The 57,671-nt window shown below is 56.3% G+C and carries 54 protein-coding genes and 1 tRNA gene (2 of these 55 cut by a window edge); 26 read left to right on the plus strand and 29 right to left on the minus strand.

What is annotated here, in order from left to right; translation table 11 throughout:
- The 3 genes from ACR0I7_RS05335 to infC form a co-directional block, all read left to right on the plus strand.
- Nucleotides 1-149 carry the 3' portion of a DUF934 domain-containing protein gene (locus tag ACR0I7_RS05335; RefSeq protein ID WP_480509145.1) on the plus strand. The gene continues 259 nt to the left of window position 1, outside the view, so only the last 149 of its 408 coding nucleotides appear in the window; its start codon lies beyond the left edge, outside the window; it ends in the stop codon at nucleotides 147-149.
- Between the two features lie 107 nt (nucleotides 150-256).
- Entirely contained in the window at nucleotides 257-1,090 is an 834-nt protein-coding gene (locus tag ACR0I7_RS05340; protein ID WP_480509147.1) for a ferredoxin--NADP reductase, read from the plus strand.
- A gap of 240 nt (nucleotides 1,091-1,330) precedes the next feature.
- Nucleotides 1,331-1,792, plus strand: a complete 462-nt coding sequence (infC, locus tag ACR0I7_RS05345; RefSeq protein ID WP_480509718.1) for a translation initiation factor IF-3 — start codon at nucleotides 1,331-1,333, stop codon at nucleotides 1,790-1,792.
- Between the two features lie 86 nt (nucleotides 1,793-1,878).
- Here the strand turns inward: infC and ACR0I7_RS05350 are convergent, their stop codons facing one another.
- Both ACR0I7_RS05350 and ACR0I7_RS05355 read right to left on the minus strand, forming a co-directional pair.
- Nucleotides 1,879-3,201 carry an aspartate aminotransferase family protein gene (locus ACR0I7_RS05350; RefSeq protein ID WP_480509149.1) on the minus strand — a complete coding sequence of 441 codons (1,323 nt, stop codon included), beginning with the start codon at nucleotides 3,199-3,201 and terminating at the stop codon, nucleotides 1,879-1,881.
- 1 nt (nucleotide 3,202) lies between these two features.
- Nucleotides 3,203-3,982 (minus strand): beta-keto acid cleavage family enzyme, encoded by a 780-nt coding sequence (locus ACR0I7_RS05355; protein WP_480509151.1) that lies wholly within the window; start codon nucleotides 3,980-3,982, stop codon nucleotides 3,203-3,205.
- An 89-nt stretch (nucleotides 3,983-4,071) separates the two neighbouring features.
- On the opposite strand from ACR0I7_RS05355, the gene ACR0I7_RS05360 reads away from it, so the two are divergent.
- A complete protein-coding gene (locus tag ACR0I7_RS05360; protein ID WP_480509153.1) occupies nucleotides 4,072-4,974 on the plus strand; it encodes a MurR/RpiR family transcriptional regulator in 903 nt (300 codons plus the stop codon).
- Nucleotides 4,975-5,019: 45 nt separating this feature from the next.
- Here the strand turns inward: ACR0I7_RS05360 and ACR0I7_RS05365 are convergent, their stop codons facing one another.
- The 5 genes from ACR0I7_RS05365 to ACR0I7_RS05385 form a co-directional block, all read right to left on the minus strand.
- The gene (locus tag ACR0I7_RS05365) at nucleotides 5,020-5,811 is read right to left on the minus strand and encodes an FAD binding domain-containing protein (RefSeq protein WP_480509155.1); all 792 of its coding nucleotides are present in this window, start codon (nucleotides 5,809-5,811) and stop codon (nucleotides 5,020-5,022) included.
- A 95-nt stretch (nucleotides 5,812-5,906) separates the two neighbouring features.
- The gene (locus ACR0I7_RS05370) at nucleotides 5,907-8,267 is read right to left on the minus strand and encodes a xanthine dehydrogenase family protein molybdopterin-binding subunit (RefSeq protein ID WP_480509157.1); all 2,361 of its coding nucleotides are present in this window, start codon (nucleotides 8,265-8,267) and stop codon (nucleotides 5,907-5,909) included.
- Between the two features lie 79 nt (nucleotides 8,268-8,346).
- Complete coding sequence (locus ACR0I7_RS05375) at nucleotides 8,347-8,832, minus strand: (2Fe-2S)-binding protein (RefSeq protein ID WP_480509159.1); 486 nt, start codon at nucleotides 8,830-8,832, stop codon at nucleotides 8,347-8,349.
- Nucleotides 8,833-8,985: 153 nt separating this feature from the next.
- The gene (locus tag ACR0I7_RS05380) at nucleotides 8,986-9,987 is read right to left on the minus strand and encodes a molybdopterin-binding protein (RefSeq protein WP_480509161.1); all 1,002 of its coding nucleotides are present in this window, start codon (nucleotides 9,985-9,987) and stop codon (nucleotides 8,986-8,988) included.
- Nucleotides 9,984-10,952 carry an XdhC family protein gene (locus ACR0I7_RS05385; protein ID WP_480509163.1) on the minus strand — a complete coding sequence of 323 codons (969 nt, stop codon included), beginning with the start codon at nucleotides 10,950-10,952 and terminating at the stop codon, nucleotides 9,984-9,986. The genes ACR0I7_RS05380 and ACR0I7_RS05385 overlap by 4 nt, the downstream gene beginning before the upstream one ends.
- Before the next feature lie 225 nt (nucleotides 10,953-11,177).
- On the opposite strand from ACR0I7_RS05385, the gene ACR0I7_RS05390 reads away from it, so the two are divergent.
- Nucleotides 11,178-11,678, plus strand: coding sequence for a hypothetical protein (locus ACR0I7_RS05390; RefSeq protein WP_480509165.1), 501 nt, complete (start codon nucleotides 11,178-11,180; stop codon nucleotides 11,676-11,678).
- A gap of 3 nt (nucleotides 11,679-11,681) precedes the next feature.
- Here the strand turns inward: ACR0I7_RS05390 and ACR0I7_RS05395 are convergent, their stop codons facing one another.
- Together ACR0I7_RS05395 and ACR0I7_RS05400 are read right to left on the minus strand one after the other, a co-directional pair.
- Nucleotides 11,682-12,938, minus strand: coding sequence for a vWA domain-containing protein (locus ACR0I7_RS05395; RefSeq protein ID WP_480509167.1), 1,257 nt, complete (start codon nucleotides 12,936-12,938; stop codon nucleotides 11,682-11,684).
- Nucleotides 12,939-12,983: 45 nt separating this feature from the next.
- The gene (locus tag ACR0I7_RS05400) at nucleotides 12,984-13,892 is read right to left on the minus strand and encodes an AAA family ATPase (protein ID WP_480509169.1); all 909 of its coding nucleotides are present in this window, start codon (nucleotides 13,890-13,892) and stop codon (nucleotides 12,984-12,986) included.
- 176 nt (nucleotides 13,893-14,068) lie between these two features.
- Here ACR0I7_RS05400 and pyrC point away from each other — a divergent pair, with 176 nt between their 5' ends.
- Nucleotides 14,069-15,106: a dihydroorotase gene (pyrC, locus tag ACR0I7_RS05405; protein ID WP_480509171.1), complete on the plus strand. Its 1,038-nt coding sequence runs from the start codon at nucleotides 14,069-14,071 to the stop codon at nucleotides 15,104-15,106.
- On the opposite strand, the gene ACR0I7_RS05410 is transcribed toward pyrC, so the two are convergent.
- A complete protein-coding gene (locus ACR0I7_RS05410) occupies nucleotides 15,103-16,398 on the minus strand; it encodes an MmgE/PrpD family protein (protein WP_480509173.1) in 1,296 nt (431 codons plus the stop codon). The two genes, pyrC and ACR0I7_RS05410, sit on opposite strands and share 4 nt — an antisense overlap.
- A 38-nt stretch (nucleotides 16,399-16,436) precedes the next feature.
- A complete protein-coding gene (locus ACR0I7_RS05415) occupies nucleotides 16,437-16,883 on the minus strand; it encodes a type II toxin-antitoxin system RatA family toxin (protein WP_480509175.1) in 447 nt (148 codons plus the stop codon).
- 74 nt (nucleotides 16,884-16,957) lie between these two features.
- Between ACR0I7_RS05415 and hpt the strand changes: the two genes are divergently transcribed.
- The gene (gene hpt / locus ACR0I7_RS05420; RefSeq protein WP_480509177.1) at nucleotides 16,958-17,500 is read left to right on the plus strand and encodes a hypoxanthine phosphoribosyltransferase; all 543 of its coding nucleotides are present in this window, start codon (nucleotides 16,958-16,960) and stop codon (nucleotides 17,498-17,500) included.
- A gap of 18 nt (nucleotides 17,501-17,518) precedes the next feature.
- The gene (locus ACR0I7_RS05425) at nucleotides 17,519-17,692 is read left to right on the plus strand and encodes a hypothetical protein (protein WP_480509179.1); all 174 of its coding nucleotides are present in this window, start codon (nucleotides 17,519-17,521) and stop codon (nucleotides 17,690-17,692) included.
- 2 nt (nucleotides 17,693-17,694) lie between these two features.
- On the opposite strand, the gene ACR0I7_RS05430 is transcribed toward ACR0I7_RS05425, so the two are convergent.
- Nucleotides 17,695-18,837, minus strand: coding sequence for an amidohydrolase (locus tag ACR0I7_RS05430; RefSeq protein ID WP_480509181.1), 1,143 nt, complete (start codon nucleotides 18,835-18,837; stop codon nucleotides 17,695-17,697).
- Nucleotides 18,834-19,784 (minus strand): lipoyl synthase, encoded by a 951-nt coding sequence (gene lipA, locus ACR0I7_RS05435; RefSeq protein WP_480509183.1) that lies wholly within the window; start codon nucleotides 19,782-19,784, stop codon nucleotides 18,834-18,836. Before lipA ends, ACR0I7_RS05430 begins: the two co-directional genes overlap by 4 nt.
- A 262-nt stretch (nucleotides 19,785-20,046) precedes the next feature.
- On the opposite strand from lipA, the gene ACR0I7_RS05440 reads away from it, so the two are divergent.
- Complete coding sequence (locus ACR0I7_RS05440) at nucleotides 20,047-20,595, plus strand: redoxin family protein (RefSeq protein ID WP_480509185.1); 549 nt, start codon at nucleotides 20,047-20,049, stop codon at nucleotides 20,593-20,595.
- Nucleotides 20,596-20,702: 107 nt separating this feature from the next.
- Here the strand turns inward: ACR0I7_RS05440 and ACR0I7_RS05445 are convergent, their stop codons facing one another.
- Nucleotides 20,703-21,653 carry a hydrogen peroxide-inducible genes activator gene (locus ACR0I7_RS05445; RefSeq protein ID WP_480509187.1) on the minus strand — a complete coding sequence of 317 codons (951 nt, stop codon included), beginning with the start codon at nucleotides 21,651-21,653 and terminating at the stop codon, nucleotides 20,703-20,705.
- A 54-nt stretch (nucleotides 21,654-21,707) separates the two neighbouring features.
- A complete protein-coding gene (locus ACR0I7_RS05450; protein ID WP_480509189.1) occupies nucleotides 21,708-22,829 on the minus strand; it encodes a DUF6456 domain-containing protein in 1,122 nt (373 codons plus the stop codon).
- A gap of 244 nt (nucleotides 22,830-23,073) precedes the next feature.
- Between ACR0I7_RS05450 and ACR0I7_RS05455 the strand changes: the two genes are divergently transcribed.
- Nucleotides 23,074-23,373 (plus strand): DUF6477 family protein, encoded by a 300-nt coding sequence (locus tag ACR0I7_RS05455; protein WP_480509191.1) that lies wholly within the window; start codon nucleotides 23,074-23,076, stop codon nucleotides 23,371-23,373.
- Here ACR0I7_RS05455 and ACR0I7_RS05460 read toward each other — a convergent pair whose 3' ends face one another.
- Together ACR0I7_RS05460 and ACR0I7_RS05465 are read right to left on the minus strand one after the other, a co-directional pair.
- Nucleotides 23,374-24,918, minus strand: a complete 1,545-nt coding sequence (locus ACR0I7_RS05460) for a trimethylamine methyltransferase family protein (RefSeq protein WP_480509193.1) — start codon at nucleotides 24,916-24,918, stop codon at nucleotides 23,374-23,376.
- Nucleotides 24,919-25,036: 118 nt separating this feature from the next.
- Nucleotides 25,037-25,756 carry a hypothetical protein gene (locus tag ACR0I7_RS05465; protein ID WP_480509195.1) on the minus strand — a complete coding sequence of 240 codons (720 nt, stop codon included), beginning with the start codon at nucleotides 25,754-25,756 and terminating at the stop codon, nucleotides 25,037-25,039.
- 114 nt (nucleotides 25,757-25,870) lie between these two features.
- Between ACR0I7_RS05465 and guaA the strand changes: the two genes are divergently transcribed.
- From guaA to ACR0I7_RS05515, 10 genes are all read left to right on the plus strand, one after another.
- Nucleotides 25,871-27,430 (plus strand): glutamine-hydrolyzing GMP synthase, encoded by a 1,560-nt coding sequence (gene guaA / locus ACR0I7_RS05470; RefSeq protein WP_480509197.1) that lies wholly within the window; start codon nucleotides 25,871-25,873, stop codon nucleotides 27,428-27,430.
- 484 nt (nucleotides 27,431-27,914) lie between these two features.
- A complete protein-coding gene (locus ACR0I7_RS05475) occupies nucleotides 27,915-28,979 on the plus strand; it encodes an SGNH/GDSL hydrolase family protein (protein WP_480509199.1) in 1,065 nt (354 codons plus the stop codon).
- A 183-nt stretch (nucleotides 28,980-29,162) separates the two neighbouring features.
- Nucleotides 29,163-30,026: a DMT family transporter gene (locus tag ACR0I7_RS05480; protein WP_480509201.1), complete on the plus strand. Its 864-nt coding sequence runs from the start codon at nucleotides 29,163-29,165 to the stop codon at nucleotides 30,024-30,026.
- Between the two features lie 122 nt (nucleotides 30,027-30,148).
- Entirely contained in the window at nucleotides 30,149-31,282 is a 1,134-nt protein-coding gene (locus ACR0I7_RS05485; RefSeq protein ID WP_480509202.1) for an OmpP1/FadL family transporter, read from the plus strand.
- Nucleotides 31,283-31,382: 100 nt separating this feature from the next.
- Nucleotides 31,383-32,279, plus strand: coding sequence for a DMT family transporter (locus tag ACR0I7_RS05490; RefSeq protein ID WP_480509720.1), 897 nt, complete (start codon nucleotides 31,383-31,385; stop codon nucleotides 32,277-32,279).
- A 49-nt stretch (nucleotides 32,280-32,328) separates the two neighbouring features.
- On the plus strand, nucleotides 32,329-33,201 hold the full coding sequence (locus ACR0I7_RS05495; RefSeq protein ID WP_480509204.1) for an ATPase: 873 nt from the start codon (nucleotides 32,329-32,331) through the stop codon (nucleotides 33,199-33,201).
- Between the two features lie 39 nt (nucleotides 33,202-33,240).
- Nucleotides 33,241-34,158 carry a homoserine O-acetyltransferase MetA gene (metA, locus tag ACR0I7_RS05500; protein WP_480509206.1) on the plus strand — a complete coding sequence of 306 codons (918 nt, stop codon included), beginning with the start codon at nucleotides 33,241-33,243 and terminating at the stop codon, nucleotides 34,156-34,158.
- On the plus strand, nucleotides 34,148-35,101 hold the full coding sequence (locus tag ACR0I7_RS05505) for an alpha/beta fold hydrolase (RefSeq protein WP_480509208.1): 954 nt from the start codon (nucleotides 34,148-34,150) through the stop codon (nucleotides 35,099-35,101). Before metA ends, ACR0I7_RS05505 begins: the two co-directional genes overlap by 11 nt.
- A gap of 48 nt (nucleotides 35,102-35,149) precedes the next feature.
- Nucleotides 35,150-36,019, plus strand: a complete 870-nt coding sequence (gene ppk2 / locus ACR0I7_RS05510) for a polyphosphate kinase 2 (RefSeq protein WP_480509210.1) — start codon at nucleotides 35,150-35,152, stop codon at nucleotides 36,017-36,019.
- Between the two features lie 123 nt (nucleotides 36,020-36,142).
- On the plus strand, nucleotides 36,143-36,757 hold the full coding sequence (locus ACR0I7_RS05515) for a TetR/AcrR family transcriptional regulator (protein WP_480509212.1): 615 nt from the start codon (nucleotides 36,143-36,145) through the stop codon (nucleotides 36,755-36,757).
- Nucleotides 36,758-36,763: 6 nt separating this feature from the next.
- Here ACR0I7_RS05515 and ACR0I7_RS05520 read toward each other — a convergent pair whose 3' ends face one another.
- From ACR0I7_RS05520 to ACR0I7_RS05570, 11 genes are all read right to left on the minus strand, one after another.
- Nucleotides 36,764-37,822, minus strand: a complete 1,059-nt coding sequence (locus tag ACR0I7_RS05520) for an adenylate/guanylate cyclase domain-containing protein (protein WP_480509214.1) — start codon at nucleotides 37,820-37,822, stop codon at nucleotides 36,764-36,766.
- Complete coding sequence (locus ACR0I7_RS05525; protein ID WP_480509216.1) at nucleotides 37,819-38,187, minus strand: group I truncated hemoglobin; 369 nt, start codon at nucleotides 38,185-38,187, stop codon at nucleotides 37,819-37,821. The genes ACR0I7_RS05520 and ACR0I7_RS05525 overlap by 4 nt, the downstream gene beginning before the upstream one ends.
- A 143-nt stretch (nucleotides 38,188-38,330) precedes the next feature.
- A complete protein-coding gene (locus tag ACR0I7_RS05530; RefSeq protein ID WP_480509218.1) occupies nucleotides 38,331-39,173 on the minus strand; it encodes a glycosyltransferase family 25 protein in 843 nt (280 codons plus the stop codon).
- Between the two features lie 103 nt (nucleotides 39,174-39,276).
- Nucleotides 39,277-39,366 (minus strand) — tRNA-Ser (locus tag ACR0I7_RS05535).
- Between the two features lie 147 nt (nucleotides 39,367-39,513).
- Nucleotides 39,514-41,961 carry a DUF3772 domain-containing protein gene (locus ACR0I7_RS05540; protein WP_480509220.1) on the minus strand — a complete coding sequence of 816 codons (2,448 nt, stop codon included), beginning with the start codon at nucleotides 41,959-41,961 and terminating at the stop codon, nucleotides 39,514-39,516.
- Entirely contained in the window at nucleotides 41,961-42,995 is a 1,035-nt protein-coding gene (locus tag ACR0I7_RS05545) for a cysteine synthase A (protein ID WP_480509222.1), read from the minus strand. Before ACR0I7_RS05545 ends, ACR0I7_RS05540 begins: the two co-directional genes overlap by 1 nt.
- 52 nt (nucleotides 42,996-43,047) lie before the next feature.
- Nucleotides 43,048-44,175: an NUDIX domain-containing protein gene (locus tag ACR0I7_RS05550; protein WP_480509224.1), complete on the minus strand. Its 1,128-nt coding sequence runs from the start codon at nucleotides 44,173-44,175 to the stop codon at nucleotides 43,048-43,050.
- A gap of 31 nt (nucleotides 44,176-44,206) precedes the next feature.
- Nucleotides 44,207-44,647 (minus strand): TrgA family protein, encoded by a 441-nt coding sequence (locus tag ACR0I7_RS05555; RefSeq protein WP_480509226.1) that lies wholly within the window; start codon nucleotides 44,645-44,647, stop codon nucleotides 44,207-44,209.
- A gap of 15 nt (nucleotides 44,648-44,662) precedes the next feature.
- A complete protein-coding gene (locus ACR0I7_RS05560) occupies nucleotides 44,663-45,871 on the minus strand; it encodes a class I SAM-dependent methyltransferase (protein WP_480509228.1) in 1,209 nt (402 codons plus the stop codon).
- A gap of 61 nt (nucleotides 45,872-45,932) precedes the next feature.
- On the minus strand, nucleotides 45,933-47,366 hold the full coding sequence (locus tag ACR0I7_RS05565; protein ID WP_480509230.1) for a cryptochrome/photolyase family protein: 1,434 nt from the start codon (nucleotides 47,364-47,366) through the stop codon (nucleotides 45,933-45,935).
- A gap of 47 nt (nucleotides 47,367-47,413) precedes the next feature.
- Entirely contained in the window at nucleotides 47,414-48,640 is a 1,227-nt protein-coding gene (locus ACR0I7_RS05570; RefSeq protein ID WP_480509232.1) for an aminotransferase class V-fold PLP-dependent enzyme, read from the minus strand.
- Nucleotides 48,641-48,853: 213 nt separating this feature from the next.
- On the opposite strand from ACR0I7_RS05570, the gene ACR0I7_RS05575 reads away from it, so the two are divergent.
- The gene (locus tag ACR0I7_RS05575) at nucleotides 48,854-49,234 is read left to right on the plus strand and encodes a VOC family protein (RefSeq protein WP_480509233.1); all 381 of its coding nucleotides are present in this window, start codon (nucleotides 48,854-48,856) and stop codon (nucleotides 49,232-49,234) included.
- 55 nt (nucleotides 49,235-49,289) lie between these two features.
- Here the strand turns inward: ACR0I7_RS05575 and pyrH are convergent, their stop codons facing one another.
- Nucleotides 49,290-50,042 (minus strand): UMP kinase, encoded by a 753-nt coding sequence (pyrH, locus tag ACR0I7_RS05580; RefSeq protein WP_480509235.1) that lies wholly within the window; start codon nucleotides 50,040-50,042, stop codon nucleotides 49,290-49,292.
- Nucleotides 50,043-50,139: 97 nt separating this feature from the next.
- Between pyrH and miaA the strand changes: the two genes are divergently transcribed.
- The 5 genes from miaA to ACR0I7_RS05605 form a co-directional block, all read left to right on the plus strand.
- Complete coding sequence (gene miaA / locus ACR0I7_RS05585; RefSeq protein ID WP_480509237.1) at nucleotides 50,140-51,033, plus strand: tRNA (adenosine(37)-N6)-dimethylallyltransferase MiaA; 894 nt, start codon at nucleotides 50,140-50,142, stop codon at nucleotides 51,031-51,033.
- A gap of 322 nt (nucleotides 51,034-51,355) precedes the next feature.
- Nucleotides 51,356-53,026 carry an ABC transporter substrate-binding protein gene (locus ACR0I7_RS05590; protein WP_480509239.1) on the plus strand — a complete coding sequence of 557 codons (1,671 nt, stop codon included), beginning with the start codon at nucleotides 51,356-51,358 and terminating at the stop codon, nucleotides 53,024-53,026.
- Between the two features lie 119 nt (nucleotides 53,027-53,145).
- Entirely contained in the window at nucleotides 53,146-54,192 is a 1,047-nt protein-coding gene (locus ACR0I7_RS05595; protein ID WP_480509240.1) for an ABC transporter permease, read from the plus strand.
- A gap of 13 nt (nucleotides 54,193-54,205) precedes the next feature.
- Entirely contained in the window at nucleotides 54,206-55,669 is a 1,464-nt protein-coding gene (locus ACR0I7_RS05600) for an ABC transporter permease (RefSeq protein ID WP_480509241.1), read from the plus strand.
- A 90-nt stretch (nucleotides 55,670-55,759) separates the two neighbouring features.
- A protein-coding gene (locus tag ACR0I7_RS05605; protein ID WP_480509242.1) for a dipeptide ABC transporter ATP-binding protein crosses the window boundary here: on the plus strand, nucleotides 55,760-57,671 show its 5' portion. Its footprint extends 176 nt past the window's final position; the window shows 1,912 of its 2,088 coding nt (coding positions 1-1,912); it begins with the start codon at nucleotides 55,760-55,762; the stop codon falls past the right edge of the window.

Consider the following 57,671-nt stretch of genomic DNA (forward strand, 5'->3'; position numbering starts at 1 on the left):
TTCTGGCCGACCAATATGCAATGGCACGCCGCAGTGGGTTTGACGAGGTCGAGATCGACGACGCACTTGCCACACGCCAACCCGAAGACCAATGGATGGCCCGCGCCGATTGGAAAGACCACAACTATCAGGCCCGCCTGCGCGGCTGATCCCGCCACTCGCCAGCTTGTGATGAAATAAGGGGCATCGCGCCCCTTTTCCTGACTTGGATCAATGATTAAACGGAGATGTCGGTTAAACAACCGATAGTGAAACGATGACAGAGATGAAACCCGTGACCGAAGCAACCGCCGTGAAGGCCCCCGTTCTGCCTGATGCGCAGACCGTAACAGATGTCAAACACTGGACGGACAGTCTGTTCTCGTTCAAGGTCTCGCGCCCCGCCTCGCTGCGTTTCCGCTCGGGCGAGTTTGTGATGATTGGCCTTCTGGGCGACAATGGCAAACCGCTTCTGCGCGCCTATTCAATCGCCTCGCCGTCTTGGGACGAAGAGCTCGAGTTTTACTCGATTAAGGTTCAGGATGGCCCGTTGACCTCGAAGCTGCAGCATATCAAACCCGGTGATCAGATCATCCTGCGGCCCAAGCCGGTTGGCACGCTGGTGCATGACGCCCTGCTGCCCGGCAAACGTCTGTGGTTCTTTGCCACCGGCACCGGTTTTGCACCGTTTGCCTCGCTGCTGCGCGAACCGCAGACCTATGAAGACTATGATGAGGTCATCATCACCCATACCTGCCGCGAAGTGGCCGAATTGGAGTATGGCCGTCAGCTGATCGAAGACATCCGTCAGGACGAAATGCTGGCAGAACTGATGGGCGAAGGTTTCGCGGACAAGATACGCTACTATCCGACCACCACCCGGGAAGAGAGCCCCAAGATGGGCCGCATCACCGAGCTGCTTAAAGACGGCACCGTTTTTGCGGATCTGGGTATCGACGGCGGCATTCAGGCCGAAACTGATCGAGCGATGGTTTGCGGCAGCCTTGCCTTCAACCATGATATCAAAGCGATCCTCGAAGAATTCGGCCTGCGCGAAGGCGCAAACTCTGAACCAAAAGAGTTCGTTGTCGAAAAGGCCTTTGTTGGCTGAACCTTTTTGCCGGCCCGGGAACCGCCCAGGGCCGGCATAGTTTACTGAAACCCGCGAAAATCAGGTATTTCCGTGCTTATGATGCTTGAAACACTGCGCGGGTCAGTCTAAATTCCGGGCTCGAAATTCTGCAATCATCAAAGGAATGAACCCATAGCCCGCAGACCTCACAACGCGCCGCCGCAACGAGATACCGGCCCGCGCGTCAATGACAAGATTCGTGCTCCCGAAATTCGCCTGATTGGCGCCGAAGGTGAAAATGTCGGAGTGGTTCATCCCGCGAAGGCCATGCAGATGGCAGCCGATGTTGGCCTTGATCTGGTTGAGATTTCGCCCAACGCGAACCCACCGGTCTGCAAAATCATGGATTTTGGCAAGTTTAAATACGAACAGCAGAAACGCGAAAGCGAAGCCCGCAAGAAACAAAAGATCATCGAGGTGAAAGAGGTCAAATTCCGGCCCAACACCGATACGCACGACTACGACGTGAAAATGCGCAACGTGTTCAAGTTTCTGGAAAACGGCGACAAGGTTAAAGTTACCCTGCGGTTCCGTGGCCGCGAAATGGCGCACCAAAATCTCGGCCGTGAATTGCTTGAGCGTGTGGCCGAAGACGTCAAGGAACTTGGGAAGATTGAGAACATGCCCAAGATGGAAGGCCGCCAGATGATCATGATGATCGGCCCGCTTCCTCAAAAATAATGCCTACACGGTATCGGAATGCGAACCCTGTCAGAGATGATCTGGCGGGGTTCTTTTGTTTTTGGCACAGGCGCGGGCAATCTTTGTCAGTCGGGCAATGACGCCGAAACTGCTTTTGCCAGCTTTGAAACCAGCTCCTCAATCTGCGCCTCTTCGATGATAAATGGCGGTGCAAGCAGAACGTGATCCCCGCGTCTGCCATCACGTGTACCCGACATAGGATAACAGATCAGACCCTCAGCAAACGCAGTTTTCTTGATCTTTCCCGCAACACCCGATGCCGGATCGAACGGTGCCCGTGTCTGGCGGTCAGCCACTAACTCAATCGCGCGGAACAGGCCTCGCCCCCGGATGTCGCCAATACTTGGGTGCTGCCCGAATGTCTGTTCAAGTTTTAGTTGCAGTACCGCACCCATGCGGCGCGCACGTGCGGGCAGATCGTTCGAAACCAATTGCTGCACAACAGCCAGGGCCGCCGCAGTGGCCACCGGGTGGCCGATATAGGTGTGGCCGTGCTGAAAGAAACCAGATCCGTCCCGCACCGCATCGTAGATCTGGCCCGAGCACATCATCGCGCCGATGGGTTGATATCCCGCCCCCAACCCCTTGGCGATGCACAGAATGTCGGGCGAAACCTTGTCATGATCGCAGGCAAACAGATGCCCCGTGCGCCCCATCCCGCACATCACCTCATCCAGGATCAACAATACGCCGTACTGATCGCAAATCTCGCGGATGCGCCGGAAATACCCATCTACGGCCGGAACAGCCCCAAGCGTTGCGCCAACAACCGGCTCGGCGATGAAGGCCATGACTTCGTCCGGGCCCAGCCGCAGGATTTCCGCTTCAAGCTCATTCGCAACGCGCTGACCATAGTCAAAGCTATTCTCGCCTTCCGGTTTCTCTGCATATTCATAGCAGGGCGCGATATGCGTCATCTCAATTAGCATCGGCGCGAACTGTGCCCTCCGCCACGCATTGCCGCCAGCTGACAACGCTCCTAACGTGTTCCCGTGATAACTCTGACGCCGTGCGATCACGCGGCGCCTTTGAGGCTGACCAATCTCGAGAAAATACTGGCGCGCCAGCTTGATTGCCGCCTCGGTGGCTTCGGACCCACCGGAAACGAAATAGACCCGATCCAAACCTTCGGGCGCGCGTTGGACCAGCAAATCTGCCAGCGCCTCGGCTGGCTCCGAGGTCATGAAACCTGTGTGCGCAAAGGCGATCTGCGCAACCTGATCCTGCACCGCTCTGATCACCGCGGGGTTTGAGTGGCCAAGGCATGACACCGCAGCATCACCGCAATCCAGATACCGTTTTCCTTCTGAATCAATCAGATAGCACCCATCTCCGCCCGCAACGACGGGCAGTTCAGCTCGGGTATGACGGGGAAAAACATGGCTCATCTCATTGTCCCTTCAGTCGTTCGACCAGTGCAGCAACCGAGGCCGCATTGTCGGCCCATGGCCTGCCATCTGAGCGTGTCAGGCTGTTTTCAAATCCGACACGAACATCTGCGCCGCGCCGTGCAGCCGCGCGTAAACAGGCGTGTTCCTGCGCCCCAAATGCGCACACCATCCAGGACGAGTTTGGCGCCGGAAACTGCTCCAGATCCTCGGGCGTGGATTCCTGCCCCGCCGCATACCGCCCGAGGACCAGCAGGCGATCCACCTGAGTGGTACGCACCGTCCCGTCCCGCTGCCAATCAGACAGCAGCTCTGCATCGGCCCTATCGTACAAAATGTGCTGCACACGCGTTCCCTGATCCGAGCACAGGCCATAGACCCCCTCGGCCATCTCGGGCACCCGCGCGATCTCGCGCACAGAGATTGAGGCCCATTCAGGTTGCACCTGCTGCAAGCAGTCGTACTGCGCCTGTACGCCAAACAGGCCCGCTGCCTCAGTCGTGATCTGAATATCCATCGATGGTGCGACGTGCCTGATTTCTCCGATTGCCTCACGATACCGCCCCGCGTCCAACGAATGCGTTCCCTGCTTATCCCGGACATGCAGATGCACCCCCTGCGCACCCATCGCATGGCAAGCGGCGGCGGTAGCTGCGATTTCTTCAACGGTGATCGGCAGGCTGGCATGGTCTTCATGCCCCCTGCGCGCGCCGTTTGGTGCAACGAGAATATACGGCAAACGATCCAGTCCCCCGTCTTTCTGTTGATGCCTGTCGGACATTACACGACCTCCACAATCAGGGTTTGACTTAATCTGCTCCCGTCTCGTTTTTCATTTACCATTTTAAAAACATATGTTTTTCTTTTCATATGACGCCAACGACAAAAGACCTCATTGACCAGCTGCGGCGCGAGATTGACACCCTGCCCGCGCAGCTTCAGGCCGCAAGCAAATACATCATCGATCATCCTGCCGATTTCGGGATCGACGCCATCAGGGTCAGCGCCGAAAAGGTCGGCGTCAGCACAAATGTATTTGTTAGACTATCCCACCACCTTGGCTTTGCAGGTTTCGAAGCGTTCCGCCGCCCGTTCCGTCGGGACCTCGTCACGGATCGCGAAGATCAGCTTGGCCAGGACTGGCTGAACAGAATGGCAGATGGCGACAGCTTTGCCGCGTCGCAGGCCGGTTTTGCCCGCAATGAGATCAATGTCGTCACCCGCTCTCTGCGCCTTAGCGAGCCCGAGAAGATCAGGCAAGCGGTGACCCTGATGACCTCCGCCAAACGCTGTTTTGTCACGGCAACGCGCGCCAGCTATGCGCTGGCGTATTACTTTCACTATGCGGGCCGGATGGCCCATCCAGGGCTACAGCTGGTCCCACGGCATATGGGGTCGGCCATTGATGATCTGCTAGAGGCTGATGAAACGGATTGCCTGTTTGCGATGACCGTTCATCCTTACTCCGCCGACACCATCCAATCGATGCGCTTTGCGCGAAAGCGGGGTGCCCGCATCGTGCTTCTGTCGGATAGCGAAGTCATCGCCCCCGGGCTGGAGCCCGACGTCATACTGAGAATCAGCACGCGGTCACAGCATCATTTTTCCAGCTATTCCGGTGCAATGGCTGTGTTGGAATGTCTGCTGGGGCATCTCTATTCTGCGAATGGTGAGGCTGCGCGGGAACGCGTCGAGGCGTATCGCACCATAAGAGAGAACACTGGCGCATATTGGCGGGCACCACCCCTGCCGAAGATTCGCCGCACAGAATAAGCCCCGGACAAATGTCCGGGGCTTGTTGTCGCGTTGATCAGTTGCTTACAGGCAGGCCTGCACAGCGCGCCGGGTCATGACACCCACAAGGTGGGCGCGGTATTCTTTGCTGCCATGCAGATCCCCGATCATATTCGTTGGATTAACCCGCAAATCCATCAGCGCATCGGGCCGGAACTCTTTGTTCAATGCCTCTTCTGCTTCGGACCACCGAAAGACACCGTCTTCGCTGGCGCCGGTGACCGCAACACGCACGCCATCCGCAAAGCGCGCGACAAATACCCCGACAAGAGCAAAGCGTGACGCGGGCTGCAGGAATTTCTGATAGCTGGCCGCTTCGGGAACCGGGACCTTTACGGTTGTGATAATCTCTCCCTCATCCAGCACCGTTGTAAACATGCCCTGAAAGAAGTCGTCCGCTGCAATCTGACGAGTGTTAGTCACAATCGTCGCGCCAGACGCCAGCGCCCCCGCCGGATAGCACGCCGCCGGATCATTGTTGGCAAGCGACCCCCCAATCGTTCCGCGATTACGGACCGCGGGATCACCAATATGCCCCGCAAGATCGGCCAGGGCCGGATAAGCAGCAGCCGCCTCAGCCGCCACCGTGGCATGGGGTGTCGCGCCACCGATGGCCAGTGAACCGTCATCTTCGACACACACACCCTGCATATCGGGAATCCCGCTCAGGCTGACCAGCGTCGAGGGCGCCGCCAAGCGCTGTTTCAGCGTGGGGATCAGCGTCTGGCCACCCCCAAGCGCCTGTGCGTCCTCTCCCCCAAGCGCTGCAGCTGCATCCGCTATGGTCGAGGGTCTTTCAAACTCGAAATTGTACATTTCGTTTCCTTTCCGAAAGGCGCAGGTCCGCCCTTCATCTGGCGATTAATACTTTTAAAAGCGCGAGGGGCTGGCCCCTCGCGCCCAACCTCATCTCAGCTGTTCATGGCGGCCCAGACACGCGACGGGCTCATGGGCATGTCAAGGTGATCGATCGACTTGCCCCCCGAATTCAACGCATCCAGCACCGCATTGACCACAGCGGGCGGCGACCCGATCGCGCCGGCCTCACCGCAGCCTTTGACGCCCAGCGGGTTGTGCGTACAAGGTGTCTGGCTGGAATGATCCACACCATAGAACGGCACATCATCCGCACGTGGCATGGCATAATCCATATACGACGCGCTGAGCAGCTGGCCATCTTCGTCATAGGCGCAGTTTTCCAACAGCGCCTGTCCGATACCCTGACCAATGCCGCCATGCACCTGACCATCGACAATCATCGGATTGATGATATTGCCGAAATCATCCGCCGCCGTGAACTTTTCGATGCTCACCTGACCGGTTTCCGGATCGACCTCTACTTCGCATGCATAGGCACCGGCCGGATAGGTGAAGTTAGCCGGGTCATAAAACGCGGTTTCTTCCAGTCCTGGCTCGACCTCCAGTGGATAGTTATGCGGTACATAGGCAGTCAGGGTTACATCGCCCCAGGCCACCGACTTGTCGGTCCCGGCAACGCTGAACTGTCCGTCCTTCAGCTCGATATCAGCCTCAGAGGCCTCCAGCAGGTGGGCCGCGATCTTCTTGGCCTTGTCGATCACCTTCTCGGCGGCCTTCACCATGGCCGAGCCACAGACCGCCAGCGAGCGCGAGCCATAGGTGCCCATGCCGAACGGGATCTTCGAGGTGTCGCCATGCACGATCTCAACCATCGACTCGTCGATGCCGATCATGTCGGCCACCACTTGGGGAAAGGCAGTCTCATGCCCCTGCCCATGGCTGTGCGCGCCGACCATGACACTGATCGAGCCTGTGGCGTTCACCCGCACGGTCGCTGCATCATAGAGACCCGCGCGGGCCCCTAGCATGCCAACGATATTGGACGGGGCAATACCGCAGGCCTCAATATAACAGTTGATGCCCAGCCCCCGGAACTTGCCATTGGTCTCGCTCTGCGAACGACGGGCGGCAAAACCGGCCAGATCGGCAGCAACCTCCAGCTTGTCCATGGTTCCGTTGTAGTCCCCGGTGTCATAAGTCAGCGCCACCGGCGTGTCGTAAGGGAACTGGGTGACAAAATTCTGACGGCGCAGGGCAATCGGATCGACCCCTAGCTCGCGCGCGGCCTTGTCGATCACACGCTCCAGCTGATAGGTCGCCTCGGGACGTCCGGCACCGCGATAGGCATCCACAGGCACCGTGTTGGTGAACATCGCCTTTACATTCACCTGAATCACCGGTGTCTTGTAGTTGCCTGCCATCAGAGTGCCATGCAACCAAGTTGGAACCGAGCTGGAGAAGGTCGAGAGATAGGCGCCCAAATTGGCGTAGGTATCCGTGCGCAAACCAACAAAGTTGTTGTCCGCATCCAGTGCCAGCTCGATCGTGCTGACATGATCGCGGCCATGGGCATCTGACATGAATGCCTCTGACCTGCTCGACGTCCATTTGATCGGACGGTTGCATGCCTTGGCTGCGAAGGTACAGAATGCCTCCTCGGCATAGTGGAAGATTTTGGTTCCGAAACCGCCCCCCACATCCGGGGCCACCACACGCACCTTATGCTCAGGCAGGCCTAGCACGAAGGCACACATTAACAGGCGGATCACGTGCGGGTTCTGCGAAGTGGTATAGAGCGTGTACTCCTCGGTCCCGCGTTTATATTCGGCCACAGCAACCCGCGGCTCCATCGGATTAGCGACAAGACGGTTGTTGACCAGATCTAGTTTGGTCACGTGGGCCGCATTGGCAAAGACCTCGTTGACTTTGTCATTGTCAGCTTCGCCGAGATGCCAATCATAGCAGATATTGTTTTTGAGATCGTCATGAACCAGCGTTGCCCCGTCCTGGGCCGCGGCTTTCATATCCATAACGGCGGGCAGCTCTTCGATGTCCAGATCGATGGCCTCGGCTGCGTCGCGGGCCTGTTCTAGGCTGTCCGCGACAATAGCCGCAATCGGATCGCCCACATGCCGAACCTTGCCCTGCGCCAGAATGGGGTGCGCGGGCTCTTGCATCGGTGCGCCATGGCGGTCCGTGACCTCCCAGCCGCAGGGAATGCCTCCAACCCCCTCGAAATCCTTACCGGTGAAAACCTTGACGACGCCGGGCATACCTTCGGCAGCCGAGGTGTCGATGCTGTTGATCCGGCCATGCGCAATATCCGAGCGCAGGAAATGGACATAGGCCTGACCTTGTACGTTGATATCGTCGGTATAATTGCCCGCTCCGGTCAAAAAGCGCACGTCCTCGCGACGCTTGGAACTGGCTCCGATGCCACTGTCTTTGGGCATTGCTTGTTCTCCTCCCATAAACGGATGCTGGCGCATCCTCTGTCATCCCACGGGCGTCCTCCTCACGCCCGCAGTGGCATCATTCAGCGGCGATGCTGCTGGTATCCTGACCTGACGCGGCCATGATCGCCTTGACGATGTTGTGGTACCCGGTACAGCGGCACAGGTTGCCTTCGAGGTATTTGCGTATCTCGGCCTCGGTCGGGCGCGGGTTGTCCTTCAACAGCGCGGCGGCGCTCATCACCATGCCCGGAGTGCAAAACCCGCATTGCAGGCCGTGATGATCCTGAAACGCCTGCTGGATGGTATTCAGCGATCCGTCCGCATTGGCCTGACCCTCAATCGTACCAACCTCGGCCCCATCAGCCTCAAGCGCCAGCATATTGCAGGATTTGATTGCCTCACCGTTTACATGCACGACGCAAGCACCGCATTGCGCGGTATCACATCCCACATGTGTGCCAGTCAGCGACAGGTGTTCACGCAGAAAGCTGGACAGCAAAGTCCGGCCTTCGACGTCACCGCTCACGGGGTTTCCGTTCACGGTCATTGAGACCTGTGTCATGAGTTCCTCCCAGTTCACATGTTTTGATTACGGCAAGTTAAACACGGGAATTTTCGTTTGAGAACAAAAATATTTCGTGATTCTCAAGAGCCCGGCGCCTCGCAATCATTAGAATTTATGTCGATTGTCCCAGTCGTCAAATCTGCCGCAGCGTCATTTTCGTTTGGCAGCGCGCGGCTGAGGCCGGGTCGGGATTTCCTTAAGCAATCCACCCACCCCCATGCCCGCAATGTCTTCGCTTGTCACAGCGATGCCGCAAGCAACGCGCGACAGAACCCAGTCTGCCCCATTCAAGGCAGGTGACCGGGCGCATCCCGGCAGACCGATGACCGGGCGATTTTCAAGCGCACCAATAAACAACAGATTACCGGGGTCGACCGGCATGCCAAACCGATCAACCGCGCCACCAACCGCACGTACCGCAGCTGGCGCAACGTCGTTGATATCCGAAGTTGCCGAGCCGGTGAGGATCAGAACAACATCGCCCTGCGATGCGGATATCGCCCCCGCCAGATCGGTTTCGTTATGGGCAACGACCTGCACATCGCACAGTGCCATCCCCAACGCTTCGACACGGGCGCGTATTGCCGCGATCCCTTTGTCATTTGCAGGACCACCTAGAATATCGGTCACGATCAGGCAGGCGGTGCGGAACACAGGCGTCACCAGTTGAATCGAATCTCGCGCCAGATTTGCCGCCTGAACCACATCCGCTTCGGACACCGCGTAAGAAATGACTTTGATCGTGGCCACCATCCCGCCCGTTCCCATCTGCTGGTGCTGAGGGACGGTTGCAACGGTAATCATCGGGTTGACCAGATTCAGCTGACGCAGCGCATCGACATCCAGAACGGCGACGCCCGGGCCGTCCGCAAGCAGGTTAACCCGGCCCGTAAAGGGATCGGTGACACGCAGATTTGCGCGCTGCGGGTCCGAGGACAGGGCCGCCGCCAGTTGCTGGGCGGCGTCATCTTCGTGACAATCACCGGGCTCCAGCCTTGCCACGATCACCTGAGCATGACCGGCCTGTTGCAGCAGGGCGATATGCTCGGAGGTCAGTTCTAGCCCCTTACGCAGCTTGCGATCATTAACCTTGACCGAATGCGCAAGGATCGCCCCCTGCGCCTGGGTGACCGGGACCGGGCCAAACTTCATGCCTTGCCCCGCAGCACCGCCGTCATCTGTGCGAGGATCGCAACGGCAATCTCTGACGGCCCGGCCGCGCCGATATCCAGACCCACGGGGCCATGAATGCGGTCAATCTGGTCCTGATCAAACCCGGTTAGCACCATACGCTCGACACGTTTGGCATGTGTGCGGGTCGACCCCAGCGCGCCGATATAGAACACATCGGCCTTCAGAGCCGCCTCAAGCGCCGGATCATCGAGCTTTGGATCGTGGGTCAGCAGCACAACTGCGGTGCGTGCATCCAGGCCCAGCTTTGCGATGGCCTCATCCGGCCAGTCAGTCAGCACAGTCTCACCGGGGAACCGCGTATCGGACGCAAAGGTTTCGCGCGGGTCAACAATGGCCGGATCATACCCGGCAATCCGCGCCATTGGCACCAACGCCTGCGCAATATGCACCGCCCCAACGACCACCAGCCGAAGCGGAGGGTTGTGAACCGCCACAAATGTCTTCCCGTCCGGCTCGAACCCGGACCGGTCCATGCGCAACCGTTCGGTATAGGCATTGCGGCGCAGGGCACGATGCCCGGTGTCGGTATTCACCTCATAGGCGATCGCCTCGCGCTGGGCGCGGGCCGCAACCAACTCGGCCAGCATCGGTTCGGGCAGCACGGACCCCACGGGTTCGACCAGCACCCGGATCGTGCCGCCGCAGGCCAAACCAACGGCAAAGGCGTCCTCATCACTGACCCCAAACTCAAGCAATCGCGCGTCGCCCTCATCGATGGCTTCCAACGCTTCGACAATCACAGCCCCTTCAACGCATCCCCCCGAAACCGAGCCTTCGATGCGCCCATCGCCGCTGATGACCAGCTGCGAACCTACCCGGCGCGGTGCGCTGCCCCAGGTTTCGACGACCGTCGCAAGCGCCGCACCGGTGCCCTTGCGGTGCCAGTCCAACGCCGTCTCGGGACTGTTGTCGAATCGCTGCATGAAAACCTCCGGGCTTGTCGAGCATCAACATAAGCAGGATTGACGCAATGAAAAGCGAACCCGGCACAAATGGCAGACAAAACAACCGGCTTTAGAGCGTCAAGCCAACATACCATTCAAATAGTCGAAGGATTGATTGTATCGACGTCAGGCAATAGCCTGTCGCTGCGCGCGGCATATTTCCGCAGCCGCATATCAGAAAAATTTCATCATGGAGACGGAGAGTTGAAACGTATTCTTGCACTGGGAACAGCAGTAGGACTTTTGGCGTCGACCGCCGTTTGGGCTGATACCTTCGAACGCTACGGCGAGGTCGAAGGATGGAAAGTCTTCATCGACAATGAAAAGAAATCCTGCCTGATCGAAGCGGTCGACGATGCCGAGAATGTCGTCCAGATGGGCCTGACCGAGGATCGCGGCGTGGGCTATGTCGGGGTCTTTACCAAGGCCAAGACCAATATCAAACGCGGTGAGAAAGAGGCCGTCGCCATCTTGCTGGGTGACAATATCTATGTGGGCGAAGCCACGGGGATGAAAGGCAATATCACCAAGGGCTATTCGGGCGGTTATGTTCTGTCGGATGACCCGCAATTCGCCGAAGATATTGCCAAGCAAAAGGTCATGGTCGTGTTCCCGGAAAAGGAATTTGCCTTCACCGTTGATCTGACCGGCACATACAAAGCCATGGAAATGGCGCGGGAGTGCAACCAGAAGCAGCTTGGGTAAATCTCAGGCGGAAAGCGCGGCCAGTAACCGCGCTTTCTCTCCCTGATCGTCGGGCTTTGAGATCACCGTCGCCAGATCTTCGAGCGAGGCGATCGAATGACCGGCACGAAAGCTGTCGACATGCGGCAGCATCGCCAGAACGCCCTGTGCTTTGGGCGCGAAGCCATCCCAACGCAGCAGCGGGTTGAGCCAGATCAGCCGACGCGACGACAGATGCAGACGCTCGATCTCTTTCCCCAACTGCTCAGGCGCGCCCCGTTCTAGACCATCGGTGATCAACAGAACAACGGCGCCCTGCCCCATCACCCGGCGCGACCAGTCCCGATTGAACTGGTGCAGGCAATCGCCGATGCGGGTGCCGCCCTCCCAATCCTGCGCCTCTGCCCCTGCGGCGGCGAGTGCCGCATCCACATCGCGCTGATGCAGATGGCGCGTGATATTGGTCAGGCGCGTTCCAAACGTGAAGGCGTGGACCTTGGCCCAGCCTGCACCTTTGGCATTCGACACCGTGTGCAGGAAATGCAGGATGATGCGGCTGTACTGGCTCATCGATCCGGAGATGTCACACAGGGCCACCAGATTGGGCCAGCGGGGTTTGGGCTGCATCCGGGCAATCTGATGTATCTCTCCGCCCTGTCGCATTGCAGCACGCAAGGTTCTTGCTCGGTCAATGCGATGACCCAGATGGCTGAACTGTGTGCGCCGCGAGTTGATGGGCTCGACCGGCAGCTGCAATCGCGCAAGAACGCGTTTGGCCTGCGCCATTTCCGACGTGCTCATCTGCTCAAAATCAAGATTGCGCAGGCGCTCTTCGCCAGAGGCCGTTTGCGTGGCGTCAATCTCAATCTCGCTTTCGCCGTCCTGTTCGGCAACGTCCGGCACATCGCGTTCGATACCGTCCAACAGCGCCTCCGCGGCGCGTTTTTCACCTGCATCCGCCTGCCGTTCTTCCTGCACGCCGCGAATGGCGGGCAGCATCATGGCCATCATATGTTCCAGATACCGGGGATCGCGCCAATACAGCCGAAAGACCTGAGCAAATACCGTGCGATGTTCCGGCCTGCTGACAAAGCACGCATGCAGCGTCCAGTAGAAATCCCTCCTTTGGGTAAACCCCGCAGCCTCAACCGCCCGGATCGCATCGACAACGCGCCCCGTACCAATCGGCAACCCCGCCTTTCGCAACGCCCGCGCAAAATGCGTGATGTTCTGCGAAAGCTTCGGCTGATCAGGGATATCCAGCGGCAGTTGTTCAGCCATCAGAGCCCGTCTGCTGGTCGCCCTTGTCTGTACGGAGATGCCTTATCATACAGGCTCCAGCGATGCTTTGGCTTCGTCCAATATGCGCTTTGCATCAGACCCCTGCAGTTTCTGAATGTCGTCCTGATATTTGAGGATCGCGCCCAGCGTGTCGCCGATAACCTCGGGGCTGAGATTTATGACATCAAGCGCCAGCAGGCATTTCGCCCAGTCGATGGTTTCAGCAACGCCGGGTTTCTTGAACAGGTCCTCAGTGCGCAGCCGCTGTACAAACGCCACAACCTCGCGGCTCAGCGCCTGGGCGGCCTCGGGTGCGCGGGCCTGCAGGATTTCGATTTCGCGTTCAAAATCCGGGTAGTCGACCCAATGATAGAGGCAACGCCGCTTGAGGGCATCATGCACCTCACGGGTGCGGTTCGACGTCACGATAACCACGGGCGGCTCTGGCGCCTCGACAGTGCCAAGCTCGGGTATGGTGACCTGAAAATCGCTGAGCGCCTCCAGCAGAAACGCCTCAAAAGGTTCATCGGTCCGGTCCAGCTCGTCAATCAGCAGAACCGGTGCGCCGTTTTCATCGGGGCGCATGGCCTGCAACAGCGGTCGTTCGATCAGAAACTCATCCGAGAACAGCTCGGCCTGCAGCGCAGCACGGTTGGCCCCACCCGATGCTTCTGCGGTGCGGATCGCCACCATCTGCGCTGGAAAGTTCCACTCATAGACCGCGGACGAGGCGTCCAGCCCCTCATAACATTGCAGTCGAATCAAACGTCGGTTCAGGCTCGCGGCCAGTGCCTTGGCAATCTCGGTTTTGCCAACGCCAGCCTCGCCCTCCAAAAACAATGGCCGCCCGAGTTTCAGCGATAGGAACACCACAGTAGCTAGCGCGCGCCCGCAAACATAGCCTTGCGCGCCCAGCATATTTTGCACCCCATCAATGGAATTTGCCTGCGTCATATCCTTCCCTCTTCCCTGCGCCCAACAGGTCATGACAGCCCCAGCCCGTCAAGACCACGTTCCGGTCAGAGCTACGGCAGATCAGGCGAATGGCAAGTTTTTCGATGCCCTCCGACGCTATCGCAGCGGTTCCAGTATGCCTTTTACACCCGCCGCCGCTGTGCTAGCCGGGGGCCATGACCGAGAGCCTTACAATCCGCCGCCCCGACGACTGGCACCTGCATCTGCGCGATGGCGCCATGCTGCAGGCTGTCTTGCCTGAAACCGCCCGCCATTTTGGTCGCGCCATCATCATGCCAAACCTTGTGCCGCCCGTTGTGCGCGGCGATCAAGCCGCAGCTTATCGCGATCGGATCATGGCCGCCCTGCCCGAAGGCATGGAATTCGAGCCGCTGATGACCCTGTATCTGACCGAAGATACCGATGCAGATGATGTTGCCGCCGCTCATGCCAGCGGACTGGTGAAAGCCGTCAAGCTCTATCCGGCAGGGGCAACAACCAACTCGGCCTCAGGCGTGCGCGATTTTGATAGTGTACGACCGGTACTGGAGAAGATGGGCGAAATTGGCCTGCCACTGTGTGTTCATGGCGAAGTCACCAATGCCGAGGTCGATATTTTCGACCGTGAAGCCGTGTTCATCGACCGCGTTCTCGACCCGATCCGCAAGTCGACCCCCGGCCTGCGGGTGGTGATGGAACACATCACCACCTCAAACGGCGTCGATTATGTCAAAGCCAATGACAGCGATCTGGGCGCGACGATCACCGCCCACCACCTGATCATAAACCGCAACCACATTCTAGTTGGGGGCATTAAACCGCACTACTACTGCCTGCCCGTGGCCAAACGCGAAGAACACAGACTGGCCCTGCTCGCGGCGGCAACCTCGGGTGATGCACGGTTCTTTCTTGGCACGGACAGCGCACCCCATACCGACGCCAATAAGGAAATGGCCTGTGGCTGCGCCGGATGCTTTACTGCAACCAACACCATGTCTCTGGTGACTGAAATGTTCGACCGTGAAAACGCGCTGGACGAACTGGAAGGTTTCACCTCTCTCAATGGTCCTGCCTTTTACCGGATGCCTGTGAACGAGATGACGATCACGCTAACCAAGGGTGACCCGGTGGCCTATCCCTCAAAGATCGACAGTGATGAGGGCCCGGTCACAGTGTTTGACCCCGGCTTCCCGCTGCATTGGCGCGTGGTCTAGGCGCTCAACCTTTCTGACAGCTCAACTGCGCGCCCACCGGTGCGCAGCATGGACCAGATCGTATCGGCCTGATCCGCCCCGATCAGTTTTCCTGCTTTTTCACGTACCCGGTCTTCACGGTCCGCAAGTGACATGGGTGCCAACAGATCGTAACTCGCCTCACGCCGCGCACCGTTCCGGCGCAGCAGCGTCAGATGGGCCTGTGTTTCAGACAGGCTGTCATCCGCCTCAACGGTGATACGGTCACACAGAGACCGCAACCGCGCGTCGGCAAACAGTTTTTCCGAATAGCTCTCGGGCAACGCGGTGTCATATCCCATCGCTGACATCGCGATAACCGCGCGATAGGAAAACTTGGCCTCCAGCCCGGTTTTGGGGGACTGCTGATTGCAGACGCTCATCCACCGTGGATGCGTTTTTATCTTGATTTCAGCAACTTCGGGCTCGGCGATGTCCAGTTGCCGCGCAGCTTCAAGTGCGGCGTGCAGGCCATGGCAGCAGGCGTGAAACTTGTGGCTGACGGCCTCAAACAGCCACTCGTTGCCCAGACCGTCCAGGGCCGCCGCCGCGTCATTGACACCCTGATGCGTAGCGCCAAACCCATACGGACCCAGCAGCGCATCCTCAGCCGGTTCAAATCCGCGCTGCACCAACAGCGCAACCTCAATCCCGGTCGAAGAGGCTAGGCCCGCGTTATATGGCTTACCCATGGTCCCAAACTGCGCCTTCAAGCCAGAAGCGCGCGTGGCCGTCAGCCCAAGAACGCGGCGCATCTGTTCGGCGTTGAACCCCATCAACCGCCCGGCGGCTGCGGCTGCGCCAAAGGCACCGGCGGTTGCAGTCTGGTGGAACCCGGCCTGATAATGCGCGCGCCCCAGCCATAGGCCCATACGGATAGACAGCTCCATCCCCACCAGTGCAGCCTCTAACACATCGACGATGGGCCTGTCGTCCCAGGCGGCCAGCGCCAACACAGCAGGCAGCACCGCCACCGAGGGGTGGCCAATATGCGCGAAATGGGTGTCATCATAATCCAGCGCATGGGAAATCGCCCCATTCGCCAGCGCCGCAGCCCGCAACGGTGCTGCACCGCCGCCAAATATCTGCGCCTGCTGCGCCCCGTTCTCGGCCAGCACCATCTCTCTGATGATCCGCGACACCGGCTCATCCGCACCGGCCCGCCCGACGGCAAGCCAGTCTAACACGGACAGAGAGGTGACAAGGCGCACCTGCGCAGTTGTCGAAACAGGCCCTGCGGCAAACGAGGCAAGTGCAGTCGTCAGATCGGTCATGAGGCGCAGTCTAGCGCGCGCACCCGCCGGGTAAAGCCTTAGCCGTACAAGTCTGCTGCGCGTTGTTCAAAGGCCCGCACGATCCGGTTCATGGCCTCGTTGAAGACCACACCGATGATGCCCTGCAACACGGCATTCTTGAACTCAAAATCCACGTGAAAGGACACGTTGCAGCCCCCGTCCGGGGCTTCCTCGAAATGCCAGTCGGACTTCATATATTTGAATGGCCCGTCAAGGTATTCGGTATCGATCTTCTTGTGGTCGGCAAACAGGGTCACGCGGCTGCCGAAGCGTTCGCGAAACACTTTGAACGAGATGACCAGATCGGCCTCCAGAACCTCTGCCGCGCCTTGGATGAATGTGCGCCTGATCCGCGCCGCAGAACACCATGGCAGAAACTCGGGGTACTTGGCCACGTCTGCTACCAGATCATACATCTGTTGCGCAGTGTATTTCAGATGACGTGTTTCTGAGTGAATTGGCATGACGGTTCGGGCATTTAAAGGTGACAATGGCGCGTCATGTCGTATGTTGCGCGCCAAAGATCAAGGGGGCAGCAATGAGCCAACGCGCATATGTGATTGATGAGATGATCTCGGCCAAGGCAATTGCGGCCCGAATAGAAGAGTTGTGCCGTGAGATCACGCGCGAATTCGGCGACACAGACAAGCTTGTGGTTGTCGGCCTTCTGCGCGGCAGTTTCGTCTTTATTGCCGATCTCGTGCGCGAGTTGGATTTACCCATCGAAGTCGATTTTCTTGAGGCCTCATCTTACGGCGACTCGATGGAAAGCAGCAGAGAAGTGCGCATTCTCAAAGACTTGCGCGGCGCAATTGAAGGGCGCGATGTGTTAGTCGTCGAAGATATCGTTGACACCGGCCACACGCTGAACCACGTCACCAAACTGCTGCAAAGCCGCAAACCCAGGCGGCTGAAATCCATCGCTTTGCTGGACAAGCCCAGTCGGCGCGAGGTGAATTTCCGGTCAGATTGGATCGGCTTCGAAATTCCTGATGAATTTGTCGTGGGATATGGCATCGACTACGCGCAGCGCAACCGGAACCTGCCCTTCATTGGCAAGGTCAGGTTTGTCGAAGAATAAGGAAATATCGGAGGTCACATGAACCTGCGTCACCTTTTGCGCATGTCAAAATGGGCCAGAAACCCACCGTCGGAACGTCGTGTGGTGCTGGTGTTTGGCGTCATCGCAGCCTGCCTGATCCTTGCTGGGATCGAGTATCTTGGCTGGTGGCCCGACTGGGCGACGATCACGCCGATGAAGTTCAAACCCTAGGATCAGCTCAATACGCGCTTGATCGCACCCAGAAAAATGCCGGTTCCAATGGGGATCAAAGCATCGAGAAAGTCATAGTCGGGATTGTGCAGTTGCGGATGATCCTGCCCGGCCCCCAGCCAGAACATCGCTGATTTCGCGCCTTTGCCGAACTGTCCGAAATCCTCGGAGAACCTCTGTGGTTCCGAGGTCAGCCTGCAGGGGACGTTGGCAGCCAGACAGGTCTGCGATAGAATTCCCGTCGCCTCGGGATCATTTACGCAGGCCTCGAAGATATCGTCGTAAGAAATGTCAAAGCTCAACCCTTCAGTCTCAGCCACGGTTTGGACCAAGTCTTCCGCATCGCGGATCAGGTCGGACATGCGTGTGTCCGAAACGGTTCGAAGCGTCACCCACAGCTCTGCCTGTCCGGGTGCGATGCCAAAGGTCGGCTCGCCCAACCGCGCATGGGTGAGTGTGGTCAGCGCATAATCGTCATCCAGCTTGCCGCCCTGCCCAAGGGCTGCGAGGCGGGGCATAAGCTCCGAAAGCGCCGCAGCAGGTGACAGGCCATCCTGAGGCGCCGCGGCGTGCGATGTTTTGCCCGTCAGCGCCACACGCATCCCGCGCGATGCACAATTGGCCGGGCCCGCGCATATTTCGACCTTGCCGAATTCCAACCCCGGCAGATTGTGCAGCGAAAAGACATAGTCCGGCGATATCTCGGCGAATTTCTGGTCCGCGCGATAGGCGCGCGCGCCCTGCCCGGTTTCTTCCGCCGGCTGAAAGATTAACACTACCCGTCCGTTTTGAGGGCGATCCCGGCCAAGCGTTTCGGCGACCCCAAGCGCCATCGCCATATGCCCGTCATGGCCACACAGATGCCCTTTGCCCGGTATGCGCGACACATGGTCGGCATCCGAGATTTCGTGTATCGGCAGCCCGTCCAACTCGCATCGAATGCCAACTGTCGGCCCGGGCTGGCCACCGTCAAAGATCGCCGCAACACCATGCCCCCCGATATCGGTCAAAAGCTGGTCGGGGTGGTACTGGCCCAGCACTTCAGCGATGCGCGCAGCGGTCTGCTGCTCTTCGCCCGAGATCTCGGGAAACTGATGCAATTCGCGGCGCAGTGCGGTCAGCGACGCCAGCGTATCGGGAGTCACGCTTCGGCCAGCTTTTTCTGACGCGCATCGCGCAGGCGGGCAAAGTCATCGCCCGCATGATAAGACGAACGCGTCAGCGGCGTGGCCGACACCATCAGGAAGCCCTTGCCATAGGCAGCTTTTTCGTAAGAAGCGAATTCCTCGGGCGTGACAAAACGGTCGACGCCGTGGTGCTTGGGTGTTGGCTGCAGATACTGTCCGATGGTCAGGAAATCGATCTCCGCTGCGCGCATGTCGTCCATCACCTGGCGCACCTGCTGCTCATCTTCGCCCAGCCCGACCATAATGCCTGATTTGGTGAAAATCGACGGGTCCATTTCTTTGACCCGCTGCAACAGACGAAGAGAGTGGAAATAGCGCGCGCCGGGGCGTACCTCGGGGTAAAGTCCGGGAACTGTTTCAAGATTGTGGTTGAAGACATCCGGCTTGGCTTCAACAACGATCTGCAAAACCGACGGATCGCATTTCAGGAAATCCGGCGTCAGAATCTCAATCGTGGTCTTGGGCGAACGGTGCCGCACAGCACGAATGGTCTGCGCGAAATGCTCTGCCCCGCCATCACCCAAATCATCCCGGTCGACCGATGTAATCACAACATGGTTCAGACCCAGCTTTTCAACCGCATGGGCCACGCGGCCCGGCTCAAACGCATCCAGCTCGTCCGGGCGGCCCGTCGCGATGTTGCAGAAGGTACAACCGCGCGTACAAATCTCGCCCATGATCATCATCGTGGCGTGCCCCTGGCTCCAGCACTCGCCCACATTCGGACATCCGGCTTCTTCGCAGACGGTCACCAGATTGTTCTCGCGCATTATCTTGTGAGTGTCGGCGTAGCCCTTGCCACCTGGTGCTTTGACACGAATCCACTTTGGTTTCTTCGGCTGCGCATTGTCCGGTCGATGTGCTTTTTCTGGGTGTCTTTGTTCGGGAATTTTCAGATCACGCACGACAGGGGTTCCTGAGCTTTGGTCAATTTAGCTTACCTATAACATAGTTTCATTGCCCCGACACCACCACCCCCGCATAGCTGCATTGCATATCCATTGTGCAAATGCGGCAATAGGCGCATAGACTTAGCCTCTTATCATTTTATTACAGCATGTTCTGACGATACTCGCTATTTTGCGCATGCGGCATATCTATCATTGAAGCAAATTTAGAATCCTTTTAAATCGGTCTTAAACATTCGTGAATCACAGGAGTTTAAATATGAAAACAGGCGCAAAACTGCCCGATGTCACTTTTCACACCCGTGTCCGTGACGAGTCAATCGAAGGCTCCAACCCGTTCCGCTGGGAAGACAAAACAACCGCCGACTACTTTGCGGGTAAACGGGTTGTCCTGTTTTCACTGCCCGGCGCTTTTACCCCGACCTGCTCGACCTATCAGCTGCCGGGATTTGAAAACGGCCATGCCAAATTCAAGGCGATGGGGATTGATGAGATCTACTGCATGTCCGTCAATGATAGCTTTGTCATGAACAAATGGGCGCAGGATCAGGAACTGACCAACGTCAAAGTCATCCCGGATGGCTCCGGCGAATTCACCCGCAAGATGGGCATGCTGGTCGAAAAGGACAATCTGGGCTTTGGCATGCGGTCTTGGCGCTATGCGGCAATCGTCAAAGACGGTGTTGTCGAAGCGTGGTTCGAAGAGCCCGGTCTGATGGACAACTGCCCCGAAGACCCCTATGGCGTTTCGTCCCCCGAGAACCTGAAGAAATATCTGGATGAGGCCAAAGAGCCCGCTCTGGCCTGATCACGCGTCACGTAAACGTTTCGCTACCTCTTTGGCGTGCTCGGGTTCAATCTGCCACGGGCACGCCGTTTCTTGTTTGACGGAAACTTCAACGGCTTCACCTCACCTCAACGATGACGGACATCACTAGTCAGTTCATCCCGTGTGGCCCCCACGATATCATCCCCCACCTGACGAATGACGTCTGCAAGCTCGTCAAACCAGCGCTCTGCGCCAGAAGATGCCCGGCGCACCAGACCGATGGTGCGCGCCGGTTGATCCCCCTCGAAACGCAGCAGTTTCAGGTTGGGTACAGCGTGAGCTTCGGCTCTTGCTGCCAGCTCGGGCATTAGCGTCAAACCGAACCCTTCAGCCACCAGCCGGGACAGCGTGGCAAGCGATGAGGCCCCCATGTTGATTTGCGCGCTGGTCCGATCCTGACCACACACTTCGAGCGCTTGATCCGTCAGGCAGTGGCCATCTTCGAGCAACATCAATTGCGCAGAGCCGATATCGGCGGGACGCAGCGCATCGGGGCTGAGGGATAAGCGGTTGAGATAAGCCGCGTTCCCGGCCAGAAAAAACCGATCTTCGAATAAGGGCGTTTCCTGCAATTCGACGCCTGACACCGGCAAGGCAAGAATCGCCGCGTCAATTTCGCCCTGCCGCAGCATGTTCAGCAGCCGCTCGGTCCGGGCTTCGCGAATCTGTATCTTGAGCGAAACATCCCCTGCGCGCAGCCCCGCAAGCACACCCGGCAATAGGTAAGGTGCCACCGTCGGAATGACGCCAATTGAAAGGGATCTGTGTCCTCGTGAGTGATCCCGGGCGAACCGATCCAGACCGTCAGCCGCCCTGAGAATCGTCCCAGCGCGTTCAAGCACATCCCGCCCCAAAGGCGTCAGCAGGATGTCGCGGGCCTTTCGTTCGAACAGAGGCCCGCCCAGTATTTGCTCAAGCGCCTTGATCTGGACGGACAATGCGGGCTGCGACACATGACAAACCTGCGCGGCCCGACCGAAATTGCGCTGTTCGGCAACGGCGCGGAAGTATTCAAGCTGTCTCAGGGTGAAATTCATAACCCCTGATTATCACTTCCCGATAAATCCGCAATCTGCGCAAATGGCAAACGGTCACCCGATCATGCGATCCCGCTCGACCTGCTCTTCATAGTGCCTTTTCAAACGCTGCAAAGCGATGCGCAGCACGATCTTCCCTGACCGTGCAGACCATCCCATGCGCTTTTCAGCCAGTTCCAGCCCCTCAAGATAACAGCAGCAGCGCAACGCCACATCACTAAGACCGGGGCCAAGGTCGGCAAGCGCGCGCACCACCCGGTCCCGCGCACCCGATGACCCCCGACCAGTATAGGCATCTGCCGCAAATGCCGCCCGACCACCCCCGGTCAGAAACTGATCCCAGTTCTGAGTGACATGCGGACCGATCTGGGCAAGCTCGAAATCCTCTCGCAGGCGTTCCCCTGCGCTGACAAGCGCTTCGTCCAGAAAGGGTTTGCCATCCCGATCGCGCCGCCGGGACAACGCAATCAAAGGGCTTTCTGCGGTGCTGTACCGAATGCGACGAGGGCGCACGCCGTTCCCCTTCGCGCCCTCACTCTGGTCGTGCTTGGCCGAAAACGGGGCCTGAGCTTCAGCAAATCCACCCTCGTTTCGGCTGCGGGCGCGGTTTTCGGTCTCGGCAATCAGGCGGTTCAGGGCGGAACGTCCGGACGTCGAGATACGATAGCGGGAAATGCGGCCAGGATTGTCGCAGGAGATCCAATCCATCAACGCAAGAGCCTGTGCAATCGCACAATTGACGACCGCCGTTCTGGTCGTGCCTGCATCGCCGTTGTCCCGAACGACCACAGCGTTGTCCATATCCTCGGCAACGGCCAGAACGGCGCCGGTTTCACTCAGACGCCTCAGGATTCTTAGCGATTCCTGATCGAATTCCTCATTCCGGTCGCTGGCAAGGGTATCCTGCTGACCATGCCCCCAGATCGCCGGGTCGTTTTCAGGCCGCTGCTCTGTCTGGCCAAAATGGGTTTCAGCCAGAGATTGCAGCGCTGCATCAACAAGGGGGTCGTCCCTGCGCATTTCGATGCGCCTGATTTGTCTGAGAATGGTCGACGCATGGCACCCCGCCGACCGCGCCAGATCGCGGATCGATCTACCGGCCTCTGTATGGGCCAGGTACCGCTGCGCCCCTTGAGGAACCCATGCCGGAACGGTGAAAGCCAAGCTGTTTTCCATTTTTTTTCGCCCTCATCGACAAAGAACCAACTGTTAAATTTCGCCGCTAGAATTTGCGTTAACCAAATCTAACTAGAGTCGCTTTCGTTACTTGTTCGTTAACCACAAACGGTGAGCACCAGATTTGATTCAAAAAGATAAACAGTCGTGAAACCATCGTTCGGCATGAATAATGACAAGGCAACACCCGTCATAGTTGTGTGACAAAAGACGCATCGAAAGCAGCAAAAAAGGGATCGCTCTGATGTTCGACCTCACGACCATGATCAACACGCTCCACCGTCCTCGCCTTTTGACCAGAACTGCTAAGATCGGGGCGCAGGACTATGATCGCGAACGACATCTGCAACGTATTCTGGGATATGGATCATTACCGAAATCAAGTGCCGCACTGATCCGGCTGCTCGAAATGGAACGTGAGGTGAATGCGCTCAGACAGGACGAGGATGCCGCCTATTCGTTGGTAAAACATCTGGATTTGCTTATCGCAGTGATCGGTGAGGCGCAGCTGTATCAGGCCAGCCGCGCCGCACATTTTCAATGATCAGGTAAAGGCGTCGGGCATCGACGCTTTCTTTTCGGCCACATACCCGTTCAGCGCAGCCGCAACATCGGGATCAAGTTGCGGTTGCTGATAATTGGCGAGCAGATGCTCGACCCGCGCGGCTGCCAATGTCTGCGTATCGCGCGCGCCCTCTTCTGACCAGGTCTCGAACGGTTTGTAGTCCAGCAGATCGCTTTTCCAGAACGCCTCTTTAAAATTCGCCTGCGTGTGCGCGCAGCCAAGATAGTGACCGCCGGGGCCAACTTCGCGGATTGCGTCCATGGCCTGGGCGTTCTCGTCATATGCGACGCCTTTTGCCAGACCGTGCAGCGCGCCCAACTGGTCCGCATCCATGACGAATTTCTCAAAATCAGCCACCAGACCACCTTCGAGCCAACCGCAGGCATGCAGCATAAAGTTCACGCCCGCCATAAGCCCCATATTCAGCGAGTTCGCAGTCTCATAGGCCGCCTGAGCATCGGGCAATTTCGAGCCGCAAAACGATCCCGCGGAACGGTATGGCAGGTTCAGACGCCGCGCCAGTTGGCCCGCGCCATAGGTGATGTGCGCGGCCTCAGGTGTACCAAAGGTCGGCGCGCCCGAATTCATATCGATCGAGGTCACAAATGCGCCGAAGATCGCAGGCGCACCGGGGCGGATGATCTGGCTATAGGCAACACCGGCCAGAACCTCGGCCAGAACCTGTGTCAATGTGCCAGCAACGGAAACCGGCGCCATCGCACCGCCCACAATGAACGGAGAGATAATACAGGCCTGATTGTTCCGCGCATAAACCTCAAGCGAGCCCATCATCACATCGTCAAAGGTCATCGGCGAGTTGATGTTGGTCAGCGAGGTCATCACCGTGTTGTTCTGCACGAACTCTTTGCCGAACAGAATTTCGCACATCTCAACCGAATCCTGCGCCCGGCTGGGGTCAGTGACCGAGCCCATGAACGGCTTGTCCGACAGCGTCATATGCGCCATCAGCATGTCCAGGTGACGCTTGTTCACCGGGATATCGGTGGGTTCGCACACGGTCCCGCCCGAGTGATGCAGCCACTTGGACATATAGGCCAATTTCACGAACTTGTTGAAATCGCCCATGGTGGCATAGCGACGACCGCCCTGCGCATCGCGCACAAAGGGCGGCCCGTAAACCGGGGCCAGCACCAGATTGCGTCCGCCGATTTCCACCGACTTCTCGGGGTTGCGCGCGTGTTGGGTGAACTGGCTGGGGGCCGTCTTGATCAGTTCACGGGCCAAACCGCGCGGGATGCGTACCCGTTCGCCGTCGATATCGGCCCCCACGTCGCGCCAACGTTCCAGCGCCGCCGGGTTGTCGACAAAGTTAACGCCGATCTCTTCCAGAACGGTTTCAGCATTGGCTTCGATGATCTCCAACGCTTCGTCGTTGAGGATCTCGAAATTCGGAATGTTGCGTTCGATGTATTTCGCCGTTTCGATACGTACGGCGGTGCGCTCGGCCCGGCGGGCGGCGCCGCCGCCACCGCGCGATCTGCGTCGGGTGTTTGCCTCTGCCATGAGATAATCCCGTTTGGATGGTTAGATTTGCACGTTTGTTACATGAACCTTCTGAATGACCAGATGTGGATTGCGGCGCTATCGGGGGAAAAGCGACACCCTGCCCGCGCCACGACGCTCATTTCGGGCCTCCACACTCTTTGGTTTTCTTGGGCGTCACGACATCTGCGTGACGTTTGATGAAAATCTCCATGCGCGGTTTTGCATGGCGCTTGCACACCGGAGCCATCCATTTGTCATAGTCGGTGCGCCCATCCAGAGACCGCATCGCCACAGCAAGCGTCGCGTTTGCGCCGCACTCCATTGCGACGCACCGTTTGCGACTGCTGCCGCTGACATTGCGATAATGTTGAAAATAGCTTGGGCATCCGCATTTGGGCTTGCCCGACAGCGGTATAACCTTCATCCGAAAGTAATTCTGCCGGTTCAGCCGGTAGGTTGCCGTTTTGCATTCATCCCGTGCCTTGTCGTCAATGCCCCAACGTTCTTTTAGGATAAAAAATGCGGCCTTGAACTTAGGATTATTATGCTTTTCGCACATCGGCACGATGAATGACTGACCATACGGTTTGGGAACAAAGTACCCCTTCTTGTCCTTCTTGGTTTTGTCGATTTTTACAAACCGGACATGCGCGCCGTGTTTGCCAGAGGAAGAACACCCCATGTAAGAACAGCTGGGATCACGATCCTCGTTTCCGGTATATATCTTCCAATGGTTCAGCCACGAACCACATCCACACTTCGGTCGCTTGGAAGACCCCGCATGGTTTTGCACAGGATGCCGATCCTTGAAAACCTTCTGCGTGCCCCCTAGGCCATATCCCGTCAGTTCCGCCATAATCAGGTACCAATAAGCTCATTAAACACTCTGTTCAGTCTAACAAAAAACCAGAAGTTTTGCATCTTTGGCAAAACCCTTGCGCTGGTGTCGCGAGCGTCTTAAAGCCACCGCATGACCCAAGACACCCATGACCGCCTTCTGATCATCGACTTCGGCAGCCAGGTAACGCAGCTTATCGCCCGCCGCCTGCGCGAACTGAACGTCTATTGCGAAATCCATCCCTACCAGAATGTCACAATGGACGTTGTGCGCGAGATGGCACCCAAAGCGGTGATTTTTTCAGGCGGGCCAGATAGTGTCACGCGCGACGGATCCCCGCGCGCACCGCAAGAGATTTTTGACTATGGCGTTCCGATTCTGGGCATCTGCTATGGTCAGCAGGTGATGATGCATCAATTGGGCGGCAAGGTTGAAAGCGGTCAGGGAACCGCCGAATTTGGCCGCGCTTTTGTGACACCAAAGGGTCAGTTGGATATTCTGAACGACTGGTTCACCGACGGTGATGAGCAGGTCTGGATGAGCCACGGCGATCATGTCAGCGAAATTGCCCCGGGGTTTGAGGTTTTCGGGACCTCCCCGAATGCGCCCTATGCCATTACCGCCGATACAAACCGCAATTTCTATGCGGTGCAGTTCCACCCCGAGGTCCATCACACGCCCAAAGGCGCAAAGCTTTACGAAAACTTCGTCAAGCGGGCGGGTTTTGCAGGCGACTGGACCATGGGCGCCTATCGCGAGCAGATGATCAACAAAATCCGCGAACAGGTTGGCGACAAAAAGGTCATCTGTGGTCTGTCCGGGGGCGTCGACAGCTCGGTCGCGGCTATTCTCATTCACGAGGCGATCGGCGATCAGCTGACCTGTGTGTTTGTAGATCATGGCCTGTTGCGCAAGAACGAAGCGCAAGAAGTCGTCTCAATGTTCCGCGACAACTATAATATTCAGCTCATCCATGCAGATGAGAGCGAGTTGTTTCTTGGTGAGCTCGACGGACAAAGCGACCCCGAGACCAAACGCAAAATCATCGGAAAACTGTTCATCGATGTGTTCCAAAAGCATGCGGACACCATTGATGGAGCCGAGTTCTTGGCGCAAGGCACGCTCTATCCGGACGTGATCGAATCCGTGTCCTTCTCGGGCGGGCCGTCGGTTACGATCAAATCGCACCACAATGTCGGTGGATTGCCCGAGAAAATGGGGCTGAAACTGGTTGAGCCACTCCGGGAGCTTTTCAAGGATGAAGTCCGCGCATTGGGTCGCGAGCTTGGTCTGCCCCAAAGCTTCATTGGTCGCCATCCCTTTCCCGGGCCGGGCCTTGCGATCCGCTGCCCCGGCGAAATCACTCGCGAGAAGCTCGAAATCCTGCGCGAAGCCGACGCCATCTATATCGATCAGATTCGCAAACACGGCCTTTATGATGACATCTGGCAGGCTTTTGTCGCGATTCTGCCCGTTCGCACCGTTGGTGTGATGGGGGATGGGCGCACCTATGACTATGCCTGCGCCCTGCGTGCCGTTACGTCAGTCGACGGTATGACGGCGGATTATTATCCGTTCAGTCACGAATTCCTTGGTGAAACCGCAACGCGGATCATCAACGAGGTCAAGGGCATCAACCGCTGCACCTACGACATCACATCCAAACCACCGGGAACCATCGAGTGGGAATAGCTCTTCCTCAAAGTTAGCGACTTTTTGTGATAGTGTGCCGATACGAGCTAGGCTCAGGAGCTATTGACCCTACACCATTGGCGCACGAACGGAGTTAAAGCTTGGGTTCTAAAGGCGCGGGAATTGACGAGGTCAAACCCGCGCTCTCAAGGCTGACGCTTTGCAATTGCTCGCGCCCGTAGGGTCGACTTGATTTGACCGCTGAGCGTCATTTCAGTCTCTTGAAACAGGCACCCTATTCCTGCGGGCTGCGCCTTATCAGCAGCGATAGGAGTAGTTGGTGCGGCCCTGAATTCACGACGCTAAAACGCTGATTTAAATAGCATTATATTTTTTCTTGCCAAGCATATTTCCGTCTGTGCTATGGTTTAACAGGGGGTTCCGGCCATTTTGTTCAAACTGACTATTCGTTTGAATTGTTAGGTTTGGTGTATTTTCAGATACTAAACCGAGCGATCCGTTACGGTAACTAGTAGGTGTTGGTATGAGTTGGGTTAGATATTTTCTACGGATTATTCTTTTTTCGCTTTATCTAATCGTCGCAACGGTCGCCCTGCTTGAACTTACTTTCAGAATTCTGCCAACCGCGAATGCATTCTATCTGCAATCGCCTATCACCCCAGATGATATTATTCGCTTTGAGCCTAATAAAGAAACCACCTACTCTCTCGGGTGGAATTTTTATCAAAAAAGCAAAAAACACACTAACAACTATGGGTTCGTTTCAGACCATGACTACATCGAACAAGGACAGCCTGACATCGCCGTGATAGGAGACTCCTATGTCGAAGCGATGCAGGTCGACGATAGCGAAGCCATAGCAAAGCAAATCGAGGTCTTACTTCCCGGAGAAAATATCTATTCTCTGGCGGTTTCTGGCGCACCTCTTTCACAATATGTAAAGTTCATGGAGTATGCCAAGATAGAATTCAATCCCAAAGAATACGTTATCGTAATTGTCGGAAACGATTTTGATGAGTCCTTGTGCAGGCAAAGAAAAAAACCGGGAACATGGTGTTATCAGGATGATATGACCCTTCGATTTATTCCCTTTGAAGGGTATTCATTTGCCCGAAAATTGGCCCGAAAATCTGCGTTCGTACGCTATGCCGTATTCAATCTAAAGGTCAATTGGAGGCATATCGCTGCGAAGATAGGTATCGCCGATGATGGATTGAAACCTAAGCAGCAATTTGCCGGAAATACGGAAAGAAAAAAGGACCAGGAAATCGAGTTTCTATCATACGAGGTCGTTGATAGTTTTCTTTCCGCTATTACACAAACAAGTGACCCCAAGACTATCACGCTTGTACTCGACGCTGATCGGCAAGATGTATATCAAGGTACTTCCTCAGAGAGCTATTTTGACTCCATGAAAGAGTATCTCAAAGAAGAAGGTGACAAATTGGGCCTGACTGTCGTCGACTTGGACAGTGTCTTCAGACAGGACTATGCGCAGCATCAGAAGAGATTCGAGTTTCCAACCGATGGTCACTGGAATGAAAGAGGTCATCGGCTGGCAGCAGAGGCTTTCTTGTCGTCGCGTTAGGCGTTTAATTTGCCTGCATTGTTGCCGCTCGCGCCAGCGGGCTTAAACAAACTTAGTTCTTTTTAAAACGCAGTACTTGTCAGTTCGTATGCTGTACGACTACGAAAACTGAGGACGATACATATTGTCTAGGATAACGGGTTGAGCAGCCAAAACAGCAACATCAGACAAGCAGCCATCTGGATGACGGGCGCAATCGCGTCATTCTCATTGATGGCAGTCGCTGGGCGTGAGCTCAGCCTTTCGCATGACACGTTTGAAATCATGATGTACCGCAGTCTGGTTGGGGTTGTTGTTGTCTCTGTCGTTTTGAGCTTCACCAAAAACTGGCATCAGGTCTCAACTCATCGGTTCGGCCTGCACGCCGTCCGAAACACGCTGCACTTCACGGGACAGAACCTGTGGTTCTACGCCGTCGGCGTTATCCCGCTGGCACAGGTTTTTGCGCTGGAGTTCACGCAACCCATCTGGGTGATCCTGCTATCTCCGCTGCTGCTGAAAGAACGATTGACCGCCGTAAAGATGCTGTCAGCCTTGATCGGCTTTGCAGGCATTCTTCTTGTTGCACGTCCAGGCGCAACGGCACTCAGCCCCGGTGTGCTCGCTGCGGCTACATCAGCGGTTTTCTTTGCGTTAACAACGATTTCTACAAAAGCGTTGACGCGCCACGCCAGTATCGGATGCATCGTCTTCTGGCTCACGGTGATGCAAGCCTTTCTCGGGTTGGCGGCCGCAGGATTTGACGGTCAAATCGCACTACCCACGTTGGAAACGGCCCCCTTTCTTATCCTTGTGGGTCTGGCCGGATTGCTGGCCCATTTCTGCATCACGAACGCCTTGGCCGTCGCTCCTGCAACAATTGTTGTTCCATTTGACTTTGCCCGCCTGCCGACCATCGCCATTGTCGGAATGATTTTGTATCATGAACCTCTCGACCAGTGGACACTACTTGGTGCGGCAGTGATATTCTCAGGTATTTTCCTGAATGTCTGGTCAGAAAACCGTATCAATTCGGCAACACAAGAACAGAAGACGCAAGGAAATTAACGCTTGGTCACTGGTTGACGTAATTTAAATGACTGCGCGAGTATCAGAAATCTACACAAATAGCGGTCTATGTCTGCTTTTCGACGCAGCCGGGGCTAAGGTACAGGATAAGGGAGGACAATATGAAGAAAGCGCTGTTACAAGCGTGCGCACTCTGTGCAGGGGCGACGGCTGTGCAGGCCGGTGGCTTGGACCGAAGCGGTCAGGGTATTAATATCTTGTTTGAAGAAGGCAACGTGGTTCAATTCAGGCTTGGTTATACCTCGCCAAGCGTGAGCGGCACGATGCCTAGCCTCACCACGGGGCAGCCTGTGGATTCGGGCAATGTTTCGAACAATTTCTTTACCCCTCACCTTGCCTACAAGCACTCTTTTACAGATCAACTGGACTTTGCGCTGATCTATGATCAACCATTTGGTGCAGACATAGCTTATGCAGCGAACTATCCCCTGTCCTTTAATACCGGGGGTGGTACCGACGTATTGAGGGCGAAAGCTGACACCGATGCAATCACAGCCCTGCTCCGTTACAAATTTGATGGCGGTTTTAGCGCGATCGGCGGTCTACGCGTTCAGCGCGTTTCGGCCAACGTATCTGTACCAATTGTAGGCAGCTACGAGGTAGACACCGATAGCCCAACCGACCTCGGATATGTTATTGGTGTTGCATGGGAAAAACCTGAAATTGCTGCACGTGTTGCACTTACATACAACTCAAAGATCACCCACGAGTTTTCGCAGGTTGAAACTGTGACGTCGACTTCGGGACGCACTTCTACTACGACGACAACGGAGATTGAAACACCCCAGTCGGTCAATCTGGATTTCCAAACCGGCGTCGCCCCGAAAACGTTGCTGTTCGGTTCTGTGCGCTGGGTAGACTGGCCACAACTGGCCTACTCTCCACCCGTTTATAGCGGGGCAACAGGCGGTCTTGATCTGGTTGACTATGAAAACGCAACCTTCACCTACTCACTGGGTCTTGGCTATCAATTCTCAGACGAATTCTCGGGAGCTGTAACCTTAGGATACGAGACTTCCGAAGGGGATGTGGTCTCGAACCTTGGTCCGACAGATGGGTTTTGGAGTATCGGCTTAGGCGGAACCTATTCTCTTGAAAAGGCTAAGATTTCAGGTGGTGTCCGCTATACTGATATTGGGGACGCCACCGCAGACGGAGCAAGAGGTCAGCGTGCTACCTTCACGGGCAACAGCGCTTGGAGTGTTGGTGTACAGCTCACCTATGCTTTGAACTAACTAGAGCCAAACGTAGCGTAAATGTGAACCCCGCCCATTCGGCGGGGTTTTTTCACAAGATACGGGTCGCAACTCAACGGCCGCGATGACACACATGGTCATGGCATCGCAAAAAACACTTTCCCCCCGCGCCTGGGCTGAACTCACACTTTTAGGGGTGATCTGGGGCGCCTCGTTCCTGTCCATTCGGATTGCGTTGGATACAGTCCCAGTCATGACGTCGGTGTTTCATCGCGTCTTCTGGGCCGCGCTGGTTCTATGGATCGTTATACTGGCCAGACGGCAAAAGATACCGCTGAACCCGCGTATCTGGGGCGCATTCCTCATAATGGGTCTGCTGAACAATGTGCTTCCGTTCTCGCTGATGGCTTGGGGGCAACTCTATGTTGAGACAGGGCTGACCTCGATATTGAACGCGACGACCGCGATATTCGGGGTCTTGCTGGCCTCTGTGTTTTTTCAGGATGAGCGTCTGACACCCCTTCGCTTCATCGGCGTCGGACTTGGGTTCTTTGGTGTTGCCACAACGATCGGGCTTGGGAACTTTTTAAACTTCGATCTGACCAGCATCGCCCAACTCGCGATTTTAGCGGGCACATTATCCTATGCGTTCGCAGCTGTCTGGGCACGGTTTCATCTTGCGGACCTGCCGCCACAGGTTGCTGCGGCCGGGATGCTAACCGGATCAGCGGTGATGATGCTGCCCATCATGCTGACCGTCGATGGCATTCCGACCCTTGTGCTACCGGCGGAAACCTGGATTGCCATTGCGTATTACGCGATCATAGCGACTGCTGGCGCCTATCTTTTGTACTACCGGGTGCTCGCCGCGGCGGGCAGCGGCAACCTGATGCTGGTCACCCTGATCATTCCACCCGTTGCGATTCTGCTGGGCACGCTTTTGCGCGATGAGTTCCTGCCGCCCAACGCGTATGTCGGGTTTGCTATTCTGGCCGCCGGCCTTGTGATCCTCAGTCAGTCGGGACGGCGCGATTGACGCCGCCTTCGGGCCGATTTAGCTAGGACAAAACAAGGGATAGCGGATCATGATCTACGGCTCGGCAAAGGAGTGGCTCGAGGCAAAGCGCAAAAAAGTGCTGTTTTTTGGCATGTCCGGGTTGGGCAAGACATTTGTCTCAAACATCCTCAGGGACACCGGGGACTGGTTCCACTATTCCATCGATTACCGGATTGGCACCCGTTATATGGGCGAATACATCGCCGACAACGCCAAAGCCGAAGCGATGAAAATACCTTTTCTGCGCGATCTGCTGTTGTCGGACTCGATCTATATCGGATCGAATATCTCGTTTGAAAACCTCACACCTGTCTCAGCCTATCTTGGCAAACCGGGAAACCCGGAACTTGGCGGGCTTGAAATCGGCGAATATCGCCGTCGGCAAGAGCAGTTTCGGCTCGCCGAGATACATGCCCTGCTGGACACCGAGTATTTCATCGACCGGGCCAAGCGCCTGTATAGCTACCCGAATTTCATCTGCGATACCGGCGGGTCCATCTGTGAATGGGTGGACCCCAGCGACCCCAAAGACCAGGTTCTGTCCGAGCTGTCGCGCCAGACCCTGATGATTTGGATCAAGGGAGACGATGCCCACACCGCAGAGCTGATCCGCCGTTTCGATCGCGCGCCCAAACCCATGTCATATCAGGCTGAGTTCCTGACCAAGGTTTGGAATGAATTCCTGGCGCAGAATGACTGTTCAAGCGCAGAAGTTGATCCGGATGCGTTCATTCGCTGGACTTACGCGCGGGCGCTGGCCCATCGACAACCTCGGTATGAGGCGATGGCCAAAAACTGGGGCATTGCCGTTACGGCAAACGACATCGGGATGGTACGCGATGCGAGTGATTTCGATGAGTTGATCGCACGCACCCTTGAGACTGACCGAACGCAAGCCTAAGTACCAAAACTCTCTGATACTCCAACAAAGTCTGATTCAATGCCCATCAAGATCCCATCAAACCTGCCTGCTTTTGACGTCCTGACCCAAGAGGGCGTCATGGTGATGGCCGAGGATCAAGCAACCCGGCAGGATATCCGCCCTCTTCGTATCGGGTTGCTCAACCTGATGCCCAAGAAGATTCAGACTGAAAACCAATTCGCCCGTTTGATCGGAGCGACGCCGCTTCAGATCGAACTGTCGTTGATCCGGATGACCGAACATCGCACAAAAAACACAGCGGCAGAGCATATGCGCGATTTCTATCGCCCGTTTCAAGACGTTAAGAATGAGAAGTTCGACGGTCTGATCATCACCGGAGCACCGATTGAACATCTCGAATTTGAAGACGTCACCTATTGGGACGAACTCTCCGAGGTGTTTGAATGGACGCAGACCAATGTGCATTCCACCTTTGGCGTCTGCTGGGGCGGGATGGCCATGATTAAGCATTTCCACAGCGTGAAAAAGCACATGCTGGACGCCAAAGCCTTTGGCTGTTTCCGGCATCGAAACCTGTCGCCAGCGTCGCCGTTTCTGCGCGGATTCTCAGACGATTGCGTCATCCCAGTCAGCCGATGGACCGAGGTGAAACAGAATGAGATTGACGATGCCAAGGGGCTTGTGACGCTGCTTGGCAGCGAAGATGTCGGACCGTGTCTGATCGAAGACACCGCGCACCGCGCTCTCTATATCTTCAATCATTTCGAATATGACAGCGACACGTTGAAACAGGAATATGATCGCGACGTTGCAAATGGGACGCCAATCAACGTTCCAATCAACTACTACCTGAATGACGATCCATCCTCGGAACCGCAGAACCGCTGGCGCAGTCATGCGCACCTGCTCTATGGTAACTGGATCAACGAAATCTATCAGACAACCCCATTTGATATGAGAAATATTGGCACCTAAAATACTGATATCATTTTGCATTGTTCTTGCACTTTTCTTGGCTGCAACGATCTGGTTAAGCGCGCGAAACGATGCCCGTGCCCAGATGGAATTTCCGGCCGAAGGGCAGATGGTCGATGTGGACGGCATAGCTGTTCATGCGGTAGTTATGGGCGACGGGCCCGATGTCGTCCTGATCCACGGATCCAGCGGAAACACCCGGGATATGACCTTTGCGCTGGCCCCAATCCTGTCAAACCATTACCGCGTCATTGTGTTCGACCGTCCCGGTCTCGGGTATTCCGAAAGCTTTAATCCCGTTGGCGAAACCATTACAGAGCAGGCCGCCATCCTTCAAAAGGCTGCTGCCATCCTCGGCGCTGAAAAACCCATCGTCGCGGGGCAAAGCTATGGTGGGTCCGTCGCTTTGGCTTGGGCGGTCACGCGCCCTGACAATATATCGGCTCTTGTTCTCATTGCGCCCGCTGCTGTGCCATGGGACACGCCGCTGGATTCCTTTAACACAATCGCATCAACCTCTGCCGGCAACGCGGTCGCCCTGCCCCTGATAACTGCGTATACGCCCGACTGGTTTGTCTCTCAGACACTGGACAGTGTTTTCGCCCCGCAGCCGGTACCGGATGGCTATGCCGAGCATTTTGGCCCCGCCTTGACGATGCGCCGCGCCTCTATGCACGCCAACGCCAAGCAGCGCTCCAATCTGCTGGCTGAAGTTGTCGCGCTTCAACCAAGATATGGTGAGATATCTGTTCCCACGGAAATCGTACACGGGACAGCAGATACAACCGTTGATCTGGACCTTCATTCGCGGAACCTAATCGCGCAAATTCCCGGCGCCGAGCTGGTCGAGCTTGAGGGAATGGGGCATATGCCTCAGGTCGTCGCTGCGCCCGAGGTTGCAGCCGCCATTGACCGCGCCGCACAACGGGCAGGTTTGCGTTAAGGCCGGTCCTAATCCATAGTAAGTTATGGATTTTATGACGAGGCACGCATGACCCGATCAGACATAGGCTCTATCGAAAAGTACTTTCGCAACGACGCTCCTAAAGAGGTCCGGCACGCCATCGAAAAATCCAGCAAGGGCGACATCCTGAACCCCACCTACCCTTATTCCGAACGTATGAAGGGCAAGGTGTATGATCAGCAAATGGATGCGCTGCAGATCGAGCTAGTCAAAATGCAATCCTGGGCAAAAGAAACCGGCCAGAGGATCGCGATCATCTTCGAAGGCCGCGATGCTGCTGGCAAAGGCGGAACGATCAAACGATTTCGGGAAAACCTGAACCCACGCGGTGCCCGCAACGTCGCGTTAAGCAAGCCTTCGGACGCTGAGCGCAGTCAGTGGTATTTTCAACGATACATCCCACATCTGCCGTCAGCGGGAGAAATCGTTTTCTTCGACCGCAGCTGGTACAATCGCGGTGTTGTTGAAAACGTATTCGGGTTTTGCACGTCTGACGAACGGGAACGTTTCTTTCGGCAGGTTTTGCCGCTGGAAACCGGGATCGTGCGTGATGGTGTCCACATGTTCAAATTCTGGCTAAATGTGGGGCGCGCAGAGCAACTGAACCGCTTTCTGGCGCGCGAAAGAGATCCTTTGAAACAGTGGAAACTCAGCCCTATTGATATCGCAGGGCTGAGCAAATGGGATGAATACACGCAATCTATTGCGGAAACGCTGACGCGGTCGCATTCCGACATCTGCCCGTGGACGATCATACTTTCAGACGACAAAAAACGCGCGCGGCTCGAGGCCATCCGAACTGTTCTAAGCGCCCTCAACTACGACAAAAAAGAGCCTGAGGCTGTTGGCCAGATAGACACTCACATTTGTGGCGGACCCGAAATATGGGAATCCTAGCGCGATCCGGTCAAACTGCTGAGCAGATGACAAATTTTTGCCAACATAGGTTGGACGCCCCCTTTGGTTGTCTTATGTATTTTTTTCAAAACATAAAAATGCAAAGAGGCACCTGAAGCCGGGATGACAAAACGCGGCTATCATCATGGAAACCTGAAACAGGCCCTGATCGACGCAGCCCTATCGCTGATCGAGGAAAAGGGCCCGACCGGTTTCACGCTGTCTGAGGCTGCCAAAACAGCCGGCGTTACGCCGGCAGCTGTATATCGCCACTACCATGGGCGCGAAGACCTGATCGCCGAGGCCGCGCGCCAGGGTTTTGAAATGTTCGCGGACCTGATGCAATTTGCGTATGACAAGGGTCAGCCATCCGCTTTGGCGGCGTTCGAGGCAACGGGTCGTGCATATCTGGCTTTTGCACGCAAACACCCGGGCCACTATATCGCTATGTTCGAAAGCGGTATTTCAGTGAATCGCACCCCCGAGCTGGCAATTGCCGCCAACCGGGCCAAAGAGGTGCTTGAACGCGCGGCGGCTGATCTGTCACAGCATATTCCGCCCGAGAAACGCCCCCCCGCCTCAATGTTCAGCGCTCATATCTGGGCTATGAGTCACGGCGTCGTAGAACTCTATGCACGAAATACCGGCGCCAGTTCCCCCTTTCCACCCGAAGACCTGCTTGAATCCGGGATCGGTATTTACCTCAGAGGGTTGGGGCTGGTTCCGCCCGACGAATAGCGGCCCTCACAACGCGCGGCTGGGGCGTGGCATATTCAGACCAGAGGCGACGTTGATCAGGTTCATCGATCCCATTCCCTTGATCTCTACAGGTCCAAGATCAGACACCTGAAACTCGTCGATCAGGGCGTATTTCATCTCTTCCGGCGCGACAATGTTCATCGGATTTGCAAATACCTGCAGGCGAGAGGCGATGTTCACCGCTGGTCCGAAGACGTCGTAGACATATTTCTGGATGCCCACAACAGACCCAACGGCGGGGCCCATTCCCAACCCGATACGCGCTTGCCATTTGTGCGGGTGGCTTTCATTGCGTCGCTCGAGATATCGCATGAATCTGACTGCACAATGAGCAACGGCCGTCGCATGATCGGGTGTCGCGTCCGGCATTCCTGAGACGGCCAGATAGGCGTCACCAATTGTCTTAATCCTCTCGCACCCGAACTGTTCAACGATGCGATCAAAGGCCGTGAAGATATCGTTCAACTCGCTGAGCGTGACCGTCGGGTCCGTTTTGGCTGCAAAGTCGGTAAACCCGACAAAGTCCAGCATTACCACCGAAACCTGATCATACAATTGCGGCGTGACGACCCCAAAGGTCTTGAACTCTTCATAAACCGCGCGTGGCATCAGGTTCAGTAGCAGGCGTTCAACCCGTTCTTTTTCACGCTCAAGCTCGCGCGTATTGCGCTCAACCATGGTCGAATAGCTGTCGATCATGCTTTCAAGCTCGCGAATGCGGGTGATATTCTGGCACTCGACCACCAAAACCTGCTCTTCCAATCCGTTGGCAAGCGAAATCGTCGTGGCAAAGATCAGCGTTCGTCTTTTGGGTTTGATCTGCAATTCAGCAGAATATCGCAGGCCGGATTGTTTCACATCTTCAAGCTCGCGCGCGTCGAGATCAGGGAGCAAATCCAGCAGGGTCTGCCCTTCTTCGGGCTTTCCAAACCATTCAGCAAAAGGCCCGTTATGGAATACGAACGTCAGATCCGAGGCACGAAGAACGGCGACGCCAACCCCGATTGCGCGCAACAGGTGCTCGTTGATCGCCAGAATGCTCATGCAGCGTGCCGTGCGACGATAATCGCGCGTTTTCCTTCAATCGCAGCTAAGGCCACGCTGACATCCGCATCTCTCATGCCGTGCATGGTCAGCGCCTGCCCGAACAGCTCGGCCATCTCGTCGAAATCCGAATGACTGATATTCAGGTGCCGGTGGACGGCTTCAATCCGCTCATCACTGAACGATGCTGGACCACCAACAAGAGAGGATACAAATTTCGTCTGGTGATCAATCAGACGCGGCATATCGATATCTTCAAAATACTCGCCGATCTCGTCCGACTCCAGCGCCATTTCGTAAAACGTCATTACGATCCGACTTATCGTTTTGAACCCACCATATTTCTCATAAATCGTCTGACTCACACCCACGCACCACCAGCTGCCCCTACGTCATCATAAGATATATCAAATTGTTAGTTTTGTTAACTTTATTCACACGCAGCTCTAAAATCGGTCTCGTACTCGTGCCTAGCGCTAGCTGTTTTACCGTAGTCTTAAAGGTAAAGTCAGACACTCAGATCATCGGCGCAAGGGATGTACCCTACATATCCGCCCTGCCGCAACAGGCGCTTTTCACCGCCAAACCGCCATCGCAATTTGCGCCCCGCGGCACGCAATTCCCGACGGATACGAAACCAGTTCGGCCCTTTATCCAACCCACTATTGATCCGCTGGTTCTGCGTCCGCTCGCTGACCTTAACCGGCGCGACCGCCTGCTCTTGTTGCTTGGACCAGATCATCTGAACGCCAACTGCGGGAAAGCACTGAAACATGCGCCACCCGGGTCTGGGCAGCGACACAAAGTCATCCAGATGATCCGAGTATTGCTGCGACCAATCCAGCAGCTTCTGGCAGGCCGCGCGCGATACAATATAGGCGGCCGCGCTGGGGGCCATTTCCAGAATAGGACGGACCATGGTGCCACCCAGCTCCATCTTAGGGCCAAACCGAAGAGTCCGAGGCGAATAGTCCAGCTTCACAAAGTCAAAAGAGGCTCCCTGCCCCAGCAGATGTTGAATGACCTCGCCTGCCTGCGCGGACATCTCGACATCATCCTCAAAAACCACTGCAGCTGGCAGGTCACGGTTCAGGATGTGTTGCCAAACGCTGCGATGGCTTTCGAAACAGGCGATCTCGCTCTGGGTCAGGCCCCAACGCGATCCTGTTCCAGCGACATAGCAATTCCCAGCCAGCGCATCGGGCGCGGTTGCATCCGTTGCACTGATACGATGCACCCCTAGCAGTCCAACCTTGGAAAACTGTCTTTCCATAAAGTCTCGGCGCGCAGGCACACGGTCTAGATTAATGTAGTGAACCTTATCTCCCGATGGTACATCGCGATCCTGCACGGGGTATCCTCTCGTTTGGGTATCTTCCCATTTGTCGATGCTCTGGGATCGCTGGGTCAGTCCAGCTGAGCCAAGCTCGAGGCGTCATAATATATTGGAAATATGGCGGAGAGACAGGGATTCGAACCCTGGAGACGGTTTCCCGCCTACACACTTTCCAGGCGTGCGCCTTCGACCACTCGGCCACCTCTCCGTGTCGGCGATATGTGAACCATCCAAGGCATATTTGCAAGGCCCGAATGCGGGGAAATATCACCATATAACGGAATTGGTTTCGACACTTGAACGGCTTCTTTTCCGGGCTGCGTTTACGCCGGAAACGCGCCAGCCGACAGGTTGGTTATACCTCATCCCCGCCTTCGGAATCTAGATCGGTTTCCGTCAGTTCCATAGGCTCAGAGGTCTCTAACTCGTTTTGCGATTTCGATGTCGTGGGCGCGGTTTCCGATGCGTTTGGGGGACCTGCCTCGTCTGGTTTCAGAACCTCAGGATTTCTGAGCCAGATATCGCGCTGCGCAAATGGAATCTCGATACCTTCGTCGGCAAAGCGCTTGTAAATCTCGTGGTTCATGTCTGACCGGACAGACAGCGACCAGTTCACATCCCGCAATATCGCGCGGATCTCAAAATCCAAAGAGTCCGCACCAAAGCCCTGAAACACCACGTTGGGTGCAGGGTTGGCCAGCACCATGGGGTGGTTGTTTGCCACCTCTCGCAAAATAGTCTCGATCTGACGTGTATCGCTGCCATAGGCGACGCCGACGGGCACGATTACGCGCCCGATTGTGTTGCCACGCGTATAGTTGGTGACCACGCCGCTGATCAGGTCCGAGTTCGGGACGATCACATCTGTTCGGTCAAATGTCTCGATCCGCGTCGACCGGACAGAGATATCGCGCACATACCCCATCATTCCGTTCACATCGATCCAGTCGCCTTTGGAAATCGGGCGCTCGACCAACAGGATGATACCAGACACAAAATTCGAAACGATGGTCTGCAAACCAAAACCGATACCAACGGACAGCGCACCCGCGACAATGGCAAGCGATGACAGGTCAAACCCAGCCACCATGATGGCGGCAAGTGCGGCCAGGAAAATCCCGACATATCCGGTACCGGCGACAATGGCGTTCTGCCCGCCGGGATCAATTTTTGTCTTGGGTAGCAAAGAGTTCCGTAACCCGCCCTGCAACAGGCGGGTCAACGTATAGCCAATGGCAAAGACCGCAACAAAAGTCAGGAAGTTGCTGGGTGAAATCGTCACGCCGCCGATGTCAAAGCCAAGCAGCAGGCGCGACCACGCCTCGCTCAGGTCGGTTTCGCGCGCGCCCCAGTAAATTGCCAGTACTGGAAGCGCCAGGATTGCCAGAACAAACCCCACCAGCACCGAAAACAGAGAGTCCCGCGCCGCTTCGCCCTGCCCTGAAACCCAGCCGTAAACCGAACTAATAAAGCGCTGAATAATGACCAGTGCAGCCAGCAGGACCAGTGTCTTGACAGCCGGGAAAACGATCGCTTCGGCTGCGTTGGTATATCCAAAAACGGCTAAAAGTGGGCTGGCTAAACCCAAGAAGAATACGGCGCGACGCAGGATTTCAATCAGTTGACTAAACCCTGCCGCCCGAGGATTGGCTGGTGCCTCGGCGGGATCAGTAAGCAGATCGTCCCGACGAACTTGGCGTATTCTCAACAGTAGCAGAGATGTGCCCACAATGACCGGGAAGCTGACCACCGCGCGCGTCGCATCCGAGATGTTTTCAATCTGCTCGAACAAGCGGGCCAGCTCATTCAGTATAAGCATTGCAGCCAGCAGATCTATGTAAACGCGCAGTTCGGTAATCTTTTTGGACGACAGGCTTTTAAAGCCTTGCGCCGCCCCCATCATAAAGATCTGACGGCCGATCCAGTCATAATAGAAAATAATCGCCGCCCAATATGGAATTTCCCGAAACAGCAATGTGCCTCGTAAACCCAAAACACCGGTCAGAACGACCGCCTGAACCAAAAGCGTGACGCCCAGCCAGGGCAAGATGATGCGGAACAGTGAAACGACAAAGGTCCAGACGCCGCTGCCGCTGCTTTTAAACTGACGAAGGTATTCCCCAGCTTTTTCAGACCAGTGCCGCCCGTAGATCAACAAGACAGATGCAATGACCACGAGTATCAAAATGACCAGGCCGCGATCTTTCACCTCTTCGCGAACGACATCAGAACGCAGATTTTTGACCGTTTCGTTGATCAAGCTTCGGGCTGCTTCGGTTATGTCGACCCACGCGGGTTTCCAATAGACTGGATTTATGGGTGACGGCCCACGCTCCAACAGCTCTTTTTTCTGACGATCGCGAATAAGCTGATCAATTTCGCTGATCAGACCATTGGCGCGGCTCCAAGCTTCTTGCGAGATTATCTTTGGAACACGCAAGCTGTTGAGTTGAGTTTCCAGATGCGCGCGCAGATTTGCAATATCTTCCGGCTCACTCGACCCATCTTCGGGCTTAGGACCAAGAGCTTTTAGTTGACTTTCGAGGGTTTGGATACGTTCGGTATTCGCGCCTCGTGCGCTATTGAAGTCTTCCCTGTAAACATTTATTTCGGAACGTAAATTTTCCAAAGACGCATTTGAGGCACGATTTGCCTCAATCACCGATACTGCGCGATCGGCTGTATTTATCCAGCCCTGATAATACTCACTCTGCCGATCTGTTAGCTGAGCAAATGCAACTCCGGCAAACCCTATCACCAGTGCGGCGATCAGGATAAACAACTGTCGGAGCTGGCGCAGCATCACACTTCCTCAAAAACGCCGGGTATGCTGCGGGGCGCCTGCGTCATCCATTCGGGGACAGGCAGTTCTTTTTCGCGCAGGAAATCGGGGTTGAACAGTTTCGACTGATATCGCGTGCCATAGTCGCAAAGGATGGTAACAATCGTATGCCCCGGCCCCATCTCTTTGGCCAGACGAACTGCACCCGCCATGTTGATCGCGGTCGAACCGCCCATCACCAGCCCTTCGTCGCGCAGCAGATCAAAAATATACGGCAGCGCCTCTGTATCCGTGATCTGATAAGAGCGATCCGGGGTAAAGCCCTCGAGGTTCTTGGTGATCCTGACCTGGCCAATCCCTTCGGCGATCGAACCACCCTCCATCGCGATCTCACCGGTGGTGTAGTAGGAAAACAACCCCGCGCCCATGGGATCCGCCAAACCGATCCTGACGCCCTTGGGCTGCAGAGCTTCGGCAACACCTGCCAGCGTTCCGCCAGACCCTACTGCACAGATAAAACCATCGACCTTGCCGCCGGTCTGCTCCCAGATCTCAGGACCTGTGGTTTCCACATGCGCTTGACGGTTGGCCACATTGTCGAACTGATTGGCCCAGATCGCGCCGTTTGGCTCGCTGCGCGCCAGTTCTTCGGCCAGACGGCGGGAATAATGCACAAAGTTGTTGGGGTTCCGATACGGCGCTGCGGGCACCTGCACCAGCTGTGCCCCTGCCAGACGCAGCATGTCCTTTTTCTCTTCGGACTGGGTCTCGGGGATCACGATAACCGTCTTGAACCCCATCGATGCGCCCACGAGCGCAAGGCCGATACCGGTATTGCCTGCGGTGCCTTCAACGATGGTTCCGCCGGGTTTCAGGTCGCCCCGCGCGATTGCGTCGCGGATGATATACAATGCCGCGCGATCTTTGACCGATTGACCGGGGTTCATGAATTCGGCTTTGCCAAGGATTTCACAGCCGGTTTCCTCACTGATCCGACGCAAACGGATCAACGGAGTTTTACCTACTGCGTCGGCAAGGTCTCGTGCAATGCGCATGGCACCCTCATGTTTTTTGTCTTGTCGAAGATGTACAGGCGCTCAGCGCCGATCACAAGCCGGGATAACCATCCCTCAGCCGGTCCCGGTGCCGCGCAAGCCAATGCGCCAACGATAAAAGTGGCAAGTCCTTAAAGGTATTACCATCCACCTGCTCCATAAAGTTTTCAAAGCTGACAATGCGACTGCGAATATCCTCGCCTTCGGTCGCAACCCCGCCAGTGTGGGTCGTCTCGGTCAGGTCACCGATCCCGGCATAGAGATGGATGTACTCAGTTGACGAGCCGCTGGACGAATAAGCCCCGCCGGCAGCCTCCAACGAGGCAAGCTTGATCCCTGCCTCTTCGAACACCTCGCGATGCGCCGCCTGTTCGGGTGTTTCGCCGGGATCGATCATGCCGGCAACCGGTTCCCAGATCCACGGCTCCGGGTCACCGCTGAGGAACACGGGCGGGCGGAATTGCTCGACCAGCAAAACGCAATCCCTGCGCGGATCATAGGGAAGCACGACCACAGCGGCCCCCTGCATCAGGCCGCTGCGCTTCAGTACCGGGCTCATCGAGCCATCATACCGCCGATGCTGCAGATCGACCTCTTCCATGCCAAAATAATTGACATAGGCGCGCCTGTGGTCGTGCACGATCACATCAGCGGTATCGCGGCAATCGCCAGTGTGCCGCTTTCGCGCAGCCAGTTTCGCCCAGGCTCTGGTGCGAATGGCTGGAAAGCTCTGCTCGATCAGCTTGGCATTCACCCGACCGTAGCAGGACATAACCTCTTCTGCGGCCAAAACGGTGACGGGGCCCCATTCTGCAACCCAGCGTTCAAGAGACCATAGGTCATCGGGCGTCCAGCTGCCGGGCGCAGGAAAGAACACCTGAGCCTCGGCAATAGATCCGTCCGACACGGTGACAGGCTTTGTGTGAAGGTCATAGTCAAACCCACCCTCATAAAAGGTGAGCCGATCCTGATCTTCTGGCGTCACTCCCCGCAGCAGAATGCCATGAGTTTCACCGCCTAACTCGTTGACAATCATTGGAAATGCCTGGCCCCGAACACCATAGACGGCATGATCCGGCAGCATGGCCTCACAAACGGACATCTCTGCAGCGAAACGCCCCATAACCAGTTCGAGCAAGGGGATGTACCGCAACGTGCCGTAAAAGAACAAATCCGACAAAGCTTAGGTTCTCATCTGTGATTGAGAGGTATTATCTCCACCGCCGAAATGCGATTTCTGTAAAAATTCCCGCAACCAAAGCGCCGATTGCCAAGGTTGCAAGGATTTCCGGTACGATAAGTTGCTGCCCAAACTCGATCCCAAGCTCAAAAATCGCCTTCACCGCCTCGAAAGGACCGTCATAGCGGTGTCGCATCGCAAGGCGGAACATCTCGTAAGTGCCCTGAACAAACAAACCCCAAAAGACCAACGACGCGACACCGGTCAACCCATTGTTGATAGCAGAAGTCCAGCCTCGGCCCGCGCGTTTGCCCATGATCGCCCAGCCACATACGGCCCCCAAGGCTATGTTCACGATCGTGAAATAACCATAGTTTTTGCCTTCTTCACCGTTATCGATGATCATCCCGGACACAATAAAGGCCACCACCACAAGACATACGGCAGCAACGAGACGTGAGGCTGTAGGCATTCGAAAGGTCCGTCCTTAACTAGGTTTTGCTATCGTGATCTGTGTCACATCGCAATTACCCGTGTCAAAGGCTGCGCCACAGGCGGTCAAATAATAATTCCACATGCGGCGAAAACGCTCATCAAAGCCCAACTCGGCGATCTGATCCCACTTGGCATTGAATGTCTCATACCAGCGGCGCAATGTCAGATCATAACTTTTGCCAAACTCCCGAGAGCGCACAACGTTCAACCCCGCGAGGCGGACTTGTTCCTTTAAGACGGTCGGCGCGGGCAGCATCCCACCCGGAAAGATATATTTCTGAATAAAATCAATGCCATTTCTGTAGACGTCCCACCGATGATCCGCAACAGTGATGATTTGCAACGTTGCATGAGCGCCGGGCTTCAGGCGCTCTCGAACTGTATCGAAGTAGACGGGCCAATACTTTTCACCCACAGCTTCGAACATCTCGATCGATGCGATTCCGTCATACTGACCCCGCTCATCGCGATAGTCCTGCAACTTAAACTCAACAAGATCAGAAAGTCCTGCCTTCTCAATTCGTTGCTGCGCAAACTTCAATTGCTCTTGGCTAATAGTCAGGCCAGTCACCCTAAGCCCACGCTCTTTGGCAGCATATTCGGCGAAGCCACCCCAACCGCACCCTATTTCAAGGATATGATCCCCCGGCTGCGCACCCATTTCATCAACCATACTGGCATATTTCGCAGTCTGCGCCTTTTCCAAACTCTCCTGCCCGGTTTCGAACAAGGCGCTGGAGTAGGTCATCGTATCATCCAGCCACAAGCCGTAGAACTCGTTCCCGAGATCATAGTGATACGAGATATTTTTCTTTGCCTGCGCTCGGTTGTTGCGATGCAGCCAAAACCGCAGCCGTTCATAGGCCCGCACCAAGAACTTGCCCGTGAAGTCATCATAGACCGTCTCGGTGCCTAAATGCACAAGATCCATGAACGAACGAAGATCAGGTGTGCTCCAATCGCCTTCCAGATAGCCATCCGAAAATCCCAATTCACCTTCGCGGATCAAACGCGAAAACACCTCCGGGTCGTGGATATCGACCTGTGCAATCGGACCTGCCTCAGGGCCCTGAGCTCTAAACGTGCGGCCATCGGGCAATACGATATCCAACCTGCCTGACTCTATCCGGGTCAGCATTTTAAAAACTTGCGTAAAATATCTGGGCAGGTTTTCCTGCCCATCTGTCGTCGTCAGGATCATCCGCTCTCCCCTCTGCGGCGGTGGGTTAAAGCTAAGATGGGATTCTGTTTCTGGCAAGTTTTCAATTCCTTACTGATGATTTCCAGGTTTCATAGGCGCTCAGCGCCCGCGCGCGCCCTGATTTCAAATCGCGGATTGGGTCAGGATAGATATCCGTGTGATGCAGCTGCCAGGATCGTGGCACCGCCTCAAAATAGGCCGTCGCAGAGGCTGGCGGGTTTGACTGCCCTTCGGCGATCCATTGTCTCAGATAAGCCTCGGTAGGGTCGAACCGTTCCCTCTGCGTTTCAGGGTTGAATATGCGAAAAAACGGTGCCGCGTCCGGCCCGGATCCGGCCACCCATTGCCAGCCCATCGCATTTGCTGCCGGGTCCCAGTCGACAAGACAATCGGCGAACCAATCCATACCGATTTTCCAATGCGTCATCAGATGCTTGGTCAGGTAACTTGCAACAACCATCCGGGCCCGATTGTGCATCCGACCGGTGACATACATCTGACGTAACCCGGCATCCACCATGGGCACGCCGGTGCGCGCCTGTTGCCAAGCAACAACTTCGGGGCGCGAGGGATCGGCGTTCCACGGAAATCCATCCCATCCCTGCCGCCAGTTCCCAGTCAGCATATGAGGTCCATGGTACATCAAATGATAGGCAAACTCGCGCCACACCAGTTGTCGCAAAAAGGCGTCCGTCCCTGACACCCCGTTCAGCCCTTCGTGTTTCACCCGGTGCCAAACGGTACGCGGGCCAATCTCGCCCAATGACAGGTATTCTGACAGACTTGATGTGCCGTATGCATCCAACTGATCCCGCGCTTGCGAATAGTCAGAAATATGGTGCAGAAATCTGTTGAGGTGATCGTGGGCCGCGGTTTCGCCCGGTTGCACCCATGGACGGACAATCCCGGCCCCACGATCCATCGAACGTTCCAATTGCCATGTACCAACGTCGTCCGAGGCCGGCCAGACCGTTGGGGCTGGCAGGCGCGAGGGGGCTGGCGCAGGCTCTGGCACAAACTGATCGCGCACCGCGCGCCACATCGGCGTGAACACCTGAAACGGCTGTCCGGCCTTGGTCTGTACCGTCCATGGCTCGAACAGCAGATGGCCCTCAAACGACCTTGCCTCAAGACATTGATCGATCAACTCTGCCTTGATTTGCTTATCTCGGGCAATTGCGTCGGGATCATAAGCACGCGACCAGAAAACGGCACGAGCCCCGGTCTCGGTCACCAACCGCTGCAGCACGTCCAAGGCGCTGCCCCGACGCAGGATCAGTCGGCTGTCGTGCTGTTTGAGCGTGCGCTCGAACGCCTCAAGTCCAAGACCCAGCCGCCATTTCGGCGCTGCGCCCAGGGTCTGAGCAATCTCATCCAGTATGAAAACAGGGATGACGGGGCGACCGGTCGCAGCAGCAGCGCTCAGTGCCGGATGATCCGTCAGGCGCAGATCACGCCGGAACCACACAATGATCGGAGACTGCCCGTTTTTCATATTCGCCCTGCGTTTTCTTATAGATACGACACAGAGCAGGAACCGGATTACAAAATCTCGTCAAGTGCGTTAATAAGCTGATCGACTTCCTGAGCAGACGTGTAATGCGTAAAGCTGAGACGCAGAACACCTTGCTCGGGATCGACCCCCATCGCCTGCAGGGGACGTACAGCGTAAAAGTCGCCTCCCCCTGCCATGATACCCTGTTTGGCGAGTTCAGCCGCCACAGGCTCGGCCGCCCGGTTCAATGCGAGGGCAACGGTCGGAGCCCGGTGCGCAGCGTCAGCAGGGCCGATAAGGCGCAGCGTGTTCCGGTCTTTGACCGCGTCCAGCAATGGCTGCAGCAACGCAACTTCGTGCGTGCGCATCAGATCATGCACAAATGCGCCACGTTGCGCGAGCCCTTCGGTCGGGCCACCGTGATGATCGCAGAGCAGATCGATATAATCCGCCATCCCCGCACTGGCCGCGATCTGCGCATGATCAGGGCCCGCCGGTGTAAAACGCTTATAAAGGACGCCACCGTTGAAGTAATGCGCCTGGTTTGGCAGCAATTCACCCAATGCGCGACGGATGACCATACATCCCTGATGTGGGCCATAGGTTTTATAGGTCGAAAACAGATAGATATCGGGGCCAAGGTCCCCCACATTCGGAAATCCATGCGGCGCATAAGAGACGCCATCAACACAGACAAAGGCCCCGGCGGCGTGGGCAATTGCGGTGATTTCGGTCACGGGATTGATCTCACCGATCACGTTGGAACAGTGCGGAAAACACACCAGACGCGCTTTTTCATCCAGCAGGTTCTCTAAATCGCTCGGGTTCAGCGAACCGGTTTCCGGATCAATCTGCCATTCACGAATTTCAATGCCATCGTCAGCCAGACGACGCCACGGGCCCGAATTTGCTTCGTGATCCTGATTTGTGACAATGATCGCCTCACCCGGCTGCATCCACTGACGCAAGGCCTGCGCAAGAACATAGGTATTCTGCGTGGTCGACGGGCCAAAGCTGAGCTCATCGTTTTCCACCCCCAAGAGCGCGGCCATCCGGGCGCGGGCCTCGTCCATCTCAGCGCCGCCAAGTTGGCTCACCTGATAAGACCCATAGGGCTGGACCTTGCGCTGCGTGTAAAAGCGGGTCAGGCGATCGATGACCGGCTGGCACGTGTACGAACCGCCCGCATTCTCAAAGAACGCCTGCCCTTTCAGATCTGGCTCTGCAAAGGCAGGGAACTGGGCCCGTACGAAATCGATATCAAGGGTGCTCATAGCGTATTGCTCCTCAATCCTAGCTGTCGTTAACCGGGTCAGTCCGGGGGTCAGTCGACCAGAATGCTGTTGTCAAATGATTGGCGGAACAGGGAAACTGCTTCAAGCGGAAACGTTGCAGCGTAGTCGGCCAACCCTGTTCACTCCCTGATGTCACAAAATGTCATCAGCCAATGAGACTGTGCAATCACTCATCAATCACAGAGGTTTCTCATGAGCTATACTCCCAAAGATTTTCTGGTTTGGGGCGAACTCCCCGTGACCGATCTGGACCGTGCCATTACATTTTATTCGACGGTCACCGGTGCCGAACTGAAGGTGGACATGTCCGACCCTAACCCAATGGTCATGTTCAAACCCGAAAACCCGAAAATCGGAGTGGCGCTGCACCTCTACCCGGGAAAACCGGCGCGCGATGGTGAGGGGCCGACGCTGCATCTGGCAGCCGAAGGCGCGTTGGAAGACATTATGAAACGTGTTGAAAGCGCTGGCGGTCAGGTGGTGTCAGGCGCGATACCGATTCCTTCCGGGCACTTTTTCTATGCAAAAGATCCCGACGGCAATTCGGTCGGTTTCTATGAACCCAAGAACTGAAACAACAAGGGCCCCGGATAAACGCCGGGGCCCATTTGCTCACATTGTCTGACTGTCAGCCCTGAACTTTGGTATAAGTCCCCTCGCCCGCCAGAATACCGCGGAAACCACCAGGCTCATCCAGTCCGAATACGATCAGCGGCAGGTTATTGTCGCGCGCCAAAGCAATGGCCGAGGCATCCATGACCCGCAGGCGCTTGGCCAATACGTCGTCATAAGTCACTGTATCATAACGGACCGCATCGGCGTGTTCTTTGGGGTCTTTGTCATAGATGCCATCTACGCCGTTCTTACCCATAAAGATCGCCTCGCACGCCATTTCGTTTGCGCGCAGAGTCGCAGCCGTATCGGTCGTGAAATAAGGGTTTCCGGTGCCTGCGGCAAAGATACAGACCCGCTTTTTTTCAAGGTGGCGCACCGCGCGGCGGCGGATATAGGGCTCGCAGACCTCATCCATGCGGATCGCCGAGATGACCCGAGTGAAGACACCGACGCCTTCTAATGCAGATTGCATCGCCAGCGCATTCATGACCGTTGCCAGCATGCCCATGTAGTCAGCCGTGGTGCGCTCCATCCCCTGTGCCGAACCGGAGAGCCCGCGAAAGATATTGCCGCCACCGATCACCATGCTGATCTCAACACCCAGATCGTGAACCGACTTTACCTCTTGGGCGATCCGCTGAACCGTGGGCGGATGCAGACCGAATCCCTGATCCCCCATCAGCGCCTCGCCCGAAATTTTCAGCATCACGCGATTATAGGTTGTTTTGGGGGCTTCGGCGGTTTCTGTGGGGGAAGACAGGCTCATGTTGCGCTCCGGGCTGGCACGGGTTTATTTTCCGGCGCAAAATGAAGCAAAAGCCGCGCAGGTTCAATGCGAATGGTAAGGAATAAGGCAGCTGAATATGGCCGAAGACTCTCAAACGCGCCTTTGCGACGTGCTGCCACCAATTCCCGACGACAAACCCGTTCTGATCGCCGGCCCGACCGCCTCGGGCAAGTCGGCACTGGCCCTTGAGATTGCGCAACGGTTTGGGGGCGTAATCGTCAATGCGGATGCCAGTCAGGTCTATGATTGTTGGCGCGTCATTTCAGCCCGGCCATCTGCGCAGGAGGAGGCGCAGGCCCCGCATCGTCTCTATGGCCATATCGCCTATGATCAGACCTACTCAACCGGCCATTGGCTGCGCGAGGTCACAACGCTGCTGAACGGTCAACACCGCCCGATCATTGTCGGCGGTACAGGGCTATATTTCAGCGCCTTGACCGAAGGTATGGCAGATATTCCGGCGACGCCAGCGGCAGTCCGGGCAGAAGCCGATCAGATGTCTTTGACAACACTGCTGGATGCGCTGGATGCCAAGACCCGCAGCGGCATAGACATTCAAAACCGGGCCCGTGTTCAGCGCGCATGGGAAGTTCTGAAGGCAACCGGCAAGCCGCTGTGCGAGTGGCAATCCCAAACGCCCCCGCCGGTTCTGCCTCTGCACGATACCGTCCCGATCGTCTTTGATACTGAAAAGGACTGGCTGCTTGATCGCATCAATCGCCGTTTCGACCTCATGTTGCAAACAGGCGCGCTGGAAGAGGTTGAAGCGATGCGCCATCTCTATGAATCGGCGCTGCCTGCATTCAGAGCTATTGGTGTCCCCGAATTACTGGCCTATCTCGACGGGCAGCTCTCGTTGGATCAGGCCCGCGAGAAAGCGACCATCGCGACCAGACAATTCGCAAAGCGACAGCGCACCTGGTTTAGGGCCAGAATGAAGTCATGGAACTGGATTGCGGCAACCGGGTGATCTGCCGAACGCTTGATGCGGCCTGACACCATATAGAATACAAATGTATGCCGAACGGAGAGTACTTGTAACGCCACGGTTGGCATATTTATGATGTTAAGTGAACCGGTTGTGGGCGCCTGCACTTTCCACGGCAATGTCGGTTTTGTCTCATAGATGACGATTTCGATCATTGACCTAGCTAAAATTCTGGTGCCGAATGCATCTATGGGGATGCTTGGTATCCAACAAAAGAAATCCCGCGTACCCGCTCGGTCGACCTGATCTGTCCTGAGCGGTCCGGGTCCAATCCATAATAATAAAATGTCACAGGGAGACATTCATGGAAAACCACACAACAACCGGAACACCGGTTCATTGGGCCGCAGAATTGCATGCTCAGGAATATCGGGAAGGCAAACTGAGCCGGCGTGAGTTTCTGGCACGCGCGACCGCTTTGGGCGTCGCCGTACCAACAGCTTACGGGTTGATCGGGCTACAGTCGCCCGCCTCAGCGGAAGAACCGCAGCGCGGTGGCACCATTCGCTATCAGATGGAAGTGCGCGCGCTCAAAGACCCGCGCACCTATGACTGGACGCAAATCGCCACCTTCACAGCGGGTTGGCTGGAATATCTGGTCGAATACAACAATGACGGCTCGTTCAAGCCCATGCTGCTGGAAAGCTGGGAATCGAACGCAGACGCCACCGAACACACGCTTAACGTCCGCAAGGGTGTGAAGTGGAACAATGGCGACGATTTCACCGCCGAAGATGTGGCGCGCAACATTGCAGCTTGGTGTGACGCGTCGCTAGAAGGCAACTCGATGGCCTCGCGCATGGCGACCCTGATCGATGAAGGCACACAGCAGGCCGCAGACGGCGCAATCACCATTGTCGACAGCCACACAGTCAAGTTGAAGTGTAACGCGCCCGACATCACCATTATCCCGGGCATGGCTGACTACCCAGCGGCAATTGTCCACAGCAGCTTTGATGCCAACGATGTTCTGGGCAATCCGGTTGGCACCGGTTTCATGCTGCCCGAAAGCCACGAAGTTGGCGTCAAAGGCGTGTTGGTACGCAACGAAGACCACGAATGGTGGGGTTATGCGGCTGGCAAAGGCGGCTATATCGACCGGATCGAGTTCATTGACTACGGCACCGACCCTGCTGCGTTCCTGGCGGCCTATGAAGCCGAAGAGATCGACATGAACTGGGAGTCGGTTGGTGAATTCGTCGACATCTTTGACAGCATCGGCCTGACCCGTTCCGAGATTCCGTCAGGCTTCACCATTGTCATCCGCCCCAACCAGCTTGCCGAAGATGCGGACGGTAACAAGATTTACGGCGACAAACGGGTCCGTCAGGCGCTTGCCATGGCGGTCGACAATGAGGTCTGCCTTGAGCTTGGCATGTCTGGCTACGGCATCCCTGCCGATAACTGCCATGTCGGCCCGATGCACCCGGAATACGACTCGGCGATCACGCGCATGCCATATGATCCGGCGGCGGCCAAGGCGCTGATGGATGAGGCCGGGATGGGCGATTATGAGCACGAGGTGCAGTCCATCGACGACGACTGGCGGCGCAACACGACCGCCGCTGTGGTAGCGCAGCTGAACGATGCCGGGATCAAGGCAAAGCACACGGTTCTTCCGGGCTCGACCTTCTGGAATGACTGGACCAAATACCCCTACTCGTCGACCAACTGGAACCATCGCCCACTGGGCACACAGGTTCTGGCGCTGGCCTACAAGTCGGGTGTAGCCTGGAACGAATCCGGCTTCTCCAACGAAGAGTTCGACGCCTTGCTGGCGCAGGCGAACTCGATCGCGGATGTGGATCAACGCCGCGAAGTGATGGCCAAGCTTCAGGCGATCCTGATCGACGAAGGCGTGGTCATTCAGCCCTATTGGCGAACTGCCATGCGTCACCACCGTGACAATCTGGTAGGTGTTGAAAAGCACATCGCGGACCTGCCTCAGCTTTATAAGTTCGGCATCAAATCCTGATCCAAAACCCGAAGGCCGCACCACCAAGGTGCGGCCTTTTCGCAAGGATGCCGCGAATATAATAACAGCAATGCGTGACGCTGAACTTTGCGCGCGCCGGCCTACCAACAGGGGCTAACATGGGACTATTCATACTAAAGCGCATCGGCATCATGCTGATGACGGCGCTGTGCCTGACATTTCTCGTCTTTTTCCTGACTAATCTCTATCCGAACCTCGAAAAGCTCGCAAAGACGCAGGGCAATTTCCGGATGTCGGATGAAGAGGTCAGAAGCTTTCTGGAAAAAGGTGGATATCTGCAACCCGTACCCGTCAAGTATGGCGAATGGCTGGGTGTGCTACCCTCTTATCGCTATACTAATGACGATGGCAGCGTTCAGGGCCGATGCATTCTACCCGGAACAAACGCCGAGGACGCTCCTCAGTTTTGCGGCATCCTGCAAGGGTATTGGGGCTATTCCACGGTATTCAAAAAAGAAGTCTCAGAAGTTATCGGAACCCGCCTGAGTTTGACAGGTAGGCTGATGCTGTGGGTCATGCTGCTAATGGTCCCCTCCGCCCTGATACTTGGCATTCTGGCTGGTATGCGCGAAGGGTCAGCGACCGACCGGACGCTTTCGACCTTTGCCATCACAACCACGGCCACACCGGAATATGTCTCGGGCGTGATCTTCATCGCGATCTTCACTTCATCTGCTGTTGGATTGAAATGGTTCAAAGGCACGGCAACGCAGGCGATGGAAAACCCCACGTTTGAGAACTTCTTTCTGCCGGTTTTGACAATCGCACTCTATGGCATGGGGTATATCGCCCGAATGACCCGCGCCTCGATGACCGAGGTGATGACCGCGCAGTACATCCGAACCGCGCGCCTAAAAGGCGTGTCTTTCCACAACATTGTCATGAAGCACGCGCTGCGCAACGCGCTGATCGCACCCTTTACGGTTATTATGCTGCAGTTCCCATGGCTGCTGAACGGCGTGGTGATCGTAGAGACCCTGTTCAACTACAAGGGCTTTGGCTGGGCGCTGGTCGAGGCGGCAGGAAACAACGACATCCAGCTTTTGCTGGCGATCTCGGTTGTTTCGGTCTTTGTGGTTCTGTTTACGCAGCTGATATCGGATATCGGCTACGTCTACCTCAACCCGCGCATTCGCATCTCGTAAGGGAGGATAGATCATGGAACCCCTAAGCTGGACCGGCTCTATCGCCTTCCTCAACCCCATCCTTCTGATCGCACTTGTCCTGCTGGCGCTGTCCATTGTCCTTTGGATGATCGCAAGCTTCTTTCAGTCAGAAGCACCGGTATCGGTGAATGCAGACGGAACGTTAAGTTCCGGCGGCGGCCTGCGTGGCCTTGCGCAAACAGCGCTGCACTATTCGTTCCTGGCAAGCGTTGGTGCTGTGCTGGCCTATCTGGTGCTGGGCATCTTTATGGGCAGCAGCGCAGGCATTGTCGGCGCGATCTCTCAACAATTCCTGCCTGTATGGGTCGCACTGATTATCCTCTTTGCAATGTCCATGGCGTTCAAACGCCGTCTGGGCCTGTACGGCAAACTCTATGACAGCCCGATTGGTATGATCGGTTTTGGGCTGGTCATGTTCTGGGTCTTCACCGGAATTTTCGGAGCGCTTGATCTGATCGTCACCCACGATCCGCTGTCGCAGCTTTCAGGCATGAAGAACAAAGTGCCGGGAACGCCACTGCCGAATGCCGAGGAAGGCGAGTATGCTTGGTATCTGCTGGGCGGAGACAACCTGGCCCGCGACGTGTTCAGCCGCATGGTCAAAGGCGCCTGGATCGTTGTGCAGATCGCACCGCTTGCGACGCTGTTTGCCTTTATGGTGGGGATCACCCTGGGCCTGCCTGCAGGGTATTATGGCGGACGTCTGGATACGCTGCTGTCGTTCCTTGCCAACCTGATCCTCGCCTTTCCGGTGATCCTGCTGTTCTATCTGCTGGTCACACCGGAAATCGTGGCGACGGGCGTGCCAAACTATATGGCGGCGGTTCTGTTCATCTTTCCGATACTGTTTGTCGGCGTTCTGCTGAACTCGCGATACTACACGCGGCCAAACTTTCGCACGCCTCTGCTGATCGGAGTGCTGGGCATCGCGTTCTGGCTGTACCTGTCGCTGATCTCGACTAAGGGCTACATCATCAACACCGACAGCTACAGCATATGGGGGCTGCCGACCTATCTGGACCTGTTCGACATTCCGGGCGGTATCCTTGTGGTGTTCGTCTCGGTGGTCTTCGTGAACTCACCCACGGTGTTCCGCATCGTGCGCGGGCTGGCACTGGACATCAAAACCCGCGACTACGTCGCCGCCGCTCAGACACGCGGGGAAGGCCCGTGGTATATCATGCTTTGGGAAATCCTGCCCAATGCGCGTGGCCCGCTGATCGTCGATTTCTGTCTGCGGATTGGTTATACCACCATCCTTCTGGGGACCTTGGGCTTCTTCGGACTGGGCCTGCCACCGGAAAGCCCCGACTGGGGGTCGACGATCAATGAAGGGCGCAAGCTCTTGTCGATCTATCTGCACCCCGCCCTTCCACCTGCCTTTGCACTGTTGTCGCTGGTTCTTGGTTTGAACCTGCTGGCAGACGGCCTGCGCGAAGAAAGCCTGAAGGACTAATGTGACAGTGTCCGGGGGCCTCCCCCGGACCCCCAGAACATTTTAGCCAGATGACGGGAATACCCCTGACTCTCGCGAGGAGTACGTAAGATGAACAAACTGGCGGATTATGACGGGCCTATTCTTGAGATCGACAAGCTGTCGATTTCCTTCTTTACCCGGCTCAGGGAAATTCCGGCCGTCATGGATTTCTCAGTCAGCGTGCAACCCGGCGAGGCGGTTGGCCTGGTCGGTGAATCCGGCTGTGGCAAGTCGACCGTGGCGCTGGGCGTCATGCAGGATCTGGGCAAAAACGGGCGCGTCGTAGGTGGGTCGATCAAGTTCAAGGGTCGCGATCTAAGTGAGATGACGGCTGAGGAACTGCGCGACATTCGTGGCAACGAAATTGCGATGATCTATCAGGAACCGATGGCCTCGCTGAACCCGGCGATGAAAATCGGCAAACAGCTGATGGAAGTGCCGATGATCCACGAAGGCGTCAGCAAGGAAGAGGCTTATGCCCGCGCGCTGGAGGTCGTGACCGATGTGCGCCTGCCGGACCCCGAACGGATGCTGAACTCGTTCCCGCATCAACTGTCTGGTGGACAGCAGCAGCGGATCGTCATCGCAATGGCATTGATGTCGAAACCGGCATTGTTGATTCTGGATGAACCCACAACCGCGCTGGACGTGACGGTTGAGGCCGCCGTGGTCGAGCTGGTCAAGGATCTGGGTAAGAAATACGGCACCTCGATGCTGTTTATCTCGCACAATCTTGGGCTGGTTCTTGAGACCTGCGACCGCCTGTGTGTGATGTATTCCGGTGAGGCGGTCGAGCGAGGCTCGATCCACGACGTGTTCGACGAGATGCAGCACCCCTACACGCAGGCGCTGTTCCGCTCGATCCCGCTGCCGGGGGCTGACAAGAATTCACGGCCATTGGTCGCTATTCCGGGGAACTTTCCCCTGCCCCATGAGCGCCCGCCCGGTTGCAACTTTGGTCCGCGGTGCGACTATTTCGAGGAAGGGCGCTGTGATGCGCAGGACATCGTTATGGAGGCCGTTCCGGGCAATGACCGCCACCACACGCGTTGCCTGAAGTTTCAGGAAATCGACTGGAATGCGCCGATCACCTTGGGTGAGCAGAAAGAAAAAGGCGCGATCGGCAAAACCGTTCTGAAAATGGACAACCTTAAGAAATACTATGAGGTTGCAGCCAATGCCCTGTTCGGGGGCGGAGAGAAGAAGGTTGTAAAGGCCAATGAAACGCTGAGTTTCGAGGCGCACGAATCCGAAACCTTGGCCATTGTGGGCGAATCCGGTTGCGGAAAATCGACCTTTGCTAAGGTTCTGATGGGCCTTGAAACGGCAACGGATGGCCAGATTCTGCTGGACAATCGCAACATTGAGGATGTGCCGATCGAAGAGCGCGACGCCAAGACGGTTGGCGAAGTACAGATGGTGTTCCAGAACCCGTTTGACACACTGAACCCGTCGATGACGGTCGGGCGTCAGATCATCCGCGCGCTGGAGATTTTCGGCGTTGGTGATTCAGAGGCGGATCGCAAGAAACGGATGCTGGAGCTGCTCGATCTGGTGAAACTACCCCGCGCTTTTGCGGAACGCATGCCGCGTCAGCTGTCGGGGGGACAAAAGCAAAGGGTCGGGATCGCCCGCGCCTTTGCCGGTGATGCCCGGATCGTTGTGGCGGATGAACCGGTATCGGCGCTGGATGTGTCGGTGCAGGCTGCGGTGACCGACCTTCTGATGGAAATCCAGCGCGAGCATAAGACGACCCTGCTGTTCATAAGCCATGATCTGTCAATTGTCCGCTACCTCAGCGATCGGGTCATGGTGATGTATCTGGGTCATGTGGTTGAGTTGGGTACAACTGATCAAGTCTTTGCCCCCCCTTACCACCCCTATACCGAAGCGTTGCTAAGCGCGGTGCCTATTGCCGACACGTCAATTGAGAAACAGCATATCGTGCTGGACGGCGATATCCCGTCGGCAATGAACCCAC

The organism is Ruegeria sp. AM1 (assembly GCF_056540745.1).

Coding starts and splice junctions, on each gene's coding strand:
- ACR0I7_RS05340 (WP_480509147.1), top strand. CDS start 257: ATGACAGAGATGAAACCCGTGACCGAAGCAACCGCCGTGAAGGCCCCC.
- ACR0I7_RS05350 (WP_480509149.1), bottom strand. CDS start 3,201: ATGAGCCATGTTTTTCCCCGTCATACCCGAGCTGAACTGCCCGTCGTT.
- ACR0I7_RS05355 (WP_480509151.1), bottom strand. CDS start 3,982: ATGTCCGACAGGCATCAACAGAAAGACGGGGGACTGGATCGTTTGCCG.
- ACR0I7_RS05360 (WP_480509153.1), top strand. CDS start 4,072: ATGACGCCAACGACAAAAGACCTCATTGACCAGCTGCGGCGCGAGATT.
- ACR0I7_RS05365 (WP_480509155.1), bottom strand. CDS start 5,811: ATGTACAATTTCGAGTTTGAAAGACCCTCGACCATAGCGGATGCAGCT.
- ACR0I7_RS05370 (WP_480509157.1), bottom strand. CDS start 8,267: ATGCCCAAAGACAGTGGCATCGGAGCCAGTTCCAAGCGTCGCGAGGAC.
- ACR0I7_RS05375 (WP_480509159.1), bottom strand. CDS start 8,832: ATGACACAGGTCTCAATGACCGTGAACGGAAACCCCGTGAGCGGTGAC.
- ACR0I7_RS05380 (WP_480509161.1), bottom strand. CDS start 9,987: ATGAAGTTTGGCCCGGTCCCGGTCACCCAGGCGCAGGGGGCGATCCTT.
- ACR0I7_RS05385 (WP_480509163.1), bottom strand. CDS start 10,952: ATGCAGCGATTCGACAACAGTCCCGAGACGGCGTTGGACTGGCACCGC.
- ACR0I7_RS05395 (WP_480509167.1), bottom strand. CDS start 12,938: ATGGCTGAACAACTGCCGCTGGATATCCCTGATCAGCCGAAGCTTTCG.
- ACR0I7_RS05400 (WP_480509169.1), bottom strand. CDS start 13,892: ATGACGCAGGCAAATTCCATTGATGGGGTGCAAAATATGCTGGGCGCG.
- pyrC (WP_480509171.1), top strand. CDS start 14,069: ATGACCGAGAGCCTTACAATCCGCCGCCCCGACGACTGGCACCTGCAT.
- ACR0I7_RS05410 (WP_480509173.1), bottom strand. CDS start 16,398: ATGACCGATCTGACGACTGCACTTGCCTCGTTTGCCGCAGGGCCTGTT.
- ACR0I7_RS05415 (WP_480509175.1), bottom strand. CDS start 16,883: ATGCCAATTCACTCAGAAACACGTCATCTGAAATACACTGCGCAACAG.
- hpt (WP_480509177.1), top strand. CDS start 16,958: ATGAGCCAACGCGCATATGTGATTGATGAGATGATCTCGGCCAAGGCA.
- ACR0I7_RS05425 (WP_480509179.1), top strand. CDS start 17,519: ATGAACCTGCGTCACCTTTTGCGCATGTCAAAATGGGCCAGAAACCCA.
- ACR0I7_RS05440 (WP_480509185.1), top strand. CDS start 20,047: ATGAAAACAGGCGCAAAACTGCCCGATGTCACTTTTCACACCCGTGTC.
- ACR0I7_RS05445 (WP_480509187.1), bottom strand. CDS start 21,653: ATGAATTTCACCCTGAGACAGCTTGAATACTTCCGCGCCGTTGCCGAA.
- ACR0I7_RS05450 (WP_480509189.1), bottom strand. CDS start 22,829: ATGGAAAACAGCTTGGCTTTCACCGTTCCGGCATGGGTTCCTCAAGGG.
- ACR0I7_RS05455 (WP_480509191.1), top strand. CDS start 23,074: ATGTTCGACCTCACGACCATGATCAACACGCTCCACCGTCCTCGCCTT.
- ACR0I7_RS05460 (WP_480509193.1), bottom strand. CDS start 24,918: ATGGCAGAGGCAAACACCCGACGCAGATCGCGCGGTGGCGGCGGCGCC.
- ACR0I7_RS05465 (WP_480509195.1), bottom strand. CDS start 25,756: ATGGCGGAACTGACGGGATATGGCCTAGGGGGCACGCAGAAGGTTTTC.
- guaA (WP_480509197.1), top strand. CDS start 25,871: ATGACCCAAGACACCCATGACCGCCTTCTGATCATCGACTTCGGCAGC.
- ACR0I7_RS05475 (WP_480509199.1), top strand. CDS start 27,915: ATGAGTTGGGTTAGATATTTTCTACGGATTATTCTTTTTTCGCTTTAT.
- ACR0I7_RS05480 (WP_480509201.1), top strand. CDS start 29,163: ATGACGGGCGCAATCGCGTCATTCTCATTGATGGCAGTCGCTGGGCGT.
- ACR0I7_RS05485 (WP_480509202.1), top strand. CDS start 30,149: ATGAAGAAAGCGCTGTTACAAGCGTGCGCACTCTGTGCAGGGGCGACG.
- ACR0I7_RS05490 (WP_480509720.1), top strand. CDS start 31,383: ATGGCATCGCAAAAAACACTTTCCCCCCGCGCCTGGGCTGAACTCACA.
- ACR0I7_RS05495 (WP_480509204.1), top strand. CDS start 32,329: ATGATCTACGGCTCGGCAAAGGAGTGGCTCGAGGCAAAGCGCAAAAAA.
- metA (WP_480509206.1), top strand. CDS start 33,241: ATGCCCATCAAGATCCCATCAAACCTGCCTGCTTTTGACGTCCTGACC.
- ppk2 (WP_480509210.1), top strand. CDS start 35,150: ATGACCCGATCAGACATAGGCTCTATCGAAAAGTACTTTCGCAACGAC.
- ACR0I7_RS05515 (WP_480509212.1), top strand. CDS start 36,143: ATGACAAAACGCGGCTATCATCATGGAAACCTGAAACAGGCCCTGATC.
- ACR0I7_RS05520 (WP_480509214.1), bottom strand. CDS start 37,822: ATGAGCATTCTGGCGATCAACGAGCACCTGTTGCGCGCAATCGGGGTT.
- ACR0I7_RS05540 (WP_480509220.1), bottom strand. CDS start 41,961: ATGCTGCGCCAGCTCCGACAGTTGTTTATCCTGATCGCCGCACTGGTG.
- ACR0I7_RS05545 (WP_480509222.1), bottom strand. CDS start 42,995: ATGCGCATTGCACGAGACCTTGCCGACGCAGTAGGTAAAACTCCGTTG.
- ACR0I7_RS05555 (WP_480509226.1), bottom strand. CDS start 44,647: ATGCCTACAGCCTCACGTCTCGTTGCTGCCGTATGTCTTGTGGTGGTG.
- ACR0I7_RS05560 (WP_480509228.1), bottom strand. CDS start 45,871: ATGATCCTGACGACGACAGATGGGCAGGAAAACCTGCCCAGATATTTT.
- ACR0I7_RS05565 (WP_480509230.1), bottom strand. CDS start 47,366: ATGAAAAACGGGCAGTCTCCGATCATTGTGTGGTTCCGGCGTGATCTG.
- ACR0I7_RS05570 (WP_480509232.1), bottom strand. CDS start 48,640: ATGAGCACCCTTGATATCGATTTCGTACGGGCCCAGTTCCCTGCCTTT.
- ACR0I7_RS05575 (WP_480509233.1), top strand. CDS start 48,854: ATGAGCTATACTCCCAAAGATTTTCTGGTTTGGGGCGAACTCCCCGTG.
- pyrH (WP_480509235.1), bottom strand. CDS start 50,042: ATGAGCCTGTCTTCCCCCACAGAAACCGCCGAAGCCCCCAAAACAACC.
- miaA (WP_480509237.1), top strand. CDS start 50,140: ATGGCCGAAGACTCTCAAACGCGCCTTTGCGACGTGCTGCCACCAATT.
- ACR0I7_RS05590 (WP_480509239.1), top strand. CDS start 51,356: ATGGAAAACCACACAACAACCGGAACACCGGTTCATTGGGCCGCAGAA.
- ACR0I7_RS05595 (WP_480509240.1), top strand. CDS start 53,146: ATGGGACTATTCATACTAAAGCGCATCGGCATCATGCTGATGACGGCG.
- ACR0I7_RS05600 (WP_480509241.1), top strand. CDS start 54,206: ATGGAACCCCTAAGCTGGACCGGCTCTATCGCCTTCCTCAACCCCATC.